General features: G+C 71.9%; 55 protein-coding genes (2 of these 55 cut by a window edge). 25 read left to right on the plus strand and 30 right to left on the minus strand.

Features of this window, described 5'->3' with window-relative positions; genetic code table 11:
• Positions 1-84, plus strand: the 3' portion of a protein-coding gene (locus V1633_RS01560) for a fatty acid desaturase family protein (protein ID WP_331212260.1). It extends 951 nt beyond the left edge of the window; only the last 84 of its 1,035 coding nucleotides appear in the window; its start codon lies beyond the left edge, outside the window; the stop codon is at positions 82-84.
• Positions 85-153: 69 nt separating this feature from the next.
• Here V1633_RS01560 and V1633_RS01565 read toward each other — a convergent pair whose 3' ends face one another.
• Complete coding sequence (locus tag V1633_RS01565) at positions 154-927, minus strand: hypothetical protein (RefSeq protein ID WP_331212261.1); 774 nt, start codon at positions 925-927, stop codon at positions 154-156.
• A gap of 206 nt (positions 928-1,133) precedes the next feature.
• On the opposite strand from V1633_RS01565, the gene V1633_RS01570 reads away from it, so the two are divergent.
• Both V1633_RS01570 and V1633_RS01575 read left to right on the plus strand, forming a co-directional pair.
• Positions 1,134-1,427 (plus strand): 4a-hydroxytetrahydrobiopterin dehydratase, encoded by a 294-nt coding sequence (locus V1633_RS01570; protein ID WP_331212262.1) that lies wholly within the window; start codon positions 1,134-1,136, stop codon positions 1,425-1,427.
• On the plus strand, positions 1,424-2,572 hold the full coding sequence (locus tag V1633_RS01575; protein ID WP_331212263.1) for an FHA domain-containing protein: 1,149 nt from the start codon (positions 1,424-1,426) through the stop codon (positions 2,570-2,572). Before V1633_RS01570 ends, V1633_RS01575 begins: the two co-directional genes overlap by 4 nt.
• Before the next feature lie 62 nt (positions 2,573-2,634).
• Here V1633_RS01575 and rocD read toward each other — a convergent pair whose 3' ends face one another.
• The 4 genes from rocD to V1633_RS01595 all read right to left on the minus strand — a co-directional run bounded on the left by rocD (position 2,635) and on the right by V1633_RS01595 (position 6,694).
• Positions 2,635-3,876 (minus strand): ornithine--oxo-acid transaminase, encoded by a 1,242-nt coding sequence (gene rocD / locus V1633_RS01580; RefSeq protein WP_331212264.1) that lies wholly within the window; start codon positions 3,874-3,876, stop codon positions 2,635-2,637.
• Positions 3,877-3,878: 2 nt separating this feature from the next.
• Positions 3,879-4,787, minus strand: coding sequence for a dimethylargininase (gene ddaH / locus V1633_RS01585; RefSeq protein WP_407951940.1), 909 nt, complete (start codon positions 4,785-4,787; stop codon positions 3,879-3,881).
• Positions 4,788-5,124: 337 nt separating this feature from the next.
• Positions 5,125-5,847 carry a thrombospondin gene (locus tag V1633_RS01590; RefSeq protein WP_331212265.1) on the minus strand — a complete coding sequence of 241 codons (723 nt, stop codon included), beginning with the start codon at positions 5,845-5,847 and terminating at the stop codon, positions 5,125-5,127.
• A gap of 112 nt (positions 5,848-5,959) precedes the next feature.
• Positions 5,960-6,694, minus strand: a complete 735-nt coding sequence (locus V1633_RS01595) for a cellulose binding domain-containing protein (protein WP_331212266.1) — start codon at positions 6,692-6,694, stop codon at positions 5,960-5,962.
• 230 nt (positions 6,695-6,924) lie between these two features.
• Between V1633_RS01595 and V1633_RS01600 the strand changes: the two genes are divergently transcribed.
• A complete protein-coding gene (locus tag V1633_RS01600; RefSeq protein ID WP_331212267.1) occupies positions 6,925-7,710 on the plus strand; it encodes a hypothetical protein in 786 nt (261 codons plus the stop codon).
• A 28-nt stretch (positions 7,711-7,738) separates the two neighbouring features.
• Here the strand turns inward: V1633_RS01600 and V1633_RS01605 are convergent, their stop codons facing one another.
• On the minus strand, positions 7,739-8,257 hold the full coding sequence (locus V1633_RS01605) for an AAA family ATPase (protein ID WP_331212268.1): 519 nt from the start codon (positions 8,255-8,257) through the stop codon (positions 7,739-7,741).
• Between the two features lie 106 nt (positions 8,258-8,363).
• On the opposite strand from V1633_RS01605, the gene V1633_RS01610 reads away from it, so the two are divergent.
• The 4 genes from V1633_RS01610 to V1633_RS01625 all read left to right on the plus strand — a co-directional run bounded on the left by V1633_RS01610 (position 8,364) and on the right by V1633_RS01625 (position 12,853).
• Complete coding sequence (locus V1633_RS01610) at positions 8,364-8,807, plus strand: MarR family winged helix-turn-helix transcriptional regulator (RefSeq protein WP_331212269.1); 444 nt, start codon at positions 8,364-8,366, stop codon at positions 8,805-8,807.
• A gap of 6 nt (positions 8,808-8,813) precedes the next feature.
• On the plus strand, positions 8,814-9,239 hold the full coding sequence (locus tag V1633_RS01615) for an organic hydroperoxide resistance protein (protein ID WP_331212270.1): 426 nt from the start codon (positions 8,814-8,816) through the stop codon (positions 9,237-9,239).
• 171 nt (positions 9,240-9,410) lie between these two features.
• A complete protein-coding gene (locus V1633_RS01620) occupies positions 9,411-11,099 on the plus strand; it encodes an ABC transporter ATP-binding protein (protein ID WP_331212412.1) in 1,689 nt (562 codons plus the stop codon).
• Positions 11,096-12,853, plus strand: coding sequence for an ABC transporter ATP-binding protein (locus tag V1633_RS01625; RefSeq protein ID WP_331212271.1), 1,758 nt, complete (start codon positions 11,096-11,098; stop codon positions 12,851-12,853). The genes V1633_RS01620 and V1633_RS01625 overlap by 4 nt, the downstream gene beginning before the upstream one ends.
• A gap of 65 nt (positions 12,854-12,918) precedes the next feature.
• On the opposite strand, the gene V1633_RS01630 is transcribed toward V1633_RS01625, so the two are convergent.
• From V1633_RS01630 to V1633_RS01645, 4 genes are all read right to left on the minus strand, one after another.
• A complete protein-coding gene (locus V1633_RS01630; protein ID WP_331212413.1) occupies positions 12,919-14,067 on the minus strand; it encodes an epoxide hydrolase family protein in 1,149 nt (382 codons plus the stop codon).
• 17 nt (positions 14,068-14,084) lie between these two features.
• The gene (locus V1633_RS01635) at positions 14,085-14,480 is read right to left on the minus strand and encodes a hypothetical protein (protein ID WP_331212272.1); all 396 of its coding nucleotides are present in this window, start codon (positions 14,478-14,480) and stop codon (positions 14,085-14,087) included.
• Between the two features lie 79 nt (positions 14,481-14,559).
• Complete coding sequence (locus V1633_RS01640) at positions 14,560-16,527, minus strand: glycosyl hydrolase family 28-related protein (protein WP_331212414.1); 1,968 nt, start codon at positions 16,525-16,527, stop codon at positions 14,560-14,562.
• A gap of 333 nt (positions 16,528-16,860) precedes the next feature.
• A complete protein-coding gene (locus V1633_RS01645) occupies positions 16,861-17,784 on the minus strand; it encodes an NADP-dependent oxidoreductase (RefSeq protein WP_331212273.1) in 924 nt (307 codons plus the stop codon).
• An 88-nt stretch (positions 17,785-17,872) separates the two neighbouring features.
• Between V1633_RS01645 and V1633_RS01650 the strand changes: the two genes are divergently transcribed.
• Both V1633_RS01650 and V1633_RS01655 read left to right on the plus strand, forming a co-directional pair.
• A complete protein-coding gene (locus tag V1633_RS01650) occupies positions 17,873-18,865 on the plus strand; it encodes an AraC family transcriptional regulator (protein ID WP_331212274.1) in 993 nt (330 codons plus the stop codon).
• Positions 18,837-19,436 (plus strand): GNAT family N-acetyltransferase, encoded by a 600-nt coding sequence (locus tag V1633_RS01655; protein WP_331212275.1) that lies wholly within the window; start codon positions 18,837-18,839, stop codon positions 19,434-19,436. Before V1633_RS01650 ends, V1633_RS01655 begins: the two co-directional genes overlap by 29 nt.
• 97 nt (positions 19,437-19,533) lie before the next feature.
• Here the strand turns inward: V1633_RS01655 and V1633_RS01660 are convergent, their stop codons facing one another.
• From V1633_RS01660 to V1633_RS01675, 4 genes are all read right to left on the minus strand, one after another.
• Positions 19,534-19,965, minus strand: a complete 432-nt coding sequence (locus tag V1633_RS01660; RefSeq protein ID WP_331212276.1) for a hypothetical protein — start codon at positions 19,963-19,965, stop codon at positions 19,534-19,536.
• A 115-nt stretch (positions 19,966-20,080) separates the two neighbouring features.
• Positions 20,081-20,884 (minus strand): hypothetical protein, encoded by an 804-nt coding sequence (locus tag V1633_RS01665; protein WP_331212277.1) that lies wholly within the window; start codon positions 20,882-20,884, stop codon positions 20,081-20,083.
• 9 nt (positions 20,885-20,893) lie between these two features.
• Positions 20,894-21,217 carry a hypothetical protein gene (locus V1633_RS01670; RefSeq protein ID WP_331212278.1) on the minus strand — a complete coding sequence of 108 codons (324 nt, stop codon included), beginning with the start codon at positions 21,215-21,217 and terminating at the stop codon, positions 20,894-20,896.
• A gap of 32 nt (positions 21,218-21,249) precedes the next feature.
• Positions 21,250-21,993 carry a hypothetical protein gene (locus V1633_RS01675; RefSeq protein WP_331212279.1) on the minus strand — a complete coding sequence of 248 codons (744 nt, stop codon included), beginning with the start codon at positions 21,991-21,993 and terminating at the stop codon, positions 21,250-21,252.
• A 321-nt stretch (positions 21,994-22,314) separates the two neighbouring features.
• On the opposite strand from V1633_RS01675, the gene V1633_RS01680 reads away from it, so the two are divergent.
• Both V1633_RS01680 and V1633_RS01685 read left to right on the plus strand, forming a co-directional pair.
• Complete coding sequence (locus V1633_RS01680) at positions 22,315-25,485, plus strand: AfsR/SARP family transcriptional regulator (RefSeq protein ID WP_331212280.1); 3,171 nt, start codon at positions 22,315-22,317, stop codon at positions 25,483-25,485.
• 98 nt (positions 25,486-25,583) lie between these two features.
• Positions 25,584-26,402 (plus strand): Fpg/Nei family DNA glycosylase, encoded by an 819-nt coding sequence (locus V1633_RS01685; RefSeq protein ID WP_331212281.1) that lies wholly within the window; start codon positions 25,584-25,586, stop codon positions 26,400-26,402.
• A gap of 59 nt (positions 26,403-26,461) precedes the next feature.
• On the opposite strand, the gene V1633_RS01690 is transcribed toward V1633_RS01685, so the two are convergent.
• The 7 genes from V1633_RS01690 to V1633_RS01720 form a co-directional block, all read right to left on the minus strand.
• The gene (locus V1633_RS01690) at positions 26,462-27,166 is read right to left on the minus strand and encodes an ABC transporter permease (protein ID WP_331212282.1); all 705 of its coding nucleotides are present in this window, start codon (positions 27,164-27,166) and stop codon (positions 26,462-26,464) included.
• Positions 27,163-28,134 carry an ABC transporter ATP-binding protein gene (locus V1633_RS01695; RefSeq protein ID WP_331212283.1) on the minus strand — a complete coding sequence of 324 codons (972 nt, stop codon included), beginning with the start codon at positions 28,132-28,134 and terminating at the stop codon, positions 27,163-27,165. The genes V1633_RS01690 and V1633_RS01695 overlap by 4 nt, the downstream gene beginning before the upstream one ends.
• The gene (locus tag V1633_RS01700; RefSeq protein WP_331212284.1) at positions 28,116-28,475 is read right to left on the minus strand and encodes a GntR family transcriptional regulator; all 360 of its coding nucleotides are present in this window, start codon (positions 28,473-28,475) and stop codon (positions 28,116-28,118) included. Before V1633_RS01700 ends, V1633_RS01695 begins: the two co-directional genes overlap by 19 nt.
• Positions 28,476-28,669: 194 nt before the next feature.
• A complete protein-coding gene (locus V1633_RS01705; protein ID WP_331212285.1) occupies positions 28,670-29,266 on the minus strand; it encodes a DUF1707 SHOCT-like domain-containing protein in 597 nt (198 codons plus the stop codon).
• A 53-nt stretch (positions 29,267-29,319) separates the two neighbouring features.
• On the minus strand, positions 29,320-30,690 hold the full coding sequence (locus V1633_RS01710) for an FAD-dependent oxidoreductase (RefSeq protein WP_331212415.1): 1,371 nt from the start codon (positions 30,688-30,690) through the stop codon (positions 29,320-29,322).
• Entirely contained in the window at positions 30,683-31,924 is a 1,242-nt protein-coding gene (locus V1633_RS01715) for a carboxylate-amine ligase (protein ID WP_331212286.1), read from the minus strand. Before V1633_RS01715 ends, V1633_RS01710 begins: the two co-directional genes overlap by 8 nt.
• A 258-nt stretch (positions 31,925-32,182) precedes the next feature.
• Positions 32,183-33,262 carry a GDSL-type esterase/lipase family protein gene (locus V1633_RS01720; RefSeq protein ID WP_407951941.1) on the minus strand — a complete coding sequence of 360 codons (1,080 nt, stop codon included), beginning with the start codon at positions 33,260-33,262 and terminating at the stop codon, positions 32,183-32,185.
• Positions 33,263-33,421: 159 nt separating this feature from the next.
• On the opposite strand from V1633_RS01720, the gene V1633_RS01725 reads away from it, so the two are divergent.
• The 3 genes from V1633_RS01725 (at position 33,422) to V1633_RS01735 (ending at position 36,352) form a co-directional block, all read left to right on the plus strand.
• Entirely contained in the window at positions 33,422-33,823 is a 402-nt protein-coding gene (locus V1633_RS01725) for a DUF6412 domain-containing protein (protein WP_331212287.1), read from the plus strand.
• Positions 33,824-34,042: 219 nt separating this feature from the next.
• Positions 34,043-34,846, plus strand: a complete 804-nt coding sequence (locus V1633_RS01730; RefSeq protein ID WP_331212288.1) for a YidC/Oxa1 family membrane protein insertase — start codon at positions 34,043-34,045, stop codon at positions 34,844-34,846.
• A 141-nt stretch (positions 34,847-34,987) separates the two neighbouring features.
• The gene (locus V1633_RS01735; RefSeq protein ID WP_331212289.1) at positions 34,988-36,352 is read left to right on the plus strand and encodes a chitinase; all 1,365 of its coding nucleotides are present in this window, start codon (positions 34,988-34,990) and stop codon (positions 36,350-36,352) included.
• A 43-nt stretch (positions 36,353-36,395) separates the two neighbouring features.
• Here V1633_RS01735 and V1633_RS01740 read toward each other — a convergent pair whose 3' ends face one another.
• Complete coding sequence (locus V1633_RS01740; RefSeq protein ID WP_331212290.1) at positions 36,396-37,052, minus strand: DedA family protein; 657 nt, start codon at positions 37,050-37,052, stop codon at positions 36,396-36,398.
• Between the two features lie 166 nt (positions 37,053-37,218).
• On the opposite strand from V1633_RS01740, the gene V1633_RS01745 reads away from it, so the two are divergent.
• Positions 37,219-38,874, plus strand: coding sequence for an alpha-amylase family protein (locus V1633_RS01745; protein ID WP_331212291.1), 1,656 nt, complete (start codon positions 37,219-37,221; stop codon positions 38,872-38,874).
• 83 nt (positions 38,875-38,957) lie between these two features.
• Here V1633_RS01745 and V1633_RS01750 read toward each other — a convergent pair whose 3' ends face one another.
• Both V1633_RS01750 and V1633_RS01755 read right to left on the minus strand, forming a co-directional pair.
• Entirely contained in the window at positions 38,958-39,320 is a 363-nt protein-coding gene (locus V1633_RS01750; protein WP_331212417.1) for a hypothetical protein, read from the minus strand.
• Positions 39,321-39,492: 172 nt separating this feature from the next.
• Positions 39,493-39,858 (minus strand): hypothetical protein, encoded by a 366-nt coding sequence (locus tag V1633_RS01755; protein WP_331212292.1) that lies wholly within the window; start codon positions 39,856-39,858, stop codon positions 39,493-39,495.
• A 194-nt stretch (positions 39,859-40,052) separates the two neighbouring features.
• Here V1633_RS01755 and V1633_RS01760 point away from each other — a divergent pair, with 194 nt between their 5' ends.
• From V1633_RS01760 to V1633_RS01775, 3 genes are all read left to right on the plus strand, one after another.
• On the plus strand, positions 40,053-40,838 hold the full coding sequence (locus V1633_RS01760) for a hypothetical protein (protein ID WP_331212293.1): 786 nt from the start codon (positions 40,053-40,055) through the stop codon (positions 40,836-40,838).
• Positions 40,839-41,104: 266 nt separating this feature from the next.
• On the plus strand, positions 41,105-42,010 hold the full coding sequence (locus V1633_RS01765) for a Gfo/Idh/MocA family protein (protein WP_331212294.1): 906 nt from the start codon (positions 41,105-41,107) through the stop codon (positions 42,008-42,010).
• Between the two features lie 185 nt (positions 42,011-42,195).
• On the plus strand, positions 42,196-42,849 hold the full coding sequence (locus V1633_RS01775; protein ID WP_331212295.1) for a response regulator transcription factor: 654 nt from the start codon (positions 42,196-42,198) through the stop codon (positions 42,847-42,849).
• A 46-nt stretch (positions 42,850-42,895) separates the two neighbouring features.
• On the opposite strand, the gene V1633_RS01780 is transcribed toward V1633_RS01775, so the two are convergent.
• On the minus strand, positions 42,896-44,389 hold the full coding sequence (locus tag V1633_RS01780; protein WP_331212296.1) for an ankyrin repeat domain-containing protein: 1,494 nt from the start codon (positions 44,387-44,389) through the stop codon (positions 42,896-42,898).
• A gap of 207 nt (positions 44,390-44,596) precedes the next feature.
• On the opposite strand from V1633_RS01780, the gene V1633_RS01785 reads away from it, so the two are divergent.
• Both V1633_RS01785 and V1633_RS01790 read left to right on the plus strand, forming a co-directional pair.
• Entirely contained in the window at positions 44,597-45,166 is a 570-nt protein-coding gene (locus V1633_RS01785; protein ID WP_331212297.1) for a MarR family winged helix-turn-helix transcriptional regulator, read from the plus strand.
• Complete coding sequence (locus V1633_RS01790) at positions 45,166-45,933, plus strand: VOC family protein (protein WP_331212298.1); 768 nt, start codon at positions 45,166-45,168, stop codon at positions 45,931-45,933. The genes V1633_RS01785 and V1633_RS01790 overlap by 1 nt, the downstream gene beginning before the upstream one ends.
• Positions 45,934-45,963: 30 nt before the next feature.
• On the opposite strand, the gene V1633_RS01795 is transcribed toward V1633_RS01790, so the two are convergent.
• Positions 45,964-46,155, minus strand: coding sequence for a DUF2795 domain-containing protein (locus tag V1633_RS01795; RefSeq protein WP_331212299.1), 192 nt, complete (start codon positions 46,153-46,155; stop codon positions 45,964-45,966).
• An 85-nt stretch (positions 46,156-46,240) separates the two neighbouring features.
• On the opposite strand from V1633_RS01795, the gene V1633_RS01800 reads away from it, so the two are divergent.
• The 4 genes from V1633_RS01800 to V1633_RS01815 all read left to right on the plus strand — a co-directional run bounded on the left by V1633_RS01800 (position 46,241) and on the right by V1633_RS01815 (position 52,703).
• The gene (locus tag V1633_RS01800; RefSeq protein ID WP_331212300.1) at positions 46,241-47,497 is read left to right on the plus strand and encodes an erythromycin esterase family protein; all 1,257 of its coding nucleotides are present in this window, start codon (positions 46,241-46,243) and stop codon (positions 47,495-47,497) included.
• Positions 47,498-47,687: 190 nt separating this feature from the next.
• A complete protein-coding gene (locus V1633_RS01805) occupies positions 47,688-48,302 on the plus strand; it encodes an RNA polymerase sigma factor (protein WP_331212301.1) in 615 nt (204 codons plus the stop codon).
• Positions 48,295-49,203, plus strand: coding sequence for a CU044_5270 family protein (locus V1633_RS01810; protein ID WP_331212302.1), 909 nt, complete (start codon positions 48,295-48,297; stop codon positions 49,201-49,203). The genes V1633_RS01805 and V1633_RS01810 overlap by 8 nt, the downstream gene beginning before the upstream one ends.
• 299 nt (positions 49,204-49,502) lie before the next feature.
• Positions 49,503-52,703, plus strand: coding sequence for a S8 family peptidase (locus V1633_RS01815; RefSeq protein ID WP_331212303.1), 3,201 nt, complete (start codon positions 49,503-49,505; stop codon positions 52,701-52,703).
• A gap of 50 nt (positions 52,704-52,753) precedes the next feature.
• Here the strand turns inward: V1633_RS01815 and V1633_RS01820 are convergent, their stop codons facing one another.
• The 4 genes from V1633_RS01820 to V1633_RS01835 all read right to left on the minus strand — a co-directional run.
• Complete coding sequence (locus V1633_RS01820) at positions 52,754-53,980, minus strand: bifunctional helix-turn-helix transcriptional regulator/GNAT family N-acetyltransferase (RefSeq protein ID WP_331212304.1); 1,227 nt, start codon at positions 53,978-53,980, stop codon at positions 52,754-52,756.
• 53 nt (positions 53,981-54,033) lie between these two features.
• Positions 54,034-54,561, minus strand: coding sequence for a hypothetical protein (locus V1633_RS01825; protein WP_331212305.1), 528 nt, complete (start codon positions 54,559-54,561; stop codon positions 54,034-54,036).
• A 243-nt stretch (positions 54,562-54,804) separates the two neighbouring features.
• Positions 54,805-55,770: an aldo/keto reductase gene (locus V1633_RS01830; protein ID WP_331212306.1), complete on the minus strand. Its 966-nt coding sequence runs from the start codon at positions 55,768-55,770 to the stop codon at positions 54,805-54,807.
• Between the two features lie 47 nt (positions 55,771-55,817).
• A protein-coding gene (locus V1633_RS01835; RefSeq protein WP_456238631.1) for a type III PLP-dependent enzyme crosses the window boundary here: on the minus strand, positions 55,818-56,615 show its 3' portion. The gene runs 411 nt beyond the window's last position; the window shows 798 of its 1,209 coding nt (coding positions 412-1,209); the start codon falls outside the window, past its right edge; it ends in the stop codon at positions 55,818-55,820.

A 56,615-nucleotide genomic window follows, 5' to 3' on the forward strand; every position in this document is an offset into this window, starting at 1 on the left:
GAGACCGGCCTGTTCGACTCCTACCGTCAGGCGCTCCGGCACCTGCACGAGGTGGGTGCGCCGTTGCGGGGCTCCGGCGACTGAGCGGACGCGGAAGACACGGAACCCGGCCGGGGACGGCGACCGTCCCGGGCCGGGTTCCTGGCGTACCAGTCAGGCGTTCATCAAACCGAGCAGCTCGTCCGGCATCTCCGTCACCTCGGACGGGTCCGGCGTCTTGATCTCCACGGGCTTGCCGAAGTTGTCGTAGGCGACCCGCATCTCGCCGAGCAGCGGCGACACACTCTTGGTGTTCACCGAGATCTCGGTGAGCCGGCCCTGCTCGTCGGTCCGCGCGGTGAACGGCACCGACGTGACCTTGTCACCGAACATCTTCATGGACTCCGCGTCGGCGGTCGGCGACTTGGTGAGGTCCATGGTGCCCTTGAAGCCGCGCTCACCGTCCCGGCTGACCTCGACGATGCCCTTGATGAGGTTGTTCGCCCCCATCGGGTCGTCCTTCGGCAGGACGTCCAGCCCGCTGCCTTCCTTGATCTTGGCGGCGTCGATCCGCAGCCAGTCCTTCGGCATCCCGGGGACCCCACCGAACTTCAGGAAGACATCCTCGTCGGCGGTGATGACCTGGTAGTCCATCGACTGGTCGCCGAGGCCGATCTCCATGGTGAGGTTGGCCTTCCGCGCGACCGGGTCGACCCCGCCGCTCGCGGTCATCACCGACATGTGCAGGCTGACGGTGAAACTCTGCTCGTTCAACTTCTTCACCGACGCCTCGAGTGCCTCGGCGGGGGTCTGCGCGGCGGCCGAGGTCTCCTGGACGCCACTCGCGACCGGACGCCCGGAGCCGCCCTGGGTGTTGCAGCCCGCGACGCCGACGCTGAGCGTGGCGACGAGAGCCAGGCCGGAAACTCCCAGCCGTCGAATCCTCATCTGGTTCTGAATCCTCCTGGTAGCGGGAGGCCATCCGCGGCGTTGACCGCGGTGGCCGGACCGCCGGTCAGCGTAGCGACCGGGTCCCACATCCGCTCCCGAGATTCAGGGCACCCCGGGCGGCCGTGCTGCGTCCGACCGGTCGGGGAGGTGGCGGCGGAAACGGACGCTCTCCACGGTGCCGGCCTCGGCGGTAAGGTCTGGCCATGGCAGACGTGCTGGACGCGGGGGCGGTGCGGGTCGAGCTGGGCGGGCTGGACGGCTGGTCCGGTGATCCGGCCTGCATCGGCCGCAGCGTCGAACTGCCCGGATTCCGTGACGCGATCGCCGTCGTGGACCGGGTCGCGGTGGTCGCCGAGGAACTCGACCACCATCCCGACATAGACATCCGGTGGCGCACCGTGACGTTCCGCTGCGTCACCCATTCGGTGGGCGGAGTCACCCGACGCGACATCGAGTTGGCGCGGCGTATCGACGAGATAGTCCGGGGAGCGGCGTGAGATTCGAGATAAGTAAGGTCCTCGACGCGATCGAGGGCCGGGTCAGCACCGATCCGGAGCTGGTCCGGGCGGTGCTCGACCTGGCCGAGGTGGCCCGGTACGTGGATCTGGACGGCGGGCGGCCGGCCAGCACGCTGCGACTGGGCATGGTCATCGACGCGCTCGGGCGGCAGCTCGAGGAGGACAACGTCGCGGTGTACGCGGTGGTGCACCGGGCGTTGCTCAGCGACGCCGACCTGACCTCCAACGAGCGTATGGTGCTCCGCCGCTGGGCCGACGACGGCCTGGTGGAGGTGCTGAACAACCCCGGTGACCGGGTGCTGGAGGTGGCCGACCTGCTGGGCCTGCCGGTGCTGAGCCGGGCCCGGTACGACGGCATGGCCGGGCGTTTTCCCTGGGTGACCGGACAGCCGGGTCGGCTGCTCGCCCCGTTGCCCGGTGCCGGCGGCCCCGTCCTGGTGCCCCGGGTGAAGGGCAACGCGCCGGCGCCGACCGGCCCGTCGCCGAGCGGCCGCAAGCTGCTGGCCCGGACCTGGCGCTGCAAGGAACCGGGCTGTGTGCTGTTCGGCGGTTCCGGCGGTGGTGCCTTCGCCGACCTGGCCGAGATCGACCGGAAGCCGAGTGGGCAGCCGCCACCCCGGCTGCGGGCCGGGCAGCCCATCTGCCCCCGGCACGAGCAGCGGCTCACCGACGCCGGACCACGGCCGGCCACCGAGGTGCTGTCGGTACGGATCGGCGGCATGGTCCGGCGCCGTTTCGTGGTCACCGCCGAACGGCCGGTGCTGGTCGGCCGGGCGCCGGAGGAGGCCAACGGCATCCGGCTCGGCCAGTGGCTCAACGACGAGGCGCGGCGCTGGATCAGCCGCAGCCACGTACGGTTCGAGCTGCGGGGGGCCGACCTCGTCGCGCAGGACGTCAGCACCAACGGCTCCGGCGTACGCCCCGGCGGGTCGCTGGAGGAGTCCGAGCGGATCGGGTTGGCCCGACAGCAGTCCCGGGTGATGCGTCCGGGCGACATCGTGGAGCTGTATCCCGGCGTCCAGGTGGGCCGCGCCAGCACCTGGGTCTCGGGCGGCATGACCAACCCGACCTCGGTGATGGCCGAGGCGCCGACGATGGCGATGCGGGTGGTCGACCGGGGCTGACCGCCCACAGGTGTGAGGAAGGGCCCCTTCCTATCGTTTTCTGTATAGGAAGGGGCCCTTCCTCACGACAGGACGGCGGCGAGCTGCGCGACCGCGTGGTCCAGTTCGTCGGCGGTGACCACCAGCGGCGGGGCCAGCCGGATCGTCGAACCGTGGGTGTCCTTGGCCAGTACGCCGCGCTCGGCGAGCCGCTCACACGCCTGCCGTCCGGTCATCAGTGCCGGGTCGATGTCGATGCCGGCCCACAGCCCCCGGCCGCGTACCGCGACCAGCCCTTCGCCGATCAGCCCCCGTAGTGCGGTGTGCAGCCGGGCACCCAGTTCGGCCGAGCGGCGCTGGAACTCGCCGGTGGCCAGCAGCCGGACCACCTCGGTGGCGACCGCGCAGGCCAGCGGGTTGCCGCCGAAGGTGGAACCGTGTTCGCCGGGACGCAGCACACCCAGGACGTCGGCGTCCGCGGCGACGGCCGAGACCGGGACGATGCCGCCGCCGAGCGCCTTGCCGAGGACGTACATGTCGGGGACGACGTTCTCGGCGTCGCAGGCGAAGGTCTCACCGGTACGGCCGAGTCCGGACTGGATCTCGTCGGCGACGAAGAGCACGTTCCGTTCGGTGCAGAGCCGGCGTACCCCGGGCAGGTAGCCGGCGGGCGGTACGACCACCCCCTGCTCGCCCTGGATCGGCTCCAGCAGTACGGCGACCGTGGTCTCGTCGATCGCCCCGGCGAGCGCGGCCAGGTCCCCGTAGGGCACGATCCGGAAGCCGGGGGTGTACGGGCCGAAGTCGTCCCGGGCGTCGGGGTCGGTGGAGAAGCTGACGATGGTGGTCGTCCGCCCGTGGAAGTTCCCGTCCGCGACGACGATGGTCGCCTGGCCGGCCGGTACGCCCTTGACCTGGTAGCCCCACTTCCGGGACACCTTGATCGCGGTCTCCACCGCCTCCGCGCCGGTGTTCATCGGCAGCACGAGGTCCTTGCCGCAGAGCTGGGCCAGCTCCCGGCAGAAGTCGGCGAACTGGTCGTGGATGAAGGCCCGGCTGGTCAGGGTGAGCCGGTCGAGCTGGGCGTGCGCGGCGGCGATCAGCGCCGGATGGCGGTGGCCGAAGTTCAGCGCCGAGTAGCCGGCCAGACAGTCCAGGTAGCGGCGGCCGTCGACGTCGGTCACCCAGGCACCCTCGGCGGAGGAGATCACCACCGGCAGCGGGTGGTAGTTGTGCGCCGTCCAGCGTTCGGCGTCGCGTACCGCCTCGGGGGTGCGCAGCGCGTCGCCCGGAAGCCCTTCTTCGTTCGCGACTGCGGGGCTCATGGTCACTTGTCTGCCTCTCGTTCCCGCAGCACCAGGGTGCAGCACTTCGGTCCGCCGCCGGCCTTGCGCAGCTCGGACAAATCAATACCAATTGTGTCGTATCCCCGGTCGCGGAGCGCCGCCGACAGTCCGGTGGCCTGGGCCGGAAGGACAACGTGCCGGCCGTCGCTCACCGCGTTCAGGCCGAGCACCTCGGCGTCGGCGGCGGTGGCCAGCACCGCGTCCGGGAAGAGCTGCCGCAGCACCGCCCGGCTGCCGGGGGAGAAGGCCTCCGGCAGGTACGCCACGGTCCGGTCGTCGAGCACGCACAGCGCGGTGTCCAGGTGGTAGAAGCGCGGGTCGACCAGGCGCAACGTGATCACCGGACGGCCGAAGAGTTCCTGCACCTCGCCGTGGGCCGCCTGACTGGTCCGGAACCCGGTCCCGGCGAGCAGCAGGTCACCGACGACCAGGATGTCGCCCTCGCCCTCGTTGACGTGCTTGGCCTCGGACACCTCGAAACCGGCCCGGTCGAGCCAGGCCGCGTACGCCGGGGCCTCGTCGGCCCGCTCCGGGTCGCGGAACTGCACGGCGAGCGCCCGACCGTCGACGACGGTCGCGCCGTTCGCGGCGAAGACCATGTCAGGCAGACCCGGCAGCGGTTCGATCTCCTCCACCGTGTGCCCGAGTTCGAGGTACGTCCGCCGGAGTGTCTCCCACTGCCGGACGGCCAGCGCGGCGTCGACCGGCGCGGCCGGGTCCATCCACGGATTGATCGTGTACTCGACGGCGAAGTACGTCGGGCGGCACATCAGATAGCGCCGCCGGGCCGGGGCGACGGGGACACGTCCACCGGGCAGCCGCTCGGGGTCATGACCCGGTCGAGGGGTCGCGTTCTCGCGGCCCGGTCGAGGGGTGGCGGGCAACGTCATGGTCCTGCTCCAGGGGATTCGGGCGCGCCCAGCCTCGGTACGGCTCGCGGGCTGGCGCCGACTCCCACGTTATGCGGGGTCGAGCGGCAGGAACCACCGGTGGAAGTTGCGTGACACGGCTGATCGTTGCGTCTCCAGGGGGAACAAGACCCTGATCGTTAACCCAGCGCGTGCCGACGTCGCGGCCCTGCCGCCGGGTGCGCCCGGCACCGGACCCCGGACACACTTCGGGGGCGGCATCACTGCCGCCCCCGGAACATGTTCGCTCGGGTGGTGCACCACCACCGGCCGGCGGGGCCAGAGCGGTGAACCACCGCTCCGCGGTCATATCTGCCCGTCAGAACCGGTCGACAAACTGTGAATCAAGCCACTCGCGGAACCGCTGCACGGTGTCGCCGTCGGTGCTGGGCCAGCCCAGGTCACCGGTCATGGCGAGCACGCCGGCCACGATGGCGCCGAGGCCGAGGATGAGCCCGATCAGCGCGTCCGACCGGCCGGCGACGTGCCGGCGGGCGGTCGCCGAGATCCCGCCGATCGCCAGCAGCAACGCGATGCCGCCCAGCGCGATGCCGTACCCGGCGAGGGTGCCGGTGAGCACGAAGCCGGCGGCGGCCACCCCGACGATCAGGCTGAGCGTCGCGAAGATGCTGGCCCGGGGACGGGGACCGGCCGGTGCGACGACCTCGGGCTGGCGCCGCGCCTCGGTCGTACCCTCGGCCCCGTCCCGGTCCGCCCGGCGCTCGGTCTCCGTCGCCGGGGGTGCCGGCGGGGTGCCGCGGTCCCGCTCCACGACCGCGCCACGCGCCCGCCCCGGGGTCAGCCCGGCGGCGCCGTCCCGACCACGGTCGACGGTTCCGGTACGGCCGTCCGCGTCCCCCGTCCGGGTGTCCCCGTCGACCCGCGTGGTCGTCGGCGTGTCGGTGCGGGTGTCCCCGTCGACGGTGCCGGTGGCCGGGGTGCCGTCCACGCCCGTGCGTGCGTCGTGCGCGTCGATCCGACCGTCGCGGTTCTCGTCGCGTGCGGTCGCGTTGCCGCGCGAGAGTGATGGAATTCTGACCACAACCCACCTCCGAAAATGTGCGTGGGCCTCGTCCGTGCGCCTACGCGGGAATTTTTCGATTGGTGTACCCCGATGTGCGGTCAGCCACACCTCGCGAACCGACAGGCCGGGGTCAGCGGACCCGATCGTCGTCGAGTTGGGTGAAGGTGACGGTGTCCGGGGTGTAGCCGGGGACGGAGAGCGTGAAGACGGCGACGTCGTCCACATCGTCGTCGTCCTGCGCGTTCATCACCCCGTACCCCTGCGGCGTGCTCCAGTTCGTCGGGGTGAAGACCAGCAGCATCGGCGGACCGGCCCAGATCCCGGTGCCCCGGACGCCCATCTGGAGGGTGACCTGTCCGGCCGGCGGGTGGCTGAGTCGTACGGTGAACGAGCGGCTGGTGCCCTCCGGCACCGAGACGGCGGTCGGCTCGGCGACGACCTCCGGAGGTTCACCGGTCACCGCGCAGGCCACCCCGTTGACCCGCCAGTTGGTCGGTGCCGGGTTGGCGCCGGCGTGGCTGCCCTGGAAACCGAGCCAGACCGACTCACCGGTCCGGACCGGAGGCGACCAGCTCGCACTCCGCGCGGTCACCTCCGCGCCGCTCTGGCTGTAGCTGTGGTTCCAGAGGTTGGTGACCTGCTGGCCGCCGGTGAAGGTGAACTGGACCGTGTAGCCGGCCCACTCGTCGCCGAGGTTCGTCAGCCGTACGGTGGCGGAGAAACCGGTGCTCCAGGAGTTGGCGGTGTAGGTGACCGCGCAGGCGACCGCTGCCCGCGCGGGCGCGGCGGGTCCGACCAGGGCGGCGGCGACCAGCACGGCCGCGCCGAGCATGGTGGACAGACGGCGTACGGGGATGGTGACCATCAGGGTCCTTTCCGGCCGGAACGGGGTACGGGCGCTGCCGCCCGGGCCCCGTCGACGGCGTGACCCGGGTGGCCTGCCCACGAATACATCGACAGCCTTCCATCTTGGAAGGTGGACCGGAAGGCGGCCAACGGGCGCCCCGGCATGGACCACCCGGACGATTGCCCCGAACCGTCGGCGCGTAGCCTTCCGCACGGCAGTTCGGCGGGTAGTTAGGCCAAGGGGGAGCCATGGCGCTGGAACGAGGAAACCTCTTCGGTCAGGCTGGCCAGATCGTCGGCGACGCCGTCGGTCGGGTCGCGTCCGCGAACCCGCCGGCCGCGTTCGCCGATCCGGGCGCGATGGCCCGGACAGCCGGCCCCGAGGTCGCCTCGGCGACCGTGACCCGGCCGGCCGGAACCGCCCCCACTCCCGACACCGCCGCCGGCGGTACGGGTGGCCCGGCCGCCGATGGCGCCGATCCGGCGGGCGCGCCGACGTCCACACACGCGAGCTTCGGCGCCGTGGTGGCCGCGTTCGTGTTGATCGGCGGCGCGGGCTTCGTCTCGTGGAGCCTCTGGGCCAGCGGCGGCACCGCCAAGGTCATGCAGCCACCGGACACCGTCGCCGTCTTCGGCGTACTGATCGTCTTCGCCGCCGCGGTCGAGCGGATCCTGGAACCCTTCTCCCGCTGGCTGCCTGGGCGGGGAGCGGAGGCGGCGCTCCAACGCCTGACCACCGAACTGGCGACCCGGCCGGCGAGCGCGGCGGAACAGGCGAGCCTCGGTCAGCTCCGGGAGCGGGCGGACCGGGCCCGGGGCAACCGGACCATCGTCGCCTGGGCGATCGCCACCGCCGTCGCGACGATCGCCTCCACCGCCGGTGGCTTCTACGTGCTGCACGCGATCGCCGGCCCGGAGTGGGAGGGGCTGCCGGTCTGGATCGACGGCATCGTCACCGGGATCATGGTCGGCAGCGGCACCAAGCCACTGCACGACCTGATCAACCGGATCCAGTCCGGCGGCGGCCAGCCCTAGGCTTCCGCGTCCCCTGTGGATGCCGGGGTCACCCCGGCCCTTCCCTGATCCGGGCGACGAGGGCGGACACGTCGACCGGCCGGGTCGTGTCGACGGCAACGGTGTGACCGACACCGAGGGGCGTCGCCCCGGCGGCCCACCGGAGCCAGGAGTCGGTGAGCTGCCGCGGGTCGTCGTGGACCGGGTGACGCCGCCGGGCCGCGTACCGGTCCCGGGCGACCCGGGCCGGCACGTCGCACCAGACCTCGACGGTGTGCGGCCGACCGCAGCGGTCCAGGCCGGCCTCGACGAACGGCAGGTCCCGTGGGGTGAACCACCACGATTCCAGGATCACCGGGCCGGGTACGGCCGCCGCCAGCGACCACATCATCTCCGCGGCGGCGGCACCGAGCGCGTGCCTCGGAACGGTGCCGAGGGCGTCCGCGACCGCCTCCTTGATCGTGTCCTTGGCGATCAGCGGCGCCGCCAGCGCCGGGGCCAGTGCCGTCGCGAGGGTGGTCTTGCCCGCGCCCGGGAGTCCGTTGACCAGCACCAGGCGATCGACCACCGCCGAATGGTGCCACAGGCGCCGGGTGTGCGTCGCGACGCGGCTCACAGCGGCGGCATCGCGGATTTGGTTGTGCACAACTCAATCGTGGGCTACCGTTCTGCCGGTGGGTGACGTACTGGCTCTGGGGCGGCAGGTGTGCTTCCCGCTCTACGCGGCCTCCCGGGCCCTCACCGACCTCTACCGGCCGATCCTGGACGAGTTCGGGCTGACCTATCCGCAGTACCTGGTGCTGCTGGTGCTCTGGGAGGAGCCCGACCGGCCGCAGACGGTCAAGCGGATCGGCGAGTGTCTCCAACTCGACTCCGGCACCCTCTCGCCGCTGCTGAAACGACTGGAACGGGCCGGGTTGCTGACCCGTCGCCGCGCCGCCCGCGACGAACGTTCCGTCGAGATCGCACTCACCGGGGCCGGGCGCGGGCTCCGGGACCGGGTCACCGACGTACCCCACCGGGTGGCCGGGGCCACCGGCCTCTCCGAGGCCGAACTGACCAACCTCCGCGACACCCTCGACCGGATCATCCGGTCGGTGCGACAGCAGAAGGAGTGAGGAACCATGCAGGTGCTCTACACCGCACACGCCCGGTCGACCGGCGAGGGCCGCGCCGGACACGTGGCCAGTTCCGACGGTCTGCTCGACCTCGACCTCGCCCCGCCGAAGGAGATGGGCGGCCCGGGCGGGGCGACCAACCCGGAGCAGCTCTTCGCCGCCGGCTACGCGGCCTGTTTCCACTCCGCGCTGCGCGGCGTCGCCCGACAGGAGAAGGTCGACATCACCGAGGCCGCGATCGAGGCCGCCGTGGGCATCGGCAAACTCGACACCGTCGGCTACGGCCTGGCCGTGGCGCTCACCGTCGAACTCCCCGGCGTCGACCGGGAGACCGCCCAGCGGCTGGTGGAACAGGCGCACCAGGTCTGCCCGTACTCCAACGCGACCCGGGGCAACGTCGACGTGACGCTGCAGGTGCGCGGAACCGACTGACCGGACCCGAGCGGGCAGCGGGCGGTCCGTCCTAAACCGGTCGGAACGCTCGCGCCCGCTGGGTAGCCTGGGCGGGTGCCGCCGCAGCTCCCACATCCCGAGCCAGGAACGCCGGACACCCGGGGACCACTGCGGTACATCTGGTGGCTGGTCCGTAGCCAGCCGGTCCGGATCCTGCGCGGCAGCCTGCTCGGCACACTCTGGATGACCGGGCTGGCGCTGCGGCCGTACCTGATCGCGAAGGCCGTGGACGACGGGCTGCGCGCCCGCGACCAGCACGCCCTGCTGCTCTGGGTGGCCGCGATCGTCGTCGCCGGCCTCGCCCAGGCCTGGGTCGGCATCCTGCGGCACCGCACGATGACCTTCATCCGGGAGGACGCCACCGCCCGTTCGGCGGCCGTCCTGCTGCGGCAGCTCTCCCGGGCCGGCGCGGTGCTCTCCCGCAAACTCGCCGCCGGTGAGGTGGCCACCGTCGGCGGCTCCGACATCGGCAACACCTCCCACGTGCTGACCATGACCGGTCCCGGGGTCGGCGCGGTGGTCGCGTACGCGATCGTCGCGGTGATGCTCTGGGCGATCTCGCCGACGCTGGCGCTCTGCATCCTGCTCGGCGTACCCCTGATCGCCGTCGTGATGGGCCCGATGCTGCGTCGGCTGGACCGGGTCGAGACGGTCTACCGGCACCGGCAGGGCCTGCTCACCGCCCGGGCCGGGGACATCGTCGCCGGGCTGCGGGTGCTCGCCGGGGTCGGCGGACGTGGCCTCTTCGCCCGCCGCTACGCCGACCGGTCGCAGGAACTGCTCACCGAGGGCTACCGGGTCGGCGCCGTCAACAGTTGGATCCGCGCGTTGACCGGTGCGCTGCCCGGGCTCTTCCTCGCCGTCGTGGTCTGGCTCGCCGCGCGGATGGCCGCCGACGGCGACATCACCGTCGGCCAGATGGTCGCCGTCTACGGATACGTCGCCGTCCTGGTCGTGCCGGTCTGGTTCCTGCTCGACGCCGGCTACCAGTTCATCAAGGGCAGGGTCGCCGCCCGCCGGATCGTGGCCCTGCTCACCCTCGCCCCGGACGAGGTCCGCGACCCGGACGCGGAACCGGTCCCGACGCCCGACCGGCCCGCCGAGCTGTACGACCCGGCCACCGGCCTGACCGTCCGGCCCGGACAGTTGCTCGCCGTCGCCGCCGACGACCCGGCCGAGGCGGCCGCGTTGGCCGACCGGCTCGGCCGGTACGTCGTCAGCGAGGCGACCTGGGGCGGCCGTCGGCTCACCGGGATGCCACTGGACCAGGTCCGCTCCCGGATCCTCGTCGCCGACCACGACTCGTACCTCTTCGCCGGCACCCTGCGGGAGGTCCTGCGGATCCGGGCCGACCGGGACGACCGTCGACTCCACGACGCGGTGCGCGTCGCCTCGGCCGACGACGTCGTCGACGCGCTGCCGGCCGGGCTCGACACCGCACTCGACACCCGGGCCCGGCGACTCTCCGGTGGGCAACGGCAGCGGGTACGCCTCGCCCGCGCCCTGCTGGCCGAGCCGGAGGTGCTGATCCTGATCGACCCGACGTCGGCGGTGGACGCGCACACCGAGGCGCGGATCGCCGAACGGCTGCGTGGCGCCCGGGACGGACGCACCACACTGCTGCTCGGCACCTCGCCGCTGCTGCTCGGTCACGCCGACACGGTGGCGTACCTGGCCGACGGCCGGATCGTCGCCACCGGCACGCACGCCGAACTGCTGGACCGGGAACCGGGCTACCGGGCGCTGGTCGCCCGCGACGTGGAGGCACAGTTCGCCGGCGGTGCCGCCGGATACCACAGCATCGGTGACCAGCGCGGTGTCGGGGAGGTGCTGCGGTGACGGCCGGGCCGACGACGACCGAACCGTCCCGGCTGCCGGTGGCCGGGAACACCGCGGTACGTCGGGCCGCGGTGGACCTGCTCCGCGGGGACCGCCGCGCGATCCTCGTCATGCTGGTGCTGCACGCCGCAGCCGCGATCGCCGGGCTGGCCTCGCCGTGGCTGCTCGGCATGATCGTCGACAAGGTCACCGCCGGAGCCGGGATCGGCGCGGTCGACCGACTGGCCGTGGCCATCGTCGGCTGCGTGCTGGCCCAGGGCCTGCTGAACCGGTACGCCCAGTACGTCGGCTACCGGTTCGGCGAGCGGGCCGTCGCCCGGCTGCGCGAGGAGTTCGTCCGGCGTACCCTCGGGCTGCCCGTCTCCGTGGTCGAACGGGCCGGCACCGGTGACCTCGCCACCCGCAGCTCGGTCGACGTGAACATGGTCGGCACGATGGTCCGGGACGCACTGCCGGTGGTGGTGATCTCCTCGGCGCAACTGCTGCTGCTCTTCGGGGCGGTGTGCCTGCTGCACCCGATCTTCGGTGTGGTCGCGCTGGTCGGGCTGCCGACGATCTACCTGGCGGTCCGCTTCTACCTGCGCCGGGCCCGGGACGCGTACCTCGTCGAGGGAGCGGCGATGGCGGAACTGACCGAGACGCTGACCACCACCGCCGAGGGAGCCCGGACCATCGAGGGTTTCCGCCTCACCGACCAGCGGATCCACTACGGCACCGAGCGGATCGCCCGGCTCTGGGCGGCCCGCCGGGCCACGCTCCGGCTGCGGTCGGTCTTCTTCCCGGTGGTGGAGGCGAGCTACGCGCTACCGGTCGCCGTGGTGCTGCTCGTCGGCGGCCTCTTCCTGGACCGGGGCACGGTCAGCCTCGGCGAGGTGGTCGCCGCCGCGCTCTACCTGCAACAGGCGATCGGTCCACTGGACGCCCTGCTGCAGTGGATGGAGCAGACCCAGCGCGGGGTCGCCTCGTTCGCCCGGGTGCTCGGCGTCGGCCAGGTGCCGCCGGAGCCGCGCGGCGGTGTCGTCGTACCGGTCGACCAGCGGCTGGTGGTCCGGGATGCCCGCTTCGGGTACGCCGACGGCCCGGACGTGCTGCACGGCATCAACCTGGAGATCCGCCCCGGTGAGCGGCTCGCCGTCGTCGGCCCGTCGGGTGCCGGCAAGTCGACCCTGGCCCGGCTGATCGCCGGCATCGACCGGCCCCGCACCGGCGAGGTGCTGCTCGGCGGCTGCCCGGTCACCGACCTTGACCCGGCGCAGCGACGTCGGGAGATCGCCCTGGTCACCCAGGAGCACCACGTTTTCATCGGCACGCTCCGCGACAATCTCGCCTTCGCCGCCCCGGAGTCCACCGACGAGCAGATGCGGTCCGCCCTGGTCGCGGTCGGCGCCGACTGGTACGCCGACCTGCCCGACGGCCTCGACACCGAACTCGGGGACGGGGCCCGGGACCTGAACCCGGCCGACGCCCAGCAGCTCGCGTTGGCCCGGATCGTCCTCGCCGACCCGCACACCGTGATCCTCGACGAGGCGACCGCCGCGCTCGACCCGACCACGGCCCGGCGTACCGAGCGGGCGCTCGGTGCGGTGCTGGCCGGTCGTACCGTGATCGCGATCGCGCACCGGCTCAACACCGCGCACGACGCGGACCGGGTGGCGGTGCTGGACGACGGCCGGGTCACCGAACTCGGCAGCCACGACGAACTGCTCGCCGCCGACGGCGCGTACGCCGCCCTCTGGCGCTCCTGGCACGGCTGACGTGTAAGGAAGGGCCCCTGTTATCGCTTCCGGTTGTGGAAGGGCCCCTCCTGACAGCTGGACGGTCAGCCGTCGCGGAGGCCGCGGAAGAAGGCCCGTACGTCGGTGACGAACAGGTCCGGCTCCTCCATCGCCGCGAAGTGCCCGCCACGGTCGAACTCCGACCAGTGCACGATGTGGTTGTCGCGTTCGGCGAGCCGGCGTACCGGGGCGGCGACGTCTCCGCCGAAGACCGCGACCCCGGTCGGCACGGTCAACCTGCGCGGCGGGACCGGGGGCCCGGCCGGATGGGCGTGTTCGTAGTAGAGGTTCGCCGAGGAGCCGGCCGTGCCGGTCAGCCAGTAGAACATCACGTTCGTGAGCAACAGGTCGCGGTCGACGGCCTCCTCGGGGGCGTCGGTCGAGTCCGTCCACTCCAGAAACTTCTCCGCGATCCAGGCGAGTTGCCCGACCGGCGAGTCGGTCAGGGCGTACGCCAGGGTCTGTGGCCGGGTCGACTGGAGCGCGGCGTATCCGGACATCTCCGGGAGCGCGTCGGCGACCCGGGCCAGCCGGGCCCGCTCGGCGTCGGTGAGCGCGGCGGCCTCGGCCGGATCGTCGGGCGGGAGGGTGAGCAGCGTGTTGAGGTGTACGCCGAGCACGTGCTCCGGGTCGAGGATGCCGAGTTCCCGGCTGACCGCGTGGCCCCAGTCGCCGCCCTGCACGCCGTACCGCCGGTGGCCGAGACGTCGCATCAGCGCGGCCCAGGCCCGGGCGATCCGGGGTACGTCCCAACCGGTCCCGTCCAGTGGCCCGGAGAACCCGAACCCGGGGAGGCTCGGTACGACCAGGTGGAACGCGTCGGCCGGGTCGCCGCCGTGCCGGCGTGGGTCGGTGAGCGGCCCGATCACGTCGAGGAACTCGACCACGGAGCCGGGCCAGCCGTGGGTGACCACCAGCGGCAGCGCGTCCGGTTCCGGGGAGCGGACGTGCAGCAGGTGGATGTCCGTACCGTCGATCGTGGCGGTGAACTGGGGGAGGCTGTTGAGTCGCGCCTCGTGGCGCCGCCAGTCGTACCCGGTGTGCCAGTGGTCGGCCAGTTCCTTCAGGTACGCCAGCGGCACGCCGCGCCGCCACGGCCGGTCCGGCAGCTCGGCGGGCCACCGGGTGGCGGCGAGCCGACGTCGCAGGTCGACCAGGTCGGCTTCGGGTACGTCGAGCCGGAACGGCCGCAGGTGCGGCGGCGCCGTCGTCATGACGGCCGCTCCGCGTCGACGGGCAGCTCCCTGTCGGCGGTCATCTCCGCGTCGACGGCCAGTTCCTGCTCGACGAGCCACCGGTGGTGGGTCTCCCACGCCGACTGTTTGCTGGTCGCGAGCGCGGCGCCGACCTGGGTCCAGGACGCGCCGGTGGCCCGGGCGGTCCGGACGGCGAGTTGCCGGCCGTAGGCGGCCTTGCGGATCAGCACCTCGCCGAGGGCGAGCAGCTCCAGCGCCTCGTCCCGGCTGAGCGGCGGCTGGTCGGGGTCGTGGCTGTCGGGATCCTGGTCAGCCGGGGCCAGGGCGTCCCGCATCCGGAGCTGGTCGAACCGGGCCGCGGCGGTGAGCAGGGTGTGTTGTCGTTCGAGTTCGTCAGGTGTGCTCGCCATGCCCCCAGCCTTCCGTCAGGCTGACTTGACGTCAAGCCAACCTGACGGAAGAGCCGGGGTATTCGCGCTCAGCGAACGGTCACCACGGCGCCGGCGCCGGTGGCGCCACCACCGGCGGACGGTCGTCGCAGGTGATGGTGTTCGGCAGCAGCCACGGCGCCAGCCAGGGCCCGCCGGCGCCGCCGCCGTCGTTGCCGCCCCGGTCGACGACGGTGAACTCCGAGCCGGTGGGCGGGAAGTTGAACGAGCCGCAGTTGTTCACCCCTACCGCACCGACGTTCCGGGCGTCCACGTTCTCGAAGGAGGCGGATCCGGCCACCCGCCCACTCACCACCGAGGTGCCGGTCCCGTCGACCCGGACGTCCTTGAAGTGCACGCCGTTGATCGACCAGAGGTCCTTCACCGACCACTCGCTGACCAGCATGATCGCGTTGTACGTACTGTCCAGGTAGTGGTCACCGGTGACCCGGACGTCCGCGTCGATGCTCCGGTCCAGCGCGTAGAGCCAGATCGCGCCGAGCCCGATGTTCCAGTTCAGCTCGTACGTCCCGGCGCGGACCACGGTGTTGTCGGTGAACCGCAGCGTGCCGGTGAACGGCTCGGCACCGAACCGGGCCCCGGCGTGCAGCCCGCTGCCCTCCCGGACCGGGTCGGCGACGAGGTTGTGCGACACCGTGTTGTCGGTGCCGCCGTAGATGGCGATGCCGTTGGCCAGGGTCGGCGACTGGATCGTGTTGCGGCTGAACGTGTTGCCGGCGTTCGCGGTCCTCTCCGACCACATGGCGAGCGCGTCGTCGCCGGTGTTGCGGATGACGTTGTTCGACACCACCGAGTTGGTGACCCCGGTGTGGAAGTTCAACGCGTCGGCGATCTGGTCGACGATCACGTTGTCGGTGACCCGTACGTTGTCCATCGGGCCGTCGAACCAGATGCCGACCTTGGTGTGCCGGATGTGCAGGCGGCTGATGGTGGAGTCGCTCATCGCCCCACCGATGCCGTTCACCTGGTCGGTGTCGATCCGCTCCCGTACGTCGCCCTCGACGGCGAAGTCGGCGAGGTGCACGTTGCGGCTGCCGCCGTCCGAGGCGTCCCGGCCGTAGAAGCCGACCCCGGTGTGCACCGAGCCGTCCGGGGCCGGCTCGTCGAGCGCCACCTCGCGCCCCTTGATGATCGTGTACCAGTTGCCGGCGCCCTCGATCGTCACGTTGTCGACGATGATGTGTCGGTTCACCTGGTACGTCCCCGGCGGGACGTACACCGTGAGCCGGGTGCGCTGGGCGAAGGCGATCGCCCGGTCGAACGCGTCGGCGGAGTCCCGCCGCCCGCTCGGATCGGCGCCGAACGCGAGTACGTTCGCGGCGAGCAGTCGTACCTTCGGCGGGGCGACGAGCTGTGAGTCGAGCAGGTCGATGACGGTCCAGGCGGCGTTGCTACGGGCCGGCGCGGTCAGCCGTACGGTGTCGCCGGCCCGGTACGTCCTCCCGAGCAGCAGTCGTTGCTCGTCGTAGAAGTGCATCGGCCGGAACGGCTTGCTGATCACCGGGAACGGCGTGGTGGCCGCCGGGACACAGCCGCACTCGGTGATCCACCAGTCCGGGTGCAGCAGGTCGGCGTTCGGGTCGTTGGTGAACGGGTACTGGTTGTAGAGCCAGGCGTACTCGGAGGTGAGCGTCATGGTCTTCCGGGCCTTGCCGTTCACCGTCACGTCCAGCGGCGCGGTGATCCCACCCCCGTTCGGCGCGTCCGGGATGCTGTAGCGCACGGTGATCGCGTTCGCCGCCTTCGGCAGGGTGAACTCGACGTGCTGGCCGGGGAGCAGCTTGACCGCCCGCCGGCCGGACGCCTCCGCCGGCAGCGTGTACGCCGTCCGGTCCGGCCCGATCACGGTGCCGGTGGTGCGGGCGTTCTCCGCCTCCTGTTCCAGGAAGTCCACTATGGCTCCGCGACCGGCGACCAGTGCGGGGTCGAGCCCGGCCCGGGTCACCACCGGCGCCGGCCGGTTCTTCGTTCCGGCCTGGGCGGGGACGGTGGCGGCGCCGGCCGTCACGCCGATCGCCAGTACGCCGGCCAGGGCGATCCGCCCGGACCGCCGGACGACCCGGCCGGTTCGTCCGGCCGGCACCGCACGGACTCTCGGCACCGCACGGACTCTCGGCACCGCGCGGGCGCTCGGTACCGCATCGACTGTCGGCACTGCACTGATCTGCTGGGACATCGCGTGACTCGTCTCTCGTCGGGGGTGGGTGACGACGCCATCGGTGAGTGCCGGTCATGTTATTTCACTCAGTTGTTCCACTCCAGACACCGAATGGTGCGAAACTTGCGGCGCACGGGTCCTGGGAGCCCACCTTTCCCGGCAAACCGGGGGAGGTGGGTGCCGTCACGGGACGAGGATCGTTTTGCCCCGGGTCCGGCCCGACTCCGCGTCCCTGTGCACCTCGGCCAACTCGGCGAGCGGGCGGGACGCGGCGATGTCGAGCCGGAGTTCGCCGGCGTCGACGAGCTTCACCAGCGCGGAGAGCTGCTCCGGGTCGTTGCGGACGACAAAGTGCAGCGCCCTGACGGGGGACTCCCCGGGTGCCCCCGCCAAGGCCGTGGCCGAGACCAGCACTCCGTCCCGGCGGACCAGGGCGAGCAGTTCCGCCGTCCGCTCCGCGCCGACCGGGATGAGGTTGAGCAGCACGTCGACCGGCTCGGTCACCGCCTCGCCGAGTGTGCCGGCGGTGTAGTCGACGACCTCGTCGGCACCGAGTCCGCGCACGATCGTGGCACTGCGCGGACTGGCGGTGGCGATGACGTGGCCGCCGGCCAGCCGGGCGAGTTGCACGGCGTACCCGCCGATCCCGCCACCGGCACCGTTGACCAGCACCCGCTGCCCGGGTCGGATCTCCGCCTGCTCGTACACCGCCTGCCATGCGGTGACGCCGGCGATGGGCATCGCGGCGGCATGGCTCAACGGCACCGTCTCCGGGGCCGGGACGATCGAATTGGCATCGGCGGCCACGTACTCGGCCGCGGCGCCGCCCGAGTCGATCCGGCCGACGACCCGGTCGCCGACCGCCCGGGTCCGTACGTCCCGGCCGACCTCGACAACCGTGCCGGCCACGTCCCAACCCAGCGTGTACGGCAGGTCGAGCGCGAAGACACCCCGCAACAGTCCACGGCGCAGGCCGATCTCCGACGGGTTGAACGAGGTCGCCGCGACCCTGATCAGCACCTCGTCCGGGCCGGGTGTCGGCACCGGCACGTCGTCGAGGCGGATCACGGAGGCGTCGCCGTACCGGTGGATCCTCGCTGCTCTCATGTCACGAACCTAGAGCGGTACCCGGAGACGAACCATGCGCGAAGATCCTTGTTTCATACGTGGGCGTCCTGCCGGAGATACTTGCCGGATGGACGTGCTCAGCGACGTGATCGCGGTGATGCGCACCGGCCGGCCCCGGTCGGCGTTGCTCACCTGGCACGCGCCGTGGGGGCAGCGGTTCGCGCCGGTGCCCGGTGCCGCCGGCTTCCAGGTGGTCCTACGCGGGCCGTGCTGGCTCATCCGACCGGACGTCGACCCGGTGCCGTTGGCCGTCGGGGACGTCCTGTTCCAACCGCACGGGCGGGGTCACGCCCTCGCCGACAGCCCGTCGACGCCGGTGATCGCCCCGGCCTGCGATCCCCGTGACCCGGCCGTCGCCGCCCGTACCGCCGTCGTCGACACCATCGGTGTCCCGGTGTCCGGCGACGACACCCCGGCCACGGTCACCCTGTGCGGGGCGTACGAACTGGAACCCGGTCGTACCCATCCGTTGCTGGACGACCTGCCCGACCTCGTCCACCTCCCCGCGCACCTCGGGCGGAACCCCGAGTTGCGGGCCGCCGTGGACCTGCTCGCCGCCGAACTGGTCCGGCCCCGGCTCGGCACCGACGCGCTGGTGCCCGCGCTGCTCGACACCCTCTTGCTCTACCTGCTGCGCACCTGGATCGACGAGCAGGTCGCCGCCGGGGTCAGCACCGGCTGGGCGGCGGCACTGGGCGATCCGGTGACCGGCACCGCGCTGCGGGCCATGCACACCGATCCGGCCCGGCCCTGGACGGTCGCGACGCTGGCCGCCGAGGCGGGACTCTCCCGGGCCCCGTTCGCCCGCCGGTTCGCCGCCCTGCTCGGGCAGCCGCCGTTGACGTACCTGACGTGGTGGCGGATGACGCTGGCCGCCCGGCTGCTCCGGGAATCCGACGTGCCGCTCAACGTCGTCGCGGCCCGGGTCGGCTACCGCTCCGAGTTCGCCTTCGGCACCGCCTTCAAACGGCGCTACGGCACCGCCCCCGGCAGGTACCGCCGCTCCGCGCCGGGGCAGGTAGGGTCCGCAGGTGCACATTCGCCCCTATCAACCCGGTGACCGGGACGCGGTCCACGACATCTGCATCCGTACCGCCGACGCCGGACAGGACGCCTCCGGCTCGTACGCCGACCCGGGCGTGCTGCCGAACATCTTCGCCCACCCGTACGCGGAGCTGGAGCCGGAGCTGGCGTTCGTGGTGGACGACAACGGGCGGGCGGTCGGCTACGTGCTCGGCACCGCCGACACGACCACCTTCGTCCGGCGGTTCCGGGCCGAGTGGCTGCCCCGGGTCGGCGACCGCTACCCGGCCCCGGAAGGGGAACCGGGCAGCCCGGACGAGGTGATGGCGTACCTGCTGCACACCCCGGAACGGATGATCCTGCCGGACCTGGTGGACTACCCGGCCCACCTGCACATCGACCTGCTGCCCGACCACCAGCGGGCCGGCTGGGGGCGCAAGCTGATCGGGACCTTCACCGAGGCACTGCGTCGGGCCGGCGTACCCGGTGTCCACCTTGGCATGATCAGCGAGAACCGGGCCGCCCGGGCGTTCTACGACCGGCTCGGGTTCCACGTCATCGACGTCGCCGACCCCGGCCCACTCACCTACCTCGGGCTGCGCCTCTGACCGGCGGCCCGGACGGAGCGGCGGACCGCAGGCCGACCGGACCGGTACGCAGACGCCCCAGCCCCTGGCACGTGCGCGTGGTACGCCTCGGCCTGGGTCAGCCCTCCGAGGTGTGGGCTCGACCGGAGGGGCGACGTCGGACGAGTCGGCCCGCTGCGGTGTCGGCTATTTGTCGGGCTCTGTCGTTGAACACGGCCGGGATCAGTGACGCTGCCACCAGCGGGACGCCTTTCACCAGCGCCAGATCGACATCGCGCAGGGCCAGGACGACCGCGAGCACCAGGACTGCTCCGGCGCCGATCCACCCGGTCAATCCGCCTACTTTGCCGAGCCTCGCCGAGGTGCGGGCCGCGCTGACGGTGACCGCGTCGCCGTGGACGGCCACGCGGCCAGCGATCAGGGCAGTGACCAGCAGGACGGCGGAGGCGGTCACCACCAGGGCGCCGAGGGCGAGCAGTGGCAGGTCGTCGTCGCCGATCGAAGCGATCGTCGCGTACCAGATGAACGGCAGAACGACGATGAGAGCCACCAGGGTGACCAGGAGAAGGGCCAGATAGAGGCCGCGTAGCCGGCGTCCGCCGCCAGGTGGCAGTGGGCGAGTGTGCCCGGCGACTGATCGTCCGTGCGAGGTGGGTCCGTGACCTTCAATCATTGGTTCTGATTCGCCAGTCCGTCGGGTCCTTGGTGGTGTGCTTGCCGTCGTTGAAGTCGGCCGTGGTTGATTTCGGCCACTCGGGGAGCCCGGCCAAGGTCTGCTTGAGTGTGGTCATGCTGTCCGAAATGTTGTTCATGTAGGCAAGGAGGGCCACGCTGAGAGCGGTCACGAGGGTGGTTACCTTGATTGTCGACATGCCAGCGGCCGCAGCGGCCAAGGCCGCAGCGAAGCCAGTGGCCGCGCCGGCTGCCTCGCCCGACAGTTCGTAGACGTACATGGCGACCGCCACGATGACCCCGGCCCAGAGACCGAAGATTCCCCACGCGGTCTTGTGCAGGTTGCTGTCAAGCGCGTCGGTGGTCGCCTTGATTGTTTCAAGCGCCTTCTGCTGAGTGGGCAGCATCTTGGCGTACGCTTCGGCTGCCGGGCCCGACCATTTGTTGTCGATACGTCGTTCGGCGTGGTCCTCGTTGAGCTTGGGTACCAGATCTCTGCTGGCCGGACCACCGATCTTTTCGGTCCAGTCGTCACCCGCCGACATCAGTCCGAATGGCCAGCCCGGATTGAGGATAATCTTGGCGAGTTCCTCAAAAAACTTTTCGATCAGCTTCCCGAGCCTGTCCAGTGCATCGTTGATTTTGTTTGACAGCGGTGGTGGCAGGATGCTTGCGGCACGATGGCAGTTTCTGAACAGTTTCGCACTGTTGTTGTTGATGCCGTCGGTCAATTCTCCCATTTTTGTCAGCTTCTCCCGGAATTCGGGCTCTGACATCGTCGTCGGCGAAAATCCCATGCTGGTCTCCTAATAAATCTTCGCGTGGCGGTGCACGGCGCGCTCCTCGTCCCGCGCATAGTTGTCTGCGGCAGTACGCAGAGCGCCGGCGATGGCGTCGAAGTTGGCGCTGCCCTGCTTGAGCAGGTCGGCCATCTTCTCCTGCAGTTCGTTATACAGGCTGTCCAACCCGATCATGTGGGCGAACCCGCTGAATTCGAACGCACCCAGAGCGAGTCCGCGGGCCACCCGCTCCATCCCCTCGAGTTGTTCCGCCATATTTCCCCAGGCGCGAGAGTCGGTATAGAGTGCCTGGATCGAGGCTCTGATCTGTTCCTTGCCTGGATTCCCCATGTTGGTTTGCCTCCCGAGGGCCGCGTCTGTGGTCAGCGAATGAAACCGATCTCGCGGAGCAGCGTCTCAGGTGAGGCGGTCAACCGCCGCATCCGTTCAATCCCTGGCACGCTCTCATCGAGACGTTGTCTCTCCTCTGTGGCAACGCGCCAAGAAGCCATCAATGCCTCCTGGATCGCGTCGGCGATGCGCTCGGAATGAGCGGAGCGCAGCCATTGATCATCGAACTCGATGGTCTCCGCCTTGCCCCCAACGGCACTCACCCTTACCGTGTGTGCGAGATTCGTTGACGTCAGCCTCCGTTCGGCCGCACTCTGGGCCGCCTGTTGGAGATCGTCCAACCGGTCGAGGATGCCGTCGGCAAGATCGAACAGGTCGCGGATGGCGTACGCGGACTGCCGCGAGGAGGGGTCACCGAACTCGGCGCGCTCCACCTCGACCAGGTCCGCCGATTCGAAGGGGACTGGCGGCGCGGACGCGGCCTCCGAAGCGCTGACGGCCCAAGCGGTCATCTGCTCGGTGGCCGCAGCCTGTCCGGCCTCGATCACGGCCGGACCGAGCCCGGCGGTGCCGACAAGCCGCAACCAGTCCCGATCCAGTCGCACCCGGGCCGGCGCACCACTGCTGTCAATGGTCACCTCAACCGCGCCCGTGCTGTCGCCACCCACGAACTCGGCCTCAGCCGCGCTGGCCGCTGCGGACAACTGGGCAGCGACCTCCTGGATCTCGCGCTGAAGCTCACGCAACCCGGCAAGGTCGACATCGTCGTCTCTCATTTTGTGCCCCCGATCGATCGATGCGCGTGTCAGAAGAGGGCGATCCTGGACCCGCCACGACCGAGGCCCCGGCAAAGTCGCCGGAGTGTCCGGCTTGATGGCCACCGCGCCCGCGACAGCATTTCCGCTGCCCTGCTCCGGCATCGTCGGAGCAGTTACGCCAAGTTACGCCGGACCGGATCCCCGTCAACGGAATCTTCCATGTCTCGATTGTTCGTGGCGGGCGATTGCCCGCATCATCGATCACTCTCCACAGGTAGCCTGAAGGCGCGCTTACGTATCGCTGACGCTCGACGTCAGCGTCGCGACGCCAGGGGGACCATGGACTTCCGGATTCTCGGGCCGCTCGAGGTCTGGGACGGCGACCGCCTGCTGCCGGTCGTCGCGGCCAAACAGCAGGCGGTGTTGGCGATCCTGCTCCTGCACGCGGACCACGTCGTACCGGTCGACCAGCTGATCGACGAGCTGTGGGGTGAGCGGCCCCCGGCGCAGCCGCGCGCCACCCTGCACGCGCACGTGCACCGGCTCCGCCAGACCCTCCGCCGGGCGGGCACGGCGGGCGACGCGACCCTCGACACCCGGCCGAACGGCTACCTGATGCGCGTGCCGCCGGACGCCCTGGACCGGAGCCGCTGGCAGCGGCTGGTGGGCGACGGCAGGACGGCCTTGGCCGAGGGTCGCGACACGCTCGCCGTGGCACGGCTGAGGGAGGCCCTGGCGCTGTGGCGCGGCCCGGCCCTGACCGGGATCGACACCACCGGCGTCCGGGCCGAGGCCGCCGGGCTGGACGAGGGCCGCTGGGAGGTCCTTGAGCAGTGCCTGGCGGCAGAACTCGCGCTGGGTCGGCACGCGAGCGTGCTGCCCGAGCTGGAGGCACTGGTGGCCACGCACCCGTACCGGGAGGGGATGGCCGGGAAGCTCATGGTCGCGCTGAGCCGGGCCGGCCGCCGCGCCGACGCCCTGACGGCCTTCGCCCGGACCCGCGCGCGGCTGACCGGGGACCTCGGTGTCGAGCCCGGCGCCGACCTGCGGCGCCTGCACCAGGAGATCCTGCGTGGCGAGCACGACGCCCGCCCGTCCGAGGTCACACCGGCACCCCGGACGCCCGGCGAACCCGGCCGACCCACCGAGGCCCCCGGCCGTCGACGAACCGTTCCGGCTCAACCGACCGCCCGCCTGCGGCAACCGGCCGGTCGTCGGGCGGAACCCGGCGACCCGCGTCGCGACCTGGCCGGGGTACCCCCGCCCGCGCCTCCACCGGTGCAGGCTCTGGCGGACGTCGCGGTCGCGCCGTGCCTGCTGCCCGCCGCGCTACCCCGGCTGGTCGGCCGGGCCGACGAGATCGACCAGGCCCGACGCCACCTGGTCAACCCTGCCGGCCGACCGGCGACGGTCGTGGTCACAGGACCGGCCGGGGTCGGCAAGACCAGTTTCGTGGTACGGACCGCGCACACCGTCGCGGCGGACTTTCCCGACGGACAGCTCTACGTCGACCTGCGGGGCACCCAGCCGGCCCCGGTCGACCAGGAGGACGTCCTCGCCGGGTTTCTGCGCGCGCTCGGGGTACGCGGTCAGGCGGTGCCGGACGGCCTCACCGGGCGGGTGCACCTGTACCGGACGCTGCTGGCCCGGCGACGGGTGCTTGTTGTCCTCGACAACGCGGCCGACGCGCGGCAGGTGGACGAGCTGCTGCCCAACGGGGCGGGCTGCGCGGCGGTGGTGACCAGTCGGACGAGTCTGGCCAGACTGCACGGCGTGCGGATGCCGCTGCGGGTGCTCTCGGCCGGGCAGGCACTGACCCTGCTCGCCGACACCGTCGGTCGGGAGCGGATCACCCTGGAGCCGGACGCCGCGCACGCCATCGTCGAACGGTGCGGCCGACTGCCCCTGGCCGTGTGGGTGGCCGGTGCGCGGCTGGCCGCACGGCCGCACTGGACGCTCGACGCGATGGCCCGGGCGTTGACGGACGAGCACCACCGACTGGACGAGCTGACCGTCGGCGATGTCGCGGTGCGGGCCAGTGTGGAGCTGACGTACCGGAATCTTGATCCCGGCGCGCAGCGGGCGCTGCGGCTGCTCGGGCTGCTGCGGGCCGGTGACTTCGCGCCCTGGGCGCTGGCCGCGCTGCTGGATACCGCACTGGCCCCCGCCGAGCGGTTGCTGGACGACCTCATCGAGGTCCACCTGGTGGACATCGACTCGACCGGGCCGGCCGGCACCCGCTACCGGATTCATGATCTCGTCCGACTGGTCGCCCGTGAGCGGGCGGTGGAGGAGCAGACACCGCAGGAGCGCGCCGAGGCGCTGCGTCGGGTGATCGGCGCGAGCCTGGACCTGGCCGAGCGGTGCGACCTCGAACTGAGTGCGGACTTCCTCGGCGTGGCGCGACACCACACCGACCACTGGCGCCTCCCGGCCGAGGAGGCGTCCCGGCTCACGACCCAGCCGCTGGACTGGTTCGACCGGGAGCACGCGTTCCTCGTCGCCGTCGTACAGGACGGACTCGACGCCGCCGCGCAGTACGGCGCCGACAGTGACGTGGCCGGCCTCGCCGGTTGCCTGGCCTCGTCGTTGACCACGTTCTTCCAGGTCCGGACGCATTTCGACGACTGGCGTCGGGTGCAGGGCCGGGCCCTGGCCGCGGTCACCGCCGCCGGTGACCGCCCGACCGCCCTCAAGCTGCACCGCAGCCTCGGCGAACTGGACACCATCCAGGACCGGTACGCCGAAGCGGTAGGCCACTTCCAGGCCGCGCTCGACCACGGCGTGCCACAGCAACCGGAGTACGAGGCGGCCGTGATCTCCGGGCTCGGCTATCTGCACCGCCTGCTCGGCGACTACGGGTCGGCCGTGGACCTGTTCCGGCGGGCGGCGCGACTCACCGAGGAGGCCGGGAACGTCAACGGGCTGGTCTACGCGTTGGCCGGCATCGGGGTGGTGCACCTGGAGCGCCGGGAACTGGTCGAGGCGCACGAGCATTTCATCCGCGCCCTGCGGCTCAGTCGGGAGGCCGGCTACCGTCCGGGCGAGGCGCAGGCCATGCGTGGGCTCGGGCACGTCGAGCGGGCCGGCGACCGGTACGACGCCGCCGCCGAGGCGTTCAGCCAGGCCATGGAGATCAGTGGCAGGTTCGGCGACCAGCTCGGGCACACCCATGCCGCCTGCTGGCTGGGCGAGGTCTGGGTTCAGCAGGGTCGACACGGCGAGGCGCGTCGGCTGCTCGCCCGCTGCCTGTGGATCTACCGCGAGTACGGCAACTCCTGGGGCGAGGCCTCGACGCTGTGGGTGCTCGCCACAGCGCAGCTCGCCGCCGGGCGCCCCGCGCTCGCCTGCCTTCGGGCCGAGCGGGCCGTCGACATCTGGCGCCGGATCGGGTCGCCGTACTGGCTGGCCCGGGGGCTGGGCACGCTGGCCGACGCCCTGGACCACGACGGCCGGGCCGAGGCCGCGCGACAGGCCCGAGCCGAGGTCGCCGGCCTCCGTGCGCGTTGACGGCCCCGTCGGGCGACTGTCCACGGGTCTGGTCTGCCGTGCCCCGTGACGGACAACACTGCCGACCGGGGCGGCGCGCCGCTGGCTAGGCTGGTGAGATGCCCGAGGGTCACACCGTGCACCGCCTGGCAGCGCGGCACGCCGCGCTGTTCGCCGGCGACAAGGTGCAGGCCAGCAGCCCGCAGGGTCGGTTCGCCGAGGGGGCGGCGCTGCTCTCCGGCGCCGTACTCGACCGGACCGAGGCGTACGGGAAGCATCTGCTGCACCACTACGACAGCGGCCAGATCCTGCACGTGCACCTGGGGCTGTACGGCAGGTTCGCCGACGGCGACGGTGAGCCGCCGGACCCGGTCGGCCAGGTACGGCTGCGGCTCAGCAGTGACCTGCACTGGCTCGACCTGCGCGGGCCGACCGCCTGCGAACTGCTCGACCCACCCGAGGTCGCGCTGTTGCGGGCCCGACTGGGGGCGGATCCGCTGCGTGCCGACGCCGACCCGGACGCGGCGTACGCCCGGATCCGGCGCAGTCCGACCCCGCTCTTCGCGTTGCTGCTCGACCAGTCCGTGGTGGCCGGCACCGGTCTGATCTTCGTTACCGAGGTGCTGTTCCGGGCCGGACTGCCGCCGACCACCCCCGGCCGGTCCCTGACCCCTCGACAGTGGCGGGGGATCTGGGCCGACCTGCGGGAGTTGATGGCCCTCGCCGTCGCGTCCGGCCGGATCGACACCGTACGCCCGGCGCATCTGCCGGAGGCGATGGGCCGGGCGCCGCGGGTCGACCGGCACGGCGGCGAGGTGTACGTCTACCGCCGTGCCGGCCAGCCGTGCCATGTCTGCGGCACCCCGGTCCTCCGGGCCGATCTGGTCGGTCGGAACCTGTTCTGGTGTTCGACCTGCCAGCCGGCCCGCTCGTCCTGAGGTGTTGACAGGGGGGCCTTCCTCTACCGAATGCGTTAACAGGGGGCCCTTCCTTGCACTCAGGGGGTGACGCGGCGGATGGTGAGGTAGCCGGCGGCGGCGGCGAGTGCGGCGAGGATCAGGGGCCAGCCGCCGAGCAGCGCGGCGGTGGGCTGGTCGGCGATCCAGCGTCCGATGCCGGTCCACCACTGCTGCCAGGTGATCAGCACGGCCAACCCGCCGAGGACCACCACGGCGGTGACGGCGAGCACGAACATGCCGATCATCGCCCAGCGCTTGTAGGCGATGGAGAGGAACGCGGCGCTGAAGCCGAACACGACGAACGGCACCGTGTAGACCACGATCTGGAGCAGTACGTTGTCCTGGTCCAGCGGACCGACACCGAAGAAGTCCATCCCGATACCCCAGCCGTCGGTGGCGTCCTCGGCGAGCTTGCAGAGGGTGAGCAGCAGGCCGAACAGCAGCGACTGTGCCAGCAGCAGCAGCGAGAAGGCGACGTAGAAGGTCCGCCGGAGCACGCTGAGCGCCAGGGCGAACGGGAAGACCTGGGTGAACGTGGTGAGGCCGCCGACGAACATGATGATGTAGATCGACGACACCGCGCCGGTCTGCGGGCTGATCGTGACCGCGTCACCGCCGGCGCCGATCGAGGCGAAGAGTGCGAGGTTGACCAGGAAGATGCCGGCGAGCAGCACCCACGCCCCGCCCAGGGTGCTCGGCCAGCCGACGAGCTGGAGTCGGACGACGCTGCCGATGCGGTTCATCGGGCCGCCTCCCTGTTGGTGATGCCGGCGTCGCCGGACGCGGCGCCGAGGTCGGCGGGACCGGTCGGCGCGTCGCCGCGGCGGGCCTGGGCGGTGGTGAGTCGGATGACGATGTCCTGGAGGGAGACCGGTTCGAGGTCCAGCCCGAGTTCCCGGGCCCGGTCGCGTTCGGCGGGGCCGAAGGTGCCGCGCAGGGTGGCCCGGGCGTACCGGCCGAGAGCCTCGCGGTGCAGTTCGTCGGAGGTGGCGGCGAACTCGTCGACGGCGCTGGCCGGGCCGGACGCGGTGATCACCTGGCCGCGCAGGTCGTCGGCGGTGGTGTCGAGCAGGACCCGGCCGTTGTCGAGCAGGAGCACGTTCTCCAGCAGGTCGCCGACCTCGTCGATGAGGTGGGTGGAGAGCACGACGGTGCGGGGGTGCGCGGCGTAGTCGGTGAGCAGGTGGTCGTAGAAGAGGTGCCGGGCGACCGCGTCGAGTCCGAGGTACGGCTCGTCGAAGAGGGTCAGCGGGGCCCGGGAGGCGAGTCCGATGGTGATGCCGAGCATGGAGTGCATGCCCCGGGACAGCTTGCGGATCTGCCGTTTGAGCGGGAGCCGGAAGTCCGCCAGCAGCGCCTGGGCGACGTCCTCGTCCCAGTGCGGAAAGAGCAGCCGGGCCGCGTCCAGCGCGTGCCGGACCTTGAAGTGCTGCGGGTACGTCTGGCTCTCCTTGATGAAGCAGACCCGGGAGAGCACCCGCTCGTTCTCGTACGGCTGCTCGTCGAAAACCCTCAGCTCGCCGGTGGTGGCGAAGTTCTGGCCGGTCATGATCCCCATCAGGGTGGTCTTGCCGGCGCCGTTGCGGCCGAGCAGACCGTGGATCCGGTTTTCTGTCAGCGAGAAGCTGACCTGGTCGAGGGCGGTCACGTCGCCGTACCGCCTGGTGACGTCGTGAGCGTGCACCACCGTGCTCATCGCCCCTGCTCCCATCGGTCGATCATGCGTTTGAGCTCGTCGGCGTCGATGCCGAGCTTGCTCGCCTCGGTCAGCAACGGGTGTAGGTACTGCTGGGCGAAATCTTCGCGGCGTCGGTCCCGCAGGCGGGTGCGGGCCCCGGTGGCGACGAACATCCCGATACCTCGCTTCTTGTAGAGAATCCCGTCGTCGACCAGCTGGTTGACGCCCTTGCCCGCGGTCGCCGGGTTGATCCGGTGGAAGGCGGCGAGTTCGTTGGTGGAGGGCACCTGGCTCTCCTCGCTGAGCGTGCCGTCGATGATCGAGTTTTCGATCAGTTCCGCGATCTGCAGAAAGATCGGCCGACCGTCGTCCATCACCGCGACCCGACCGGCGCTGACGCGGCGCGGGGCGTACGGTGCCCGACCCGGTGCCACTTGGTCGGTTCATTAGTCATGTGACTAACCATCCAACCAATGGGGTCGGCTGTCAAGAGGAGGTTCTGGGCAGCGCTCGACCACACGACCGCCAACCGGAGGACACACCGGGGGAGCGGTGGAACGGCGCAGAGTCAGTGGCGATCCGGCGGACGTACCGTCACCGAGCCGAAGACCACCCGGGCCCGTACCTCGACCACCGGCGCGCCGGACGGCGGTGGTCCACCCCGCAGCTTCGACTCCTTGCTGCCGAAGACGGCGCTGCCGGTGAGCCGGACGTCCAGCCCCTCCGGCACGAAGATGGTCACCGAGCCGAAGACCGCCGTCACCTCGATCGTGGTCACCGGGGACTGAAGCTGGGCGTCCTGCAACTCGATGTGACAGTCGCCGAAGACCGACCGGGCCTCCAAGCGGGCCGGGACCGGCCAGTGTCCCTTGCGGGACTCGTTACCGAAGATGGCGACCAGCCGCTCCGGCTCCGGACCGGCCACCACCGCACCCGGGCGGTGAGCGGGCAGCTCAGCGGCGGGCAGTTCCACCGGCAGATCCTCGGTGAGCCGGACCAGCTCGCCCCGGGTCTGGGCGGCGTGTGCCGCGCCGGCCCGGTCCGCGTACTCGTCCAGGGTCAGCCGCCCCTCGGCCGCCGCCTGGCCGAGCAGTTCGACGACCTGCTCCCGTTCCCGGTCGGAGACCCGTACCCGGTCCGGATCGTTGCGCGGTTCGAGCGTCACGGTTGCCCAGCATATCGACGTACCGCAGACGCCGGCTCCGGCGAACGGGCGGATCAGCGCAGCGCGGCGGCGGCCTTGCGGGCCGCGACCAGCACCGGATCCCAGACCGGGGAGTACGGCGGCGCGTAGCCGAGGTCGAGGTTCGCCATCTCCTCCACCGTCATCCGGTTCCACAGCGCCACCGCGAGTACGTCGATCCGCTTCGCCGCCTCCGACCGGCCGACGATCTGGGCTCCGAGCAACCGACCGGTGCGCCGCTCGGCGATCAGCTTCACCGTCATCGACTCCGCGCCCGGAAAGTAGCCGGCCCGGTTCGTCGACTCCACCCGCACGGCGACGAACTCGAAGCCGGCCGCCGTCGCGTCCCGCTCACGCAGACCGGTCCGGCCCACCTCCAGGTCGCAGACCCGGGTTACGGCGGTGCCGACCACCCCGGCGAAGGTGGCGTACCCGCCGCCGATGTTGATCCCGGCGACCCGCCCCTGCTTGTTGGCGTGGGTGCCGAGCGGCACGTACACGGGCTGGCCGGAGACCCGGTGCACCGACTCGACACAGTCGCCCGCCGCCCAGATCCCGTCCTGCCCTGGCACCCGCATCCGCAGGTCGACCCGGATCGCCCCGGTGGGGCCGAGCGGCAGCCCGGCCTCGGCGGCGAGTGCGGTGTTCGGGCGTACGCCGAGACCGAGGACCACCACGTCGGCCGGGAGCGTGCCGGCGTCGGTGTGCACCGCGACGACCCGCCCGTCACGGCTCTGCAGGCCGCTGACGTTGACGCCACTGCGGACGTCCAACCCGAGCCCGCAGAGCGCCTTCCGGACCAGTGCGCCCATGTCGGGGTCGACTGTGGACATCGGCTCCGGGCTCCGCTCGACCAGGCTCACCGTCAGACCCCGCCTGATCAGCGCCTCCGCCATCTCGACGCCGATGTAGCCGCCGCCGATCACGACCGCCCGACGCGGCGACGGGTCCTGCTCCAGCCAGTCCAGCAGAGCGGCGCCGTCGTCGAGGGTCTGCACCCCGAAGACCCCGGCCGCGTCGGTCCGGGCCCACTCCGGGGTGGCCGGTACCGCGCCGGCGGCGTACACGAGTTGGTCGAAGTGTTCCCGGACCTCGCGCCCGCCGTCGTCGAGGTTCCGGGCCACCACCTCGCGCCGGTCCAGGTCGATCGCGGTCACCTCGTGCCGGGTCCGGACGTCGATCCGGTACTCGTCCCGGAAGGTGGCCGGATCCCGGCTGATCAGGTCGTCGATCTCGTCGACCTGCCCGCCCACCCAGTACGGGATGCCGCAGGCCGAGTACGAGGTGAAGTGGCCCCGTTCGAACGCCACGATCTCCAGCTCGTCAGCGGTACGGCGACGCCGGGCCTGGGACGCGGCCGACATCCCGGCCGCGTCGCCGCCGATCACCACCAGCCGGTCAGCCATGGTCACCGGTGCCCCGGGTCTGCCGCATCAGGTCCTCGAGCACGTCGGCGAGGTCCTGCCGGCGCGCGTACGCGGCCCGCTGCCGGGCGGCACCGGTGCCGTGCGCCTGCAACCGGCTCAACAGCGCGGTCACCACGGCGAGGTCACCGTGCCGTTCCAGGGCCGGACGGAGTCGGCTGACCAGCCGGCGCAGCAGTTGCCAGGCGGGCCGCAGACCGCCACCGCCGGCCAGGTCGACCGCGAGTCCTTCAAGGCCGTCGTGCGCGGCCCGCCAGTGCGCCGCGGCCAGCAGGTGGTGCGGAACCGGCACCCCGGCCCGTCCGGCGGCGATGTCGGTGAGCGCGGTGTCGACGAGGGCCCGGACCAGCGCGGCGATCAGGATGGTGTCGTCGAGGCTCGGGCAGACGTCACCGATGCGGATCTCGACGGTGGGATAGTTGGCCGACAGCCGGGCGTACCAGTAGAGCATGCCCTCGTCGAGCATCATCCCGGTGTCGATCAGCTCCTCGACCAGCCGCTCGTAGTGTGCGTGCGACTCCAGCCAGGGGGTCGGCGCCACCGACGGCCAGCGCTCCCAGAGCACCGAACGCCAGCTCGCGTAGCCGGTGTCCCGGCCGGCGTAGAACGGTGAGTTGGCGGTGGCCGCGTGCAGCAGCGGCAGGGCGGGGCGGAGGTGGTTGAGCACCTGTACGCCGATCTCCGGATCGGGAACGCCGACGTGGATGTGCATGCCGTTGACTCCCGGCGAGGGTACGACCAGCCCGTACCGCTCGATCATCTGATCGAACCGGGGGTTGTCCACCACCGGCGGCATCGGCCCGGCGACCGGACCGGTGCCGACCGCCACCAGCCGGACCCCGGCGGCCTCGGCGGCGTCGGCGAGCCCGGTCCGGAGCAGGCCGAGGGAGTGCCGCAGGGCGGCCAGGTCCAGTCCCGGCGGGGTGCCGATCTCGATCTGGCTGGTCTGGAACTCGCGCTGGACCTGGCCGCGCAGCTCGTCCGGGACCTCGGCCAGCACCGCCTCCACCGCCGGGGCCGCCTCGCCGGTGGCCGGGTCGACCAGGAGGAACTCCTCCTCCACGCCGACCGTCAGGAGGTCGTTGCCGGTCGACAGCGGATCGTCGCCGGCGGTCAGCCGGTCGGCCGTCCCGGACCGGGCACCGGGCAGCTCGACTGTGCCGGGCGGCTCGGCCAGCTCGCCAGTCCCGGGCGACTCGGCGTCTGCGGCGAGCATGTCGGACAACTCAACCCTTTCGCGAGGAACGTCCTGCGCCGGCCGTGCCTGCGCCGTCACCCCACCAGCCATCGAACCCACCGCCTGTCGGTCGATCGTTCCGACCGTCGCCCCACCGCGTCGGTCCTGGCTGGTGTGTACCCCGTCGGTGGCCGGTGGGAAACGCGGGCCGATCACGATTGGTGACGAGAGTGCGTCGCCGTACCGGCCCGATCGTCACTGTTCGCAGTCGGCGTCCCGGTTGGTCCGGTCCGACGGTCAGGTGGCGGTGCAGGTCGGTGTCATGCCAGCCCCGCTGCCGGTGCCCTGGAAGCCGAACTCGGTCGACTGTCCGGCGGCGATCCGGCCGTTGTAGCTCACGTTCGTGAACGTGACCGCGCCGCTGGTGCCACTGCGCTGGGTGTTCCAGGAGTTGGAGACGGTGGTGCCCGAGGGCAGGTTGGTGCTGACCGTCCAGCCGTTCGTGCCGGACGAGCCCGCGGTCACCCGTACGGTGGCCACGAAACCGCCGTTCCAGGAGTTCAGCGAGACCGAGGCGGTGCAGCCGACGGTGGCCGGTGGGGTGGTGGGACCGGCGGTCGGCGGCGTGGTCGGCGGGTTGCCGGGCGGGGTGGCCGTCGGTGTCGGGGTGCCGCCCTCGGTCAGGCTGCCCGGTACGGCCAGCAACGCGTTGTACCAGGTGGTGGCCATCTTGCTGTAGCCGGTGGCGTTCGGGTGCACGCCGTCGGCCAGGTCGGCTGTGGTGAGCGCGGGGTACATGTCGACCAGGTGGACCGGGCGTCCGGCGTTGGCCCGGCTCCGCACGATCTGCGGTATCGCCGCGTTGAAGCTGCGTACCTGCGCGTCCGCGAACGACAGCGGGACAAGGGTGGCCACGAAGACCTTGGTCTGCGGGGCGGTGGTGTTGATCCGGTCGATCAGCGCGGCGAGCCGGTTCGGGGCGTTCGGCAGGTCGCGGTTCTGGCTGATGTCGTTGGTGCCGATGTGCAGCAGGATCGTCCGGGGCTGGTACGTGTTCAGCCAGCTGACGATGTTGGCGTCGAGCTGGTCGATCCGCCAGCCGGAGTGGCCCTCGTGGTTGCGGTCGCCGAGGCTGGCCGGCCCGTTCGTGCCGGAGCCGACGAAGTCGACGGCGTAGCCGCCGGCCACCACCTTCTGCCACAGGTCGATCCGGTACCCGCCGGGCACGTTGAAGCCGTCGGTGATCGAGTCGCCGAGCGGCATCACCTTGATTCCGGCGTCCGCCTCCACCCGGTTCGCGGTGTACGTCAGAGCGGCGGCCGTCACCATCACGGCCGCCAGTAATATGCCGGCACCCCGGCGAATCGTCGCGGTCACGACCTGTTCCCTCCCGCTCTCCGATCGGTCTCCTTCGATCTAATGCCGAGTCCGGGCCTCCGGTCAACCGGTTGCGGCACGGAGCGGCGAACGGGCGTCCGAGTGCGCCGAACGTGTCGGTGGAGCCGGGGTTTGCCGGCACTGGCTAGCCTGAGCGGCGTGCCGGCGACCCGACCGAGGTGGACGCCCGGCCGGGCGTACCGGCCCGGTCGGCTGACGCCGCTGTCGGGCTGGCCCGCGCTGCCCATGCGCTGGCCCGCGCTGCTGCTCGGCTGGCTGGGTTACCTGCTCCTCCACGTCGGCACACCCACCCTGGGTGCGCCGGGCGGCCAGGCCGTCGAGTCGCTGGCCGGCGCCGCCATGATCGCCGCGACGGCACTGCTGCTCGCCGCGTTCGCCGGCGGATTGCCGTCCGGCCATGGTGCCGGTAACCGTCTGGTACGCCACGGCGTGGCGCTGCGGCACCGTTCGCGTCGGCTCCGGACACCACGGCTGCTCGACCCGGACGCGGCCGGACGACCCCGCCCGCGAGCACCCTCGGTCCACTCCTCGGTCAGGTAACCGCAGCTCCTTCCGCTGCCGTTCCGGCCGATCCGGTTTCTCCACCTCCCGTTCCCGCCGTTCGCGAGCAGTGCGTCCGGTGGTGTCCGGCGCTGACCGGTCCCGCTGATCCGGGCCGCGTCGATCCCGGTCGCGTCCGCCGACGGACCCGGGACGGGAGTTCCCACGGATGCCGCTCCCGCACATCCGTCGCCTCCGGAACCGAACCGAGGGATATCCATGCTCGCCTTCGCGCCCCTGGACGGCACCGTCGGTGCCGCCGCCCACCTCGTCTCCCTGCTCGCCACCCTGGTCGGGCCGGTCGCCGGCAGCGCCGCCACCGCCGTCGCCGTCGTGCTGTTCACCGTCCTGGTCCGGCTGTTGATCTCGCCGTTGAGCTGGGCGCAGATCCGTGGCCAACAACGCGGTGCCGCACTCGCGCCGCAGATCCGCGAACTTCGGCAGCGGTACGCCGACCAACCGGAACGGCTCCGCGCCGAGCTGCTCGACCTGCACCGTCGTACCGGTGCCTCCCCGCTCGGGGGCTGTCTGCCGGCGCTGGTGCAGTGGCCGTTCTTCCTGATCATGTACCGCCTCTTCGCCCTGCCGGGCGGGGCCGGTGACCAGGCCGGCCTGTTGGCCGAACGGCTCTTCGGCGTGCCGCTCGGCCACTACGTCGCCGACGGGCTGGGCGGAGCGGCGGGACCGTTGTACGCCGTACTGGTGGCCCTGCTGGTGCTGCTCGCCTGGCTGTCGTCGCGCCGGATGCGGCAGGCCCAGGCGGCGGCCGCCCTGCCGTCGGCCGGTTCTTCGACCCCGGCTCGTTCCGCGTCGGCCCGTCCCGCCCCGGCTGGGGACGAGGTGCTGCCGGGCGGCGCCGTGCTGGCCCGGGTCCTGCCGTTGCTGCCGTACGCGACCGTGCTGGCGGTGGCGTTCGTGCCGCTGGCGGCCGTGCTCTACCTGGTCACCACCACCGGGTGGACCGCGTTGGAGCAGACCCTGCTGCGCCGGAGGCCCCGACCTGTCGACGTCGACCCGCGGTGACCGACCGCGGTTGTCGAATCGGTGTGGTGTGGAGGGGCCGACCGTCCGGGTCATCGAGGTCTGGACATTAACAGTTAACTATCTTAATAATAAGCGGACAGTTGACCGATGTGGATACACCGATCTCCGGTGGAGGAGCGCATGAGACGCCGCAGAAGCCTTGCCCTGTCCGTCGTCGTCGGCCTGTTGGCGGCGGTCGGCGCCGCCTGGGGCGCGGGTCCCGCGTACGCCGCCGGGCCGACCGCGACCTTCGTCAGGACCGCCGACTGGGGCTCCGGCTGGGAGGGCAGGTACACGATCACCAACGGCGGCACGACCACCATCAACGGCTGGTCGCTCACCTTCGACCTGCCGTCCGGGACCACCCTGGGCAGCTACTGGGACGCGCTGCTCACCTCCAACGGACAGCGGCACACCTTCACCAACCGGTCCTGGAACGGCACCGTGGCCCCCGGCGCCTCGGTCTCGTTCGGCTTCCTCGGCGCCGGGGCCGGCAGTCCGGCCAACTGCACCCTCAACGGCACGGCGTGCGGCGGCGGCACCACCCCGACCACCCCACCCACGACCCCGCCGACCATCCCACCGACCACCAACCCGCCGACCCAGGGCCTGCCCCGGCACTTCCTCACCGGGTACTGGCACAACTTCGACAACCCCGCCGTCGAACTGCGGCTCCGTGACGTACCGGCCGAGTACGACCTGATCGCGGTCGCCTTCGCCGAGGCGACCAGCACACCCGGCGCGGTGACCTTCACCATCGACCCCGGACTCTCCGCCGCACTCGGCGGCTACACCAACACCGACTTCGGCAACGACGTACGCACCGTCAAGGCGCGCGGCAAGAAGGTCATCCTCTCGGTCGGCGGCGAAACCGGCCGGGTGGCGGTCAACGACGCCGCCTCCGCCACCGCGTTCAGCAACAGCGTCCACAACCTCATCCAGCAGTACGGCTTCGACGGCGTCGACATCGACCTGGAGAACGGACTCAACCCGACGTACATGGGCCAGGCGCTGCGTACGCTGCGGAGCCGGGTCGGGGCCGGCCTGATCATCACGATGGCGCCGCAGACCATCGACATGCAGTCGCCCTCGGTGTCGTACTTCAAGTTGGCGCTCGACATCCGGGACATCCTCACCGTGGTGCACACCCAGTTCTACAACTCCGGCTCGATGCTCGGCTGCGACCAGTCGTTCGCGTACAGCCAGGGCACGGTCAACTTCATGACCGCGCTCGCCTGCCTGCAACTCGAAGCCGGGCTCCGACCCGACCAGGTGGCGCTCGGCCTGCCCGCCGGGCCGGGGGCGGCCGGCGGCGGCATCGTCGCCCCGGCGCTGGTCAACCAGGCCCTCGACTGCCTGGCCAGGGGGACGAGCTGCGGCAGCTTCCGGCCGCCGCGCACCTACCCGGGTATCCGGGGCGCGATGACCTGGTCGATCAACTGGGACGTGGCGAACGGCAACACCTTCGCCCGTACCGTCCGGCCGCACCTCAACACGCTGCCCTGACCGGACGACCGCCGGCCGGCACCGGGCCGCCCGCCACCGCCCCTCAGCGGAGGCTGGCGGTCCGGTGCCGGCGCTTGCGGACCTTCTTCACCACCCAGATTGTGATCATCAGTACGAAGGCCGCCAGCAGCCCGTAGTCGAAGAACGTGGTGTAGCGGTCGATCTGCTGCCACTGCGACCCGAGCACAAAACCGAGCGCCACGAAGATCCCGTTCCAGACGCCGCTGCCGAGCGCGGTGAGCGCCAGGAACCGGCCCAGCGGCATGTGGTTGGCCCCGGCCGGCACCGACACCAGGCTGCGGAACACCGGAATCATCCGGCCGAACAGGACCGCCCAGTTGCCGTACTTCTCGAACCAGCGGTCGGCACGGTCCAGGTCGTCGGTGTCGACGAGCGGGATCCGGTCGAGCCAACGCTTCAACCGGTCCTCGCCGAGCACCGCGCCGACCCAGTACAGCGCGAGTGCGCCGAGCACCGAACCGGCGGTCGCGGCGATCACCACGAGGAAGACGTTGGCCCGTCCCTCACCGGCCAGGTAACCGGCCATCGCCAGGACGATCTCGCTCGGGATCGGCGGAACGATGTTCTCCAGCGCCACCAGCAGACCGACCCCGGCGGCACCGAGCGAGTCGATCACACCGGCGATCCACCCGGTCAGTCCACCGAGCTGGGTCGGGTCGACGTCCTCGGCGAGGGCCACGGCTGTTCTCCTTCGTCGGGGAGGGTCTCCCTACCCAGCGCCGGTGACCGCTACACCCGTGACCGTCCGCGCCCGGCACGACGACGCGCCCGGGACGACGAGCGGTGTGTGCCATCCGGGCCACGTGCGGTTTGCGGGCCGGCCGAACCGGAGATGTTCTCGTCGCATGACGGACCGGTGGTACGCCGAGGCGGTCGTGTACTGCCTCGACATTGACACGTACGCGGACTCGGACGGCGACGGGATCGGCGACATCAACGGGCTGATCGGCCGGCTCGACTACCTTGCCCGGCTCGGTGTGACCTGCCTGTGGCTGCACCCGATCCACCCCAGCCCGCACCGCGACGACGGGTACGACGCCACCGACTTCTACGCCGTCGACCCACGGCTCGGCAGCCTCGGTGACTTCGCCGAACTCTTGCACCAGGCCGGCAACCGGGGCATCCGTGTGATCATCGACCTGGTTGTCAACCACACCTCGGACGAACACCCGTGGTTCCGGTCGGCCCGGTCGTCGCCGGACTCGCCGTACCGGGACTGGTACGTCTGGTCCGACCAGGAGCCGCCGGACCGTCGGCAGGGCATGGTCTTCCCCGGCGAGCAGGACGAGACCTGGAGCTACGACCGGACCGCCAAGGCCTGGTTCTACCACCGCTTCTACCGGTTCCAGCCGGACCTCAACTTCGCCAACCCGGCGGTACGGGCCGAGGTCAAGAAGATCATGTCGTTCTGGCTGCAACTCGGCGTCGCCGGGTTCCGGATCGACGCGGCGCCGTTCATCATCGAGCTGACCGAGCCGGGCAACCCCGACTCGCCCAAGGACTTCACCTTCCTCACCGACCTGCGCCAGCACGTGCAGTGGCGTCGCGCCGACGCGCTGCTGCTCGCCGAGGCGAACGTGCCGCCGGCACAACTCGTCGAGTACTTCGCCGACAGCGGCGGCTCCGCCAACCGGCTGCACATGCTCTTCGACTTCATGCTCAACGGGCGGCTGATGCTGGCGTTGGCCCGCCAGGACCCGGAACCGATCATCGAGGCGCTGCGGGACACCCCGATGCTGCCGCCCGGCGCCCAGTGGGCCACCTTCCTGCGCAACCACGACGAGGTCGACCTGTCCCGGCTCACCGCCGACCAGCGCGCCGACGTCTACCGCGAGTTCGGCCCTGACGAGGAGATGCGGATCTACGACCGGGGGATCCGGCGCCGGCTCGCCCCGATGCTCGGCAACGACCGGCGCCGCCTCGAACTGGCGTACTCACTGCAGTTCTCGCTGCGCGGCACCCCGGTGCTCCGCTACGGCGAGGAGATCGGGATGGGGGAGGACCTGTCGCTGCCCGGCCGGGAGGCGATCCGTACCCCGATGCAGTGGTCGACGAAGCCGAACGCCGGCTTCTCCAGCGCCGAGCCGGAGCAGCTGGTCCGGCCGGTGATCGACGACGGCGAGTACGACTACCGCCAGGTCAACGTGACCGCCCAGCGGCACGACCGGGGCTCGCTGCTCGGCTGGTTCGAGCGGATGATCCGTACCCTCCGGGAGGCACCGGAGGTCGGCTCCGGCTCCTGCACGCACGTCGACCAGGAGTTGCCGCCCGGCGTGCTGGCCCACCGGGCCGACGGCCGGACCGGTTCGATGCTCTTCCTGCACAACCTGGGCACCGAACCCGCGACCGTCGACCTCGGTGCCCTGTACGCGGACGCCGACCTGCCCAACGACGTCCTGACCGACCAGGCGTACGCACCGGTCGGCAAGCTCGACGCCCTGGAACTCGCCGGCTATGGCTACCGCTGGATCCGGTTGTGCCGCGCCGACAGCTTCCACTGACCGCCCCCGCCCGGACCACGCCGTCCGGCCCGACCTGAGCCGGCCTGGGTCAGGTCGGCCCGGCCTGTCCCGCCTCGGCCGGCTCAGACCCGCCCGGGGCGGGTGTGCCGGAGCCAGAGCAGGCCGAGCACCGGCAGCACCAGCGGGACGTACCCGTAGCCGCCGCCGAAGTCCGACCAGACCGTGTCGTCCGGGAAGAGCGCCGGGTCGAAGAGGCTGAGCGCACCGACGGCGAGCACCCCGGCGAACTCCACCGAGCAGCAGACCACCGCCGTCCGGCGTCCGACCGCGTCGCCCCGGGCGAGCCCGACGGTGGCCACGATGTAGATCACCGCGGCGAGCGCGGAGAGCAGGTACGCCACCGGTGCCTCGTCGAAACGGGTGATGATCTGGAGCGTCGCCCGCGAGGTGGCGGCGATCGCGAAGAGGATGTAGACGGCGACCAGCGCCCGCCCGGGACCACTGTTGGTCCGCCGGGCCCCGACCCGTCCCGGGCCGGCCGGCTCCGCCCCGCGCCCGCCACCCGGTGCCGTCCGGCCCGCGTCGCCGCCCTGCTCCACCCCGGTCGGCGATTCCGGCCCGGTAGGAGTCGGGCGATTGCCCGACCGGGACGTCGGCTCAGACACCGGGCACCTGCCAGGTCTGCTGCAGGCGCAGCACGACGACCGGGATGACCAGGCAGACCACCGTGACGATGACCGAACCCCACCGGGTCGGTTCCATCCGGCCCAGCACGCCGGCCAACGGCGGCAGGCAGACCAGGGTCAACAGGTAGCCGGCGAAGGTCCCGGCCTCGGCGGGCTGCTCACCACCGGCCCAGGCGACCAGCGACGCGATCGCGAGCGCGAGCACGGCCAGCTCCAGCACGGCCAGGCCGGCGAGGTGGGAGCGGTCCGGCGGCCGGTTGCGGATCGTGGTCACCAGGCTCCAGGTCGCGAGTACGAGCGACAGGACGATCGTCAGCCCGACCAGGAAATCGTTCATCGGCCGGCCCGCCGGGTCGGCCCGGTCGTCGGCGTACCGATCCGCGACTGGTTCACCGGCGCAGTCTACTAATCGCCGTAGTAGGCCAGGCAGCCGACTTGCCGGCCGTCGTACCCGCTGGCCCGGTCATCAACCCACTTCTATGATTGACCGCACCTGTACCGACGGCGTACTCCGGGAGTTGAGGCGTGGTCGTGACGGAGGTCTGGGCGCTGGCGATGGCCGGCGCCCTGGTGCTGCTGGCGCTGGTGGGACTCGCCGTCCTGGCCGACCGTCCCCGGAACCCGCGACCCGACCCGGTACGCCTGCGGGCCGCCGCCGAGGATCTGACCACGCACGCGGTACGGATCAGGACCGAGGCGGGTCGGGCGGCCGCTGTGGCGAACGGCGCCCGGGCGGCGTTGACCACGGCGGAGCGGGCCCGGGACGAGGCCTGGGCGGTGCTGGACGCCGCCGAACGCCACTACACGCAGGTCCGGCGTACGGTCATCGCCGCCGAGCAGGCCGCGGCAGCCCGGCCGACCGCCGCGGATCCCGTCGCGCAGCAGCCGTCGGAGTCCGACGGACGGACCCCGGACACCGAACGGGACCGGGTGGTGTCCCGAGCGGCCCTGTCCGCGTACCGGCGGGGTGACATCTCACTGCCGGAGCTGCGCGAGGTGTTCCGGCGTACGGGTGACTGGGACCCGCTCACCGAGGAACGGAACCGGGCACTCGAACACGCCCGGATGCGGCTGGCCACCGCCCGCCGGGAGTACGACCGCACCGCGTTGGTGGCCCGGCGCGCCGAGCAGTCGGCCTGGGTCGCCGAGGTGGCAGCCCGGGCCCTGCTGGAGGAGGCGGAGCAGTCCGCCGTCGAGGCGGACGAGGCGTTGCAACTGGCCCAACGGCACACCCGGCGACGCGACCGCCGGCGCAACCGGCGCGGAGCGGCCACGGGAGGTGCCCCGCGCCGGAACCGCCGACGACGACGAAACTGAACCGCCGTCCGTCCCGGGTGGGGCCGGTTGACCCACGACGGGATCGCCGGTGCCGACCAGGCCGAGCAGCGTCCCGGGTGGGGCCGGGTGACCCGCGACGGGATCAAGCCTGACCGCCCAGAGCGGGGCACCCGGCCCCACCCGGTACCCGCACCGGCACGGCGCACGCCGGCACCCCCACCCCTCAGCAAGCCGTCGCCGCCCACCAGGACAGATGTGTTACGAAGAACCCGCTGCGCAACCGCACGACAAAAAGGGGCCACACCTTGCTCACGTTCGGACTCTTCGGCACCGGCCACTGGGCCGCCCAGGTGCACGCCCCGGCGCTCGCCGCCCACCCCGGGGTACGGCTCGCCGGGGTCTGGGGCCGTGATCCGGTCAAGGCCCGGGCGCTCGCCGACCAGTACGACGTACCGGCCTTCGACAACGTCGACGCCCTGATCGAGGCCGTCGACGCGGTGGCCGTCGCACTGCCGCCGGACGTGCAGGCCGACATCGCGGTGCGGGCCGCCACCGCCGGTCGGCACCTGCTGCTGGACAAGCCCGTGGCGCTGAGTCTGCCGGACGCCGACCGGGTGGTGACCGCCGCGAACACGAGCGGCATCGCCTCGATCGTCTTCTTCACCAACCGGTTCCATCCCACCATCGCCGGGTTCCTCGCCGCCGCGGCGGCCACCGGGGGCTGGCACGGCGCCCGGGGGATGATCTACGCGTCGATCTTCCAGCCCGGCAATCCGTACGGCGGATCGGCCTGGCGCCGGACCCACGGCGGACTGTGGGACATCGGTCCGCACGCGCTCTCGCTGATCCTCCCGGTGCTCGGCCCGGTCGTCCGGGTCGCCGCGATGGACGGGCCCCGCGACAGCATCCACCTGATGCTGGCGCACGCCGACGGGGCGGCGAGCACGCTGTCCCTGGCACTGGACGCCCCGCCGGCCTCCACCACGTTCGATTTTGTCTTTCACGGCGAGAACGGCATCGACGTCGTACCCCAACGGGACGCCCCGGCGGTGGAGGCGTACGGACTGGCCGTCGAGCAGCTGCTCGCGGAGGTCGACGCCGGCACCCGGGACCACCGGTGCGACGTACGGTTCGGTCGTGAGGTGGTGGCGGTGCTCGCCGCCGCCGAGACCGCCCGTGAGCAGGGCCGGACCGTGACCCTGCCGGCCTGATCGACGGTGGTGGGCCGGCCCGGGCCGCCGATCGGGTCGGTCGTCACCGACGGCGGCCGGGGCGGCGCGGAACCGGGCCGGGGCAGCGGGTGGCGCGGCATCGACCGGCGGCTCGGTACATTCGACGGCGTCGTCGACCTGAGCAGCCCGCCGGACGGCCCGACCACCGTGACCCTGGAGGTACCGTGCGTGTTGTCCTCGCCGAGGACCTCTATCTCCTGAGGGACGGCCTGTCCCGGATGCTGACCGCACACGGGTTCGAGGTGGTGGCGGCGGTGGAGACCGGCCCGGAGCTGCTGGAGGCGTTGCTCAGAATCCGCCCCGACGTCGCCGTGGTGGACGTACGACTGCCGCCCACCCAGACCGACGAGGGGCTGCAGGCGGCGCTGGCCGCCCGTCGGGAGGTGCCCGGGCTGCCGGTGCTGGTCCTCTCCCAGCACGTCGAGCAGCTCTACGCCCGGGAACTGCTCGCCGACGGTACCGGCGGGATCGGCTACCTGCTCAAGGACCGGGTCTTCAACGCCGAACAGTTCGTCGACGCGGTACGTCGGGTGGCCGGCGGCGGGATGGCGATGGACCCGGACGTGATCGCCAAGCTGCTCGTCCGTGGCGGCCGGAACGAGCCGATGACCCGGCTGACCGCCCGGGAGCGGGAGGTGCTGGGGCTGATGGCCGAGGGGCGCTCCAACCACGCCATCGGCCAGCGGCTCTTTCTCAGCGAGAGCGCGGTCGGCAAGCACACCGCGAGCATTTTCAACAAGCTCGACCTGGCACAGTCCGACGACGACAACCGACGGGTGCTGGCCGTGTTGGCGTACCTGAACAGCGTGGGGGAGTGAGCCGCCCCGCAGCCGGGCGGGCGGCGGTCCCGGGTCGGTCGCGGGTTCATTCTCCGGTGAGTGGGGTGAGCAGCCGGACCAGGTCCTGGTGACCGAGGTGCCGGGCCCAGTCCAGTGGGGTGGCGTCGAACCGCCCGTCGCGGCGGGTTGGTTCGGCGCCGAGGGAGAGCAGTAGCCGGACCAGTGCCGGGTTGTCGGCGGCGACCGCGGTGTGCAGCGCGGTCTGCGCCGCCGGGCCTGCCGCGTCCACGTCGAACCCGAGTTCCACCAGGAGTGGCACCGCTTCGGCGCGACCGGCGGCGGTGGCCCGCCGGACCAGGTCCGGACGGGCCGCCCGGGTCACGTCGACAGCGTGGGGGTCGGCGGCGCGGAGCCGGTCCAGCGCCGCCCGGTCGGCGGTGAGCAGGGCGGCGACCACGGCGTCGATCCCGGCCAGCGCGGGACCGGCGGCACCGTGCGAGGCCAGGAAGCCGGCGATCTCCGGATGACCGTGCAACGCGGCGAGTTCTCCGGCGGTACGCCCGTCGGCGAACGGACTGTCGAGGTCCACACCGTGTGCGGCGAGCCGCCGTACCCGGTCGGGCAGGCCGTGGGTCACCGCGTGCCGCAGTTGCCGGCGCAGCAGTCCGGCCGGGGAGTCGACGGCGTCGCCGAGCCGGGCACGCCACGGTCCGCCGTCGCCGCCACCGAGCCCGTACCGGAACAGCAGCGTCAGGTGGCTGTCGTCCGGGCCGAACATCCGGTTGTAGAGCGCCTGTCCGTCGTTGGGGTCGGCGCCCGCGTCGAGCAGCAGCCGGGCCAGCGCCAGCTGGTGCGGGTGCCGGGGTTGCCGGGTCGGCCCCTGCTCGCCCTCGCCGAACGCGCCGGTCAGCACCGTGAACGGGGTGGGCAGGCCGTGCCACAGGTAGCCGGCGTCGGGGTCCGCGCCGTACGACAGCAGCAGTCGGGCGGTGTCGAGCACGGCCCGTTCCGGTACGTCGGGATCGTGCCGTGCGTACGCCAGGTAGAGCAGCGGTGGCCACCGGTAGGGGCCACCGTCCGCTCCGGCCGTGTCGGGGTCGTCGGCGAGGAAACGTCGTACCCGGGCCGGATCGGCCACCGCGGCTGCCGCGTGGACACTGCTGTCCGGGATTCCCGGGTACCCCCGCAGCAGCCGTCGGGCCTGCTCCCACTGGTGTGGACCGTCGTCGTCGGTGTACGTCAGGCAGGCCAGCCGGAGGAACTCCGGTGCCGGTTCGGCGCTCGGCGGTACCTGGTCCGGGATCCGGGTGTAGCGGGTCACCAGTTCCACGTGCCGCTTGAGGCGGGGCCAGCTCGCGAAGCCGTACCGGCGGGCGACCACCAGCAGCGCGACGCTGCGCGGCAGGCGGGCGGCGGATGGTGCCGGCCGGTCCGGCAGTTCGGTGGTGACCAGGGCGACGGCGTCGGGGGCGCCGGACGCGTACCGGCGTTGCAGTTCGGCGGCCTGCCGCCGCAGTTGTTCGATGTGCGGCCGCTCGGGCAGTCGGGACGACGGTCGGGTGAAGTCGCTGGCGGACATCGCGACCTCCTTTCGTGCGCCTGCGGTCCGCGTCGTCAGGCCGAAAGGAGGTGTACGGCGACTGGTGCTGCTGCCGGGCAGGTGGGCTCTGCCCTTTCCGCGGACCGGTGGCGACCTGCGCGCCGTACCGGAAACGCTACCAGCCGGGTGTGCGGCATGGGCCGCGATGAATTGACAGGTACCTGTCAACTTGGCAGACTTGCCGGCATGACCGAGCTGACCGACTCGGGTACCGCCTTCTCCGACCTTCTTGTCGAGGTCTTCCGGCTGAACGGACTGCTGCTCGGCGCCGGTGACGAACTGGGGCGCCCGGCCGGCCTGACCAGCGCCCGGTGGCAGGTGCTCGGCGTGATCGACCACCAGCCGGGGACGGTGGCGGACGTCGCCCGGGCGATGGGGCTGGCCCGGCAGAGCGTCCGGCAGACAGCCGAGGCGCTGGCCCGGGACGGTCTGGTCAGTTTCGCGGAGAATCCCCGGCACCGGCGGGCGAGGCTGATGGTGTTGACTCCGCGCGGGCGGCGGGCGCTGCGCGACGTCGAGCGCCGCCAGGCCGAGTGGGCCAACCGGATCACCGCCGGGCTCGACCCGGCGACCCTCCGGGCCGCCACCGGAACCCTCCGCGACCTCGGCCAGCGACTTCGAACCGGGTCGTCCGGCGGCGGTGCCGACCCCTCCGACGACGGTGTGGATCCACCCGGTGACGGGGTCGGTCCGACCGACGGCGCTGCCGGTTCATCCGGTGACAACGTCACCGGACCAGTTGACCGGGACTTGTGATGGCTGGCGAGCGTACGGTCCCGCTGCTGCCCTGTGGCTCCATCGACGAGACCGCCGACTTCTACCGAACCCTCGGCTTCGAGGTGACGTACCGGCAGATGCGGCCGAACCCGTACGTGGCGTTACGGCGGGAGGATCTCGACCTGCACTTCTTCGGCATGCCGGACTTCGACCCGGTCCAGTCGTACGGCTCCTGCCTGGTGTACGTCCCGGACGTCGAGGTGATCCACCGGGCGTTCGCCGAGGGCATGCGGGCGACGTACGGCAAACTGCTGGTCGCCGGCATCCCCCGGATGACCCGGCCCCGGCGCCGCCGCAACACCGGCAACCTCTCCGGGTTCAGCATCGTCGACCCGGGCGGCAACTGGATCCGGATCTTCCAGGCCGCCGCGCCGGCCGACGCCGGTCCCGGGTCGCACCCGCAGCCCGACGGGGCAGCCTCGGAACCCGGGGAGGAGCCGGTCGGCCGGCTCGGCGAGGCGCTGCGCAGCGCGATCCCGCTCGGCGAGGGCAAGGGTGACCACCGGCAGGCGGCCCGGATCCTGGACGCCACCCTGGCCCGGCACGAGGCGTCCGCGACCGTGGTCGAACAGGTCGAGGCACTGGTCTACCGAGCCGAACTCGCGATCAGGCTCGACGACGGGCAGACCGCCGACGCGCTGCTCGTCCGGGCCCGGGCGGTTCCGCTGACCGAACCGGACCGGGTACGCCTGCGGGACGCCCTGGCGAACGCCGAGGAGCTGGAGCGGATCCGCCGCGCGGGCTGAGCCGGCTTTGGCGGCCCCGCCGTGCCACGCTCAGGAGAGTTCGATGATCGCGTCGCCGACGTCGTTCGGGGACTGGAACTGGTCGACGGGAAGGGAACGCAGCAACTGCAGGGTCTCGGTGTCGAGACCGGTCTCCTGGGCCCACCGGACAAGATCCTCCTTCGACGCCGGATAGTCCAGGCCGGAGAGGTACTCCTGCAACTCCATCGCGTCCAGTTTCATGCCGGGGGAGATACCCCGGCCGTCCGGCCGTATGCGGACGGCTCACCGCGCGTTTGTCCGCCGCGGTGGCCGGGTAGCCGCGGACATGTTGGTTCAGCGGCTCGGGGCGCCGAGCGACTTCGATCCGCTGCTGGAGCGGATCGCCTCCGCCCGGGTGGTGATGCTGGGTGAGGCCAGCCACGGCACCTACGACTACTACCGGATCCGGGAACAGATCACCCGCCGGCTGATCGTCGAGCGCGGGTTCTCGTTCGTGGCGGTGGAGGGCGACTGGCCGGACTGTGACCTGGTGAACCGGTCGGTCACCGCCGCGCCCGGCGGCGAGGCCGACCCGCAGAGCGCCCTGGAACGTTTCGTCCGCTGGCCGACCTGGATGTGGTCGAACGCCGAGGTGTCCCGGTTCTGCCGGTGGCTGCGCGCCTGGAACCTGGACCAGCCGGTACCGGAGCGGGTCGGCTTCCACGGGCTCGACGTCTACAGCCTCTGGGAGTCGATGCAGTCCATCCTCGACTACCTCGGCGAGGAGGACCCGGTGACGCTGGAGGCCGCCGCCGAGGCGTACCGCTGCTTCGAGCCGTACGGCAGCCGGATCGAGGAGTACGGGGTGGCGAGCCGGTTCGTCTCGGCCCGCTGCGAGGACGAGGTGGTACGGCTGTTGGCGCGTACCCGGGAACGGGCCGCCCGGGACGGTGCCGGCAGCTTCTCGGCCTGGCAGAACGCGGCCGTGGTCGCCGGGGCGGAGAAGTACTACCGGGCGATGGTCGGTGGCGGGCCGCAGTCGTGGAACGTCCGGGACACCCACATGGCGGAGACCCTGGACCGGCTGCTGGAGCGGTACGGCCCGGACGCGAAGGCGGTGGTCTGGGCGCACAACACGCACGTCGGCGACGCCCGGGCCACCGACATGTCACCGGGCGGAATGGTCAACATCGGGCAGCTCGCCCGCGAACGATACGGCGCGGACGACGTTGTCCTCGTCGGTTTCGGCAGCTACGAGGGCACGGTGGTCGCCGCGCCGCGCTGGGGTGCGCCACACGAGGTGATGACCGCGCCGCCGGCCCGGGCCGGGTCGCTGGAGGAACGGCTGCACACCCTGCTCCCGGACCGGGCGCTGCTGATCCTGTCGCACGGCGACCGGCCGGACTGGCTGGTGCAGGAGGCCGACCACCGGGCGATCGGCGTGGTCTACGACCCGTCGTTCGAGGCGTGGGGCAACTACGTGCCGACCCGACTCGGCGACCGCTACGACGCCTTCGTCTGGTGTGACCACACCACGGCCCTGCATCCGTTGCCGGCCACGGTCATGCCCGGCGAGCTGGAGACGTACCCGTCCGGGGTCTAGCCGACCGGGTGCGACGTCGGCTCGGTGGCCGTGTTCGATGAGGGATCCGGTCGCCGGGCAACTGGTGGCGCGGGCCGCGGCGCGCGAATGTGTCCTCTGGTCCAGGAGGAGCGAGCGCCCGGCCCGTGAACCGTTTTCGTGCGGCCTGCGGATAACAGGTGACGGTTCCCGGGTCCGCGAGAGGTCGTGCATGAATCGTTTGAGACGAGGCAGAACCGCCGACGTCGGCGCGCTGACGGACGCGGCGGTGATCGAGCGGTCCGTCCGGGAACCCGAGAGCTTCGCGGCGATCTTCGATAGGCACGCGCCGTACATCCATCGCTACCTGGCGAGGCGGCTCGGTGCCGAAATCGCGGACGACCTGGTCGCCGAAACGTTCCTGGCGGCGTTCCGCCGTCGGGAACGGTTCGACACCGCCCACCCGGACGCCCGGCCATGGCTGTACGGGATCGCCACCAACACGGTCAGCCAGCACCGACGCGAGGAGGCGCGCGAGTACCGGCTGCGGCAGGCGTACGTGCCGGCGACGACCGAGGCGTCGCACGCCGACCGGGTCACCAGCGCGGTCACCGCGCAGTCGCTGCGCCGGAGTCTGCTCGCCGCCCTGGCCGAACTCTCCACCGGCGATCGTGACGTGCTGCTGCTGGTCGCCTGGGAGGAGCTGACCTACGACGAGGTGGCCGCCGCGCTGACGATCCCGGTCGGCACCGTGCGCTCACGACTCAACCGCGCCCGCAGGCTGCTCCGCCAGGCCTTGGGTGGCGGTCTCACCAGCACGATCGAGGAGGCACTGAGCAATGGATGAGATGCGGCTGCTCCGGCGGCTCGGCCAGGAGGTGCCGCCGGCCACCCCCGAACAGTTGGCCGCCCCTCGCGACCGGCTGTTGGCCGCGATGACCGCCCCGTCCGCCCCGCCGATGACTGCCCGGCGCTCGGCCCGACGGGGCTGGCGGGTCGTCCTCGGCGGTGTGGCGGCGGCCGGTGTGGCGGCGGCGGTCGCCTCGGTGGTCGTACTCGCCCCGGACCCGATCGGCGGTGGCGTGCCGGCGGCCCGGGCCGACGCCAGCCAGGTGCTGCGGCACGCGGCGGCCGCGGCGCTCCGGACGCCCGACGTCACCCCCGGGCCCGACCAGTTCATCTACTCCCGCAGCCAGGAGGGCCAGGCGACGCGGGAGAGTTGGCTGTCGGTGGACGGGACCCGGAACGGCCTGGTCAGGGAGGGCGAGGGCGGAGACGGCATGGAGGCGGTGATCCCGGGCTGCCGCAACGGGCGGGCGGCTATGGTGAAGGGCGGCCGGGTGGTTCCGGGCCGGACCGAGCCGTGCAGTCCGCGGCCCGCGTACCGCCCCGATCTGCCCGTCGACGCGACGGCGATGCGGGCGTATCTGGTCGAGCACGCGAGCGGCGTACCCGGCTCGGTGAACTCCATCGGCAAGGACGTGCTCCAACTCGCCGGAGGCTATCTCCGACCGCAGTCGCGGGCTGCGCTGTACGAAGCGGCGGCTGCGGTGCCGGGTCTGCGCGCCGTCGAGAACGTCAGGGACGGCGCGGGCCGGTCAGGTATCGGGATCGCCTGGCCGTCGACGAACGGATCGGGCGAGATCGTCCTCGTCTTCCACCCCGAGACCTACGCCTTCCTCGGCGTCTCGGAAACGTCCGCCGTGCTGGTCCTTGCCGTCGTCGACGAAGTCGATCAGACCGCCTGACCCGCGTCGCGCCCCGGGCGGGCCGCCAGATCGCGGCCCGCCCAGCCGAACTCTCGTCGAACCGACGGATGTCGGCCCCGACTGTCCACTGTGGTGTCTGCGGCGGGCCGGCCCCCGGCTCTGAAGGGTCCCCGGCCTCGACCACCGGCCGGAGGTCCGGGTCCGCGCCGACGCCCGGGGGGTGATCCCGCCGGCGCTGCCGGTCGCGGGTCGCCTACGGCCCAACTCCCGGTCGTCGACAGGCGGCCGTGACCACCACCGAATGAACCCCCTTGTCGGACAACAGCTAGGAGATGGTGATGCGAAGAAGAACGACGCTGCCGGCGCTACTGGTCGTCGTCACGGCGGCGTCCGGGGCGGTCGTGCCGGAGGCGGTGGCCAGCCCTGTGCCGGCGCTGCGGCTCGCCCCCGCGAGCGCGACCGTGACGTTGCTGACCGGCGACACCGTGACGGTCAGCGGTAGCCGGGTGGTGAACGTACGGGCGGCGAAGGGGCGGGAACACCTGGTGTTCCACTCGTACACCGACGAACGGGGTGACACGAACGTCGTGCCCGAGGACGCGCAGGCCCTCCTGGAAGCGGGCCGGCTGGACCCGCGGCTGTTCAACGTCACCGAGCTGGTCGACTCCGGTTTCGACGACGCCACGGCCGCCCGGCTGCCGCTGATCGTCGACTACGCCGGGCCGACGCCGCGCAGCGCCGCCGCCCGGGTGAGCCGGGTGCTGCCGGACGTGGGCGTGACGGCCGTCTCCGTGGAGCGTTCCGCCGCGTACTGGCCGACGGCTCGGAGCGCCGAGCGTGTCTGGCTCGACGGGCGGGTGCGGGCCTCGCTGGAGCACTCGGTGCCGCAGATCGGTGCGCCGGCGGCGTGGAGTGCCGGGCACACCGGCGCGGGTACCACGGTCGCGGTGCTGGACACCGGGATCGACGCCGAGCACCCGGACCTCGCCGACGCGGTGGTGGGCGCGAACGACTTCACCGGCGGCGCCAGTCCCGACGACCGGCACGGGCACGGCACCCACGTCGCGTCGATCGTCACCGGCCGGGACGCCCGGTTCCGGGGAGTCGCGCCGGACACCCGGATCCTCAACGCGAAGGTGCTCGGCGACGACGGCTCCGGAAACGAGTCCTCGGTCATCGCGGGCATGGAGTGGGCCGCGTCGCAGGGCGCCGATGTGGTGAACATGAGCCTGGGCGGCGGCCCCAGCGACGGCACGGATCCGGTGTCGCAGGCGGTGAACGAACTCACCGCCAGCACGGGCACGCTGTTCGTGGTCGCCGCGGGCAACGACCCGGCCATCATCGAGTCGCCGGGCACGGCTGACGCCGCCCTGACCGTGGGTGCGGTCAACCGCGACGACGAGCTGTGGGAGTTCTCCGGACGCGGCCCCCGGATCGGGGACGGCGGGATCAAACCGGACATCACCGCGCCCGGCGTCGACATCACCGCGGCGCGGGCCAGGAACAGCGGGCTCGGTGAGCCGGGGCAGAGCCACATGCCGCTGTCCGGCACCTCGATGGCCACCCCGCACGTCGCCGGCGCGGCCGCGATCCTCGCCGGAGCACACCCGGACTGGAAAGCGGACCAGCTCAAGGCCGCGCTCATGGGCAGCGCCGCCCCGACGGACGGGCTGACGATCTTCGAGCAGGGTACCGGCCGGGTCGACCTCGCCGCGGCCCTCGGGACGACCGTGGTCGCCGCACCGACGAACCTGAACCTGGGCACCGTGCAGTGGCCGCACCACGACAACGCGCCGATCAGCAGAACTCTCACCTACACCAACTTCGGCACCAGCCCGATCACGCTCGACCTCGCGGCCGATGTCCGGAGCGAGGACCGGTCCCCGGCACCGGAGGGGATGTTCACCTTCGCCCCCTCGACGCTGACCGTGCCGGCCGGTGGCCAGGCGGCCACCACCGTCACCGCCGACACCACCTTCGACGGACCCACCGGCGCCTTCACCGGCGTGGTCAGCGCGACCCCGTCGAACGGTGGTGGTGCGGTCCGTACACCGGTCGCGGTGAGCCGGGAGGTCGAGAGTTACGACGTCACCGTGAACGCGATCGGTCACGACGGGACGCCGGCCGACGAGTACCGCTACCGGTTCGTCCCAATCGACCACATCAACATCTACAAGGGCTTCGCCACCGGCCCGATCACCCTCCGCCTGCCGCGCGGGGAATACACCTACACCGGCTTCATCTCGGACCGGGAGACCGGGCGCCTGGCGGACTTCGCCGAGCCGACGTTCATGGTCACCCGGGACACCGAGGTGGTCTACGACGCCCGCGAAACGGTGCCGGTCGACATCACGATCGACGACCCGACCGCCCGGCACGTCCAGACCCGGCTCGAGTACACCCGCGAGCTCGGGAACGGACGCGGCCCCGTCGCCGCGACGACCTTGGTACCGGCCGGGCAACTCCCCGACGTGACCGTCAAACCGTCGACCACCCGCCACGACGACTTCACCTTCACCGTCGAGACGCTGATGGCGAAGTGGAACGGCCAGACGTTCGACAACAGCCCCTACCTCTACCAGCTGAAACGCGCCAGGAACGGGATCCCCCGCACGCCGGGGTGGAACGACCGGCGACAGGACCTCGCCCAGGTCCGCGCCGAGCACGCCACGAGCACACCCGGCGCGACCGGGCTCCGCGAGTTCGCCGTCGCCGTCCCCCTGCCCGGCGCCCTGACCGAGTACTACACCCCGGACGTGCCGTGGGACCTGCGTACCTTCAACGAGGTCATCGACGGCGAGATCCGTGCCCAGTTCACGCAGTACACACCGATGGTCTTCCCCCGGAACAGGACCACCACCGTACGCTGGAACGTCGGTGTGTTCGGGCCCGCGATGGCCGGCGCCCGGTACGGGGGCGGAGCCTCGTTCCGAGGCCAGGACCAGTTGTACCTCCATCAGTCGCTCGTCTCCGACCAGGGCCGAGGCCGCTGGGGTGACCTCATCCTGCCCGGGAAGACCCAACTGCTGTGCGACGGTGAGGTCATCGGGGAGTCCGACGAGGCGGTCCGTGGCGTGTTCGAGGTCGGGCCGGAACGGGCGGTGTACACGCTCCGAACCACCGCCGACCGGTCCGGCTACGCCCGATTGTCCACCCGGATCGACGTCGAGTGGACGTTCGCCTCGCAGCGCAACGACGATCCCCTGCACGCCGTTTACCTGCCGCTGCTCGCGGTGCGGTACGCGCCGGATCTCGACGACCACAACGCCGCACCCGTCGGCAAGCCGTTCACCATCCCGGTCTCGGTGCAGCGCAACGGCAGCGACACCTCGGGCCAGGTCTCCACCCCGGTCGTCGAGGTCTCCTACGACGACGGCAGGAGCTGGAAACCGGCAAGGGTCAGGGGCGACCACAGCCAGTGGGCGGTCACCGTCGACCACCCGGCCGGCGCGGAGTTCGTCTCGCTGCGTTCCGTGGTCACCGACCCCGACGGCAACGCTCAACGCCAGACCATCATCCGGGCCTACGGGCTGAAATGACGGGAAGCCCGCCGCCCGTGCTCCACCCGGTGGAGCACGGGCGGCGTGGCCTACCGCACCTCCTCGACGGCGCTGGTGCCGGAGCCGTCCCGGGACTCCCAGGACCAGGTCTCGTCGAGCCGGAGCCGCCCGTCCGGCAGTCGGGACACGGTCGACACGCAGTGCCCGCTCGACGTCTCCCCGGAGCGGTTGAGCTGCACGTAGCGGAAGTCCAGGGTGTTCCCGTCCCGGGTGCCGACCAGGTGCCCGGTCCGGATCGCACCCCCGGCGTACGTCGCGGAGATCTCCCCGTCCCGCTCCCGGTAGTCGAACCGGGTCGCGGTGTCGACCTCGCCGCCGGCCACCTCGGCGACCGCCCGAAAACCGCGGCCGTCGAGTGAGGGCAGCCGGTCGCCGCCGACCAGCACCCGTTCGAAGGCCAGATGGTTGTACGGCGAGTTGTCGTACGGCGGGATCTGGCGGTAGCCGGAGGAGTGGTAGAGCGTCGCCGCCTCGGTCAGCACCCGGTGCGTGCCCAACCGCACGGTGTGCAGGCCGCGTACCTCCGCCTGCCGTTCCAGCTCCCGCAGCAGTCGACGGCCCAGCCCCAGCCCACGCGCGTCGGCGTGCACCCAGAGGTGGCGGATCTCGCCGACGCCGGGGGCGTCGGTTCGTACCGCGCCGCAGCCGACCGGCTGGCCGTGTTCGTACGCGACCAGGAAGGCGCCGCGCTCGCCGTCGACCTCGGCACCGGCGACCAGCGCCCCGGTGTCGTAGCCCTCGGGGAACCGGACGGCCAGCTCGGCGGCGTACGCCTGGAGGCAGTGCCGGACGATCGCCGAGTCGGGCTCGACGACCTCGATCGTGACGGCGGCCAGCCGCAGCAGCCGGCGGGCCTGCCGCTGCGCCGCGATCAGCTCGTCCCGCTGCCCGGGGCTGAGTGGTTCGAGCAGTTCGACGGCGCGGGCGGTGGAGAGTCGGTCGAGTTCGGCGAGTTCCTTTCCGCCGGCCTCGGTGAGTCCGGCCACCCGGACGCGTCCGTCGGTCTGGTGTGGACGCAGCTCGATCAGCCCCTGCGCTTCCAGTGAGCGGAGCGAGCGGCTGAGGTAACCGGAGTCCCAGCCGAGCCGGCTCCGCAGGTCTCGTACGTCGGCACCGGTGCCGATCTCGAAGAGCAGCCGGGCCTCGCTGAGCGGGCGGGCCTGGCCGAGATAGCGGTCGGTGAGCAGCCCGACCCGTCGGGAGTAGTAGCGGTTGAAGTCGCGGACCAGGGCGGCCTGTTCGCGCAGCGTCGACATTCCTCTGACTTTAGTCAGAGAAGTGTCGAGTGCGGGTCAGCCGAGAGGACGATTCAGCCGAGGCCGAGTCGCTGCCGGACCTCCGGGCCGAGCGGCACCGGGTTGTCCTTCGTGGCGACCGCCCGACCGTCCGAGATCCGGTAGTAACCCTGCGAGGTGTTGACCAGGCTCGACCCGCCCTCCGGCCAGAGGGCCAGCAGGAAGACGTACTCGCCACCGGCCGGGTCCAGCTCCTCGGGGGTCTCCGGCCCCGAACCCGGCCGGGCGTACGAGACCTCGACGGTCGTGCCGACCGCCACCTCGCCCTTGGCCACCGCGGCGACCCGGATCGTCGCGGTGACCTCCCGCCAACCCCGGTCGGAGTGCTCCCGGGTGTCGACGATGTCGCCCCGGACGATGACGTCGGCGCTCTCCTCAAGCTCGGCCGTGCTGCCGTAGTACGGCTCGTCGGCGGACGACCCGGACGAGATCAGGTCACCGCGGTCCCACAGCAGTACGCCGAGCACGCCGACCATGACCACGGCCACCGTCCCGGCCAACACCGCGGTCCACGGCCGTCGCTGCACCGGAGAAGCTTCCACGCCGTCCTCCCCGAGAGCCGGCACCAGACCCGGCTCGCCCTGGTACGACGCCGGCCCGGCCCGGCCGGTTCCCCGGCACCCGAGCCGAGCAGGGCCGACCCGACCCGACCCGACCCGACCCGAGTCGAGCAGGGCCGACCCGACCCGAGTCGAGCAGGGCCGACCCGACCCGAGTCGAGCAGGGCCGACCCGACCCGAGTCGAGCAGGGCCGAGCCGACCCGAGCGGGACGGTCCCGCCCCCGTCAGCTGTAGAAGTTCCGCAGCCAGCGGTGCCGGGCCAGGATCGCGAGCTGGTCGGCGGTGAGGGGCCGGCCGTCGCTCACCGCCACGTTGCGCTCGACGTTGCGGACCGACCGCATGCCGGGGATGACCGTGGAGACCGCCGGCGAACTCAGCACGAACCGCAGCGCGTACTCGGCGATCTGCTCGGTGGTGATGCCGAGGTCGGCGACGATCGCGGCGACCCGACGTTCCACCTCCGCCGGCCGGTCGTCGCGGAAGTAGCGGTTACGGAAGTCGCCCGCCGGGAACGTCGTGTCGGCGGTGACCTGACCGGTGAGGCCGCCCTCGTCCAGCGCCACCCGGACGATGACCCCGACGCCGTGCTCCTGACAGGCCGGCAGCAACGTGTCGGCCGGCGCCTGGTCGAAGATGTTGTAGATGACCTGCACGCTGTCGACCGCGCCGCTGCGGACCAGCGCGAGCGCGTTGTCCGGCTCGTGGTCGTTGATGGAGACGCCGAACAGCCGGATCTTGCCCTCCCGCTTCAGCTCGACGACCGTCTCCAGCCAGTCACCCCGGCCCACCCAGTCGTCACTCCAGACGTGGAACTGCAGCACGTCGAAGTGGTCCAGGCCGCTGGCCCGCAGACTGGTCTCCAGGCTCTCCCGGATGTGTCCGCCCGGAAACGTCTCGGCCGGGTCCAGCCCGCCGGGAGCCGGCCAGAGCCCGTTTCTCGGCGGCACCTTCGTCGCGACCAGTACCTCGTTACCGGCCCGCTCGCGGACCACCCGGCCGACGATCCGCTCACTCTCGCCGTAGCCCCGGGCGGTGTCGACGAGGTTCACGCCGAGGTCGATGGCCCGGTGCAGGGCACGTACCGACTCGTCCTCCGTCGCACCCACCCAGGCCGACTCGCCGATGCCCCACGCGCCGTAGCCGATCTCGGAGACCGACAGCCCACTGCGTCCCAACTCGCGGTAGCGCACTTGTCCTCCACCTCATGATCCTCTGCACGACCGAGGGTAGCGGGCGGTCAGTGCTCCGGTCGGTCGTACCGGAACAGCGGCGGGTCGTGCAGCAGGAAGTCCCGGTGACTGATGTTCCAGGCGTACGCCCCGGCCATGCCGAACACGATGGTGTCGCCGACCGCGATCCGGCCGGGCGCCGGCAGGGCGGCCGCGTCCGGCACCCGGGCCAGCACGTCCTTCGGAGTGCAGAGCTGCCCGACGATGGTCAGCGGGCCGGAGCCGGTGACCGGTCGGGGGTACGGCGGCGACCACCGCGCGCGGGACCGGACGCGGAACGGCTGGGAATGCTGTTTCGCCGCCGGGGTACGCAGGTGGTGGGTGCCACCGACGACCACCACGAACCACTCGTCGCCGGACCGTTTCACGTCCAGCACCTCGGTCACGTACCAGCCACAGTAGACGGTCAGCGCGCGGCCCGGCTCGATCCGCAGCACCCGCCCCGGGAACTCGGCGAGCAGATCGCCGAGCGCGGCGCCGTAGCCGGGCCAGTCGAAGCGGGCCGTCGGGTCGGCGTAGTCGACCGCCATCCCGCCCCCGACGTTGACCTCGGCGGCGTCGAGTTCACCGACCGCCCAGCCGACGACCGCCCGGGCCAGGTCGGCGGCGGCCGGCGCGGCGAGCCCGCTGCCGAGGTGAGCGTGCACACCCCGGACCCGGACCCCGGGCAGACCGAGGTCGACACACTCCCGCGCCTGCTCCGCGGACATCCCGAACGGGCCGGGACGACCCCCCATCACCAGCGCCGCGCCCTCGGCGGCGAACGGCAGGTTCACCCGGAGCAGCACGTCGGCGACGGTGCCCCG

The organism is Plantactinospora sonchi (genome assembly GCF_036422035.1).
In the GTDB taxonomy this organism is placed as follows: domain Bacteria; phylum Actinomycetota; class Actinomycetes; order Mycobacteriales; family Micromonosporaceae; genus Plantactinospora; species Plantactinospora sonchi.

Coding starts and splice junctions, on each gene's coding strand:
- V1633_RS01755 (WP_331212292.1), bottom strand. CDS start 39,858: ATGAACGATTTCCTGGTCGGGCTGACGATCGTCCTGTCGCTCGTACTC.
- V1633_RS01810 (WP_331212302.1), top strand. CDS start 48,295: ATGGATGAGATGCGGCTGCTCCGGCGGCTCGGCCAGGAGGTGCCGCCG.
- V1633_RS01735 (WP_331212289.1), top strand. CDS start 34,988: ATGAGACGCCGCAGAAGCCTTGCCCTGTCCGTCGTCGTCGGCCTGTTG.
- V1633_RS01665 (WP_331212277.1), bottom strand. CDS start 20,884: ATGGGATTTTCGCCGACGACGATGTCAGAGCCCGAATTCCGGGAGAAG.
- V1633_RS01815 (WP_331212303.1), top strand. CDS start 49,503: ATGCGAAGAAGAACGACGCTGCCGGCGCTACTGGTCGTCGTCACGGCG.
- V1633_RS01715 (WP_331212286.1), bottom strand. CDS start 31,924: ATGCTCGCCGCAGACGCCGAGTCGCCCGGGACTGGCGAGCTGGCCGAG.
- V1633_RS01695 (WP_331212283.1), bottom strand. CDS start 28,134: ATGGGAGCAGGGGCGATGAGCACGGTGGTGCACGCTCACGACGTCACC.
- V1633_RS01795 (WP_331212299.1), bottom strand. CDS start 46,155: ATGAAACTGGACGCGATGGAGTTGCAGGAGTACCTCTCCGGCCTGGAC.
- V1633_RS01685 (WP_331212281.1), top strand. CDS start 25,584: ATGCCCGAGGGTCACACCGTGCACCGCCTGGCAGCGCGGCACGCCGCG.
- V1633_RS01650 (WP_331212274.1), top strand. CDS start 17,873: ATGGACGTGCTCAGCGACGTGATCGCGGTGATGCGCACCGGCCGGCCC.
- V1633_RS01780 (WP_331212296.1), bottom strand. CDS start 44,389: ATGTCCGCCAGCGACTTCACCCGACCGTCGTCCCGACTGCCCGAGCGG.
- V1633_RS01805 (WP_331212301.1), top strand. CDS start 47,688: ATGAATCGTTTGAGACGAGGCAGAACCGCCGACGTCGGCGCGCTGACG.
- V1633_RS01595 (WP_331212266.1), bottom strand. CDS start 6,694: ATGGTCACCATCCCCGTACGCCGTCTGTCCACCATGCTCGGCGCGGCC.
- V1633_RS01790 (WP_331212298.1), top strand. CDS start 45,166: ATGGCTGGCGAGCGTACGGTCCCGCTGCTGCCCTGTGGCTCCATCGAC.
- V1633_RS01615 (WP_331212270.1), top strand. CDS start 8,814: ATGCAGGTGCTCTACACCGCACACGCCCGGTCGACCGGCGAGGGCCGC.
- V1633_RS01745 (WP_331212291.1), top strand. CDS start 37,219: ATGACGGACCGGTGGTACGCCGAGGCGGTCGTGTACTGCCTCGACATT.
- V1633_RS01675 (WP_331212279.1), bottom strand. CDS start 21,993: ATGAGAGACGACGATGTCGACCTTGCCGGGTTGCGTGAGCTTCAGCGC.
- V1633_RS01570 (WP_331212262.1), top strand. CDS start 1,134: ATGGCAGACGTGCTGGACGCGGGGGCGGTGCGGGTCGAGCTGGGCGGG.
- V1633_RS01645 (WP_331212273.1), bottom strand. CDS start 17,784: ATGAGAGCAGCGAGGATCCACCGGTACGGCGACGCCTCCGTGATCCGC.
- ddaH (WP_407951940.1), bottom strand. CDS start 4,787: ATGACGTTGCCCGCCACCCCTCGACCGGGCCGCGAGAACGCGACCCCT.
- V1633_RS01785 (WP_331212297.1), top strand. CDS start 44,597: ATGACCGAGCTGACCGACTCGGGTACCGCCTTCTCCGACCTTCTTGTC.
- V1633_RS01600 (WP_331212267.1), top strand. CDS start 6,925: ATGGCGCTGGAACGAGGAAACCTCTTCGGTCAGGCTGGCCAGATCGTC.
- V1633_RS01730 (WP_331212288.1), top strand. CDS start 34,043: ATGCTCGCCTTCGCGCCCCTGGACGGCACCGTCGGTGCCGCCGCCCAC.
- V1633_RS01670 (WP_331212278.1), bottom strand. CDS start 21,217: ATGGGGAATCCAGGCAAGGAACAGATCAGAGCCTCGATCCAGGCACTC.
- V1633_RS01635 (WP_331212272.1), bottom strand. CDS start 14,480: ATGGCGAGCACACCTGACGAACTCGAACGACAACACACCCTGCTCACC.
- V1633_RS01800 (WP_331212300.1), top strand. CDS start 46,241: ATGTTGGTTCAGCGGCTCGGGGCGCCGAGCGACTTCGATCCGCTGCTG.
- V1633_RS01710 (WP_331212415.1), bottom strand. CDS start 30,690: ATGGCTGACCGGCTGGTGGTGATCGGCGGCGACGCGGCCGGGATGTCG.
- V1633_RS01820 (WP_331212304.1), bottom strand. CDS start 53,980: ATGTCGACGCTGCGCGAACAGGCCGCCCTGGTCCGCGACTTCAACCGC.
- rocD (WP_331212264.1), bottom strand. CDS start 3,876: ATGAGCCCCGCAGTCGCGAACGAAGAAGGGCTTCCGGGCGACGCGCTG.
- V1633_RS01680 (WP_331212280.1), top strand. CDS start 22,315: ATGGACTTCCGGATTCTCGGGCCGCTCGAGGTCTGGGACGGCGACCGC.
- V1633_RS01690 (WP_331212282.1), bottom strand. CDS start 27,166: ATGAACCGCATCGGCAGCGTCGTCCGACTCCAGCTCGTCGGCTGGCCG.
- V1633_RS01565 (WP_331212261.1), bottom strand. CDS start 927: ATGAGGATTCGACGGCTGGGAGTTTCCGGCCTGGCTCTCGTCGCCACG.
- V1633_RS01700 (WP_331212284.1), bottom strand. CDS start 28,475: ATGGACGACGGTCGGCCGATCTTTCTGCAGATCGCGGAACTGATCGAA.